This window comes from Humidesulfovibrio sp. (assembly GCF_031082295.1).
Lineage (GTDB): Bacteria > Desulfobacterota > Desulfovibrionia > Desulfovibrionales > Desulfovibrionaceae > Humidesulfovibrio.
The window spans coordinates 229,178-282,507 of record NZ_JAVHLD010000001.1; the positions used below are offsets into that span (position 1 = coordinate 229,178).

Consider the following 53,330-nt stretch of genomic DNA (forward strand, 5'->3'; position numbering starts at 1 on the left):
GTTCTGCGTCACATCACGGCGCAGGTCACCTTCGACCTTGTGGTTGGCCTCGATCTCAACACGAATGAGGTTCACGTCCTCATTGGAGAGATTGTCGGTATTTTTGGTCCAATCGATCCCGACAGTGTCAAGGATCTTAAGCGCCGTCGTATGGCCAATGCCATAGATGTACGTCAGCGCGATGTCCAGCCGCTTGTTTCTGGGCAGATCAACGCCAGCAATGCGAGCCACTCTCGTACCCCTCTCTTAACCCTGACGCTGCTTATGACGGGGATCTTCACAGATAACCCGCAAAACGCCGCGCCGACGGATGATTTTGCACTTGGGACACATCTTCTTTACCGAAGGCCGAACTTTCATGCCCTACTCCACTTTGCTTGGCACCTAAGAACCAGCGCCATTCTTCAGCATTATGCCAGGCCTTGGGCCAAGCGTTTTACACACAAACTTGAGACGGAGGAAAATATATGCCTTATCAAGGAAAGGCAAGCTTTTTCTAACCACTCACAGTCAGAATAATCGGTCCTTCCGTCGTCACCGCCACAGTATGCTCAAAATGAGCTGCCAATTTGCGGTCCTTGGTCACTGCTGTCCAGCGATCCTCAAGAACCTCAACGTCGAAGCTGCCCTCAGTGACCATGGGTTCAATGGCCAAAACCATTCCAGGCTTAAGAGTGACCCCTGAAAGCCCCCTGGGCACGAAATTCGGAATTTCCGGTTTCTCGTGCAGTTTCACTCCAATTCCATGCCCCACAAAACGCCGAACAACACCGAATCCGGCACCCTCAACACAATCCTGAACAGCTGCGCTGATGTTATAGAGGTTGTTGCCGCTCAAGGCTTGGGCAATACCCAACTCAAGAGACTCGCTAGTCACATCCATGAGTCGGCGAGCAACAGGACTGACTTCGCCAACAGCGAATGTGCGTGCGGAGTCTCCATGAAACCCGGCAGCTATTACCCCCATGTCTATGCTCACGATGTCACCTTCCTTCAGGATGTGCTCCCTGGAAGGAAAACCGTGCACAATGACCTCATTCACTGAGCAACAGATCGCGAAGGGAAACCCAAGATACCCTAAAAATGCCGGGCGAACCTTGAATTGATCGCACATCTTGCGGGCAATGTCTTCAAAGAGCATGGTCGGCACGCCTGGTTTAACAGCCTGGCCGATTTCGTCCAAAATCAGGGAGACGATGCGACCGGCCTCACGCATGAGACCGATCTCCTTCTCGTTCTTGAGAAAGATCCCTCTGGCTTTTTTCAAGCCGCTACCTGCCCTTGGCACGGGCCTTGTTGCCCATGAGACCTTCATACTGACGGGATATCAGGTAGGACTCGATCTTCCCCATAAAGTCCATGGCAACGCCAACCACGATAAGCAGGCTGGTACCGCCAAAATAGAAAGGTATGTTGAACTGGCTGATGAGCATCATCGGCAGCACGCAGATGAGAGACATGTAGAGCGCTCCCCACAACGTGATGCGCGCCAGAACACGGTCAATGTATTCACGGGTTTTGGCCCCAGGACGAATTCCCGGTATGAAGCCACCCTGCTTCTGAATATTCTCGCTGATACCCTTGGGGTCAAAGAGAATTGCGGTGTAGAAGTAAGAGAAGAACAGGATAAGCCCGATGAAAGCCACATTGTAGATGACAGACGAGGGGCTCATGTACTGGGATATGTTCTGCAACCACTCGACACTGGAGAAATTCGCCAAGGTCGCAGGGAAGAGCAGGATGCTCGATGCGAAAATGGGAGGAATGACGCCAGCGGTGTTGATACGCAGAGGCAGATGCGTGGTCTGTCCACCGACCATCTTCCGACCGAGCATGCGCTTGGCATAGTGGATGGGGATGCGGCGCTGGCCACGCTCAACAAAGACGATGAAGGCAAGGGTGGCGGCCATGAGCACACCGATGAGCAGCAGGATGATGAGCGAAAGCTCGCCAGCCGTCATCAGGCGCACTGTGTTCATCACAGCCGAGGGAAGCCCGGCCACAATGCCCGCGAAGATGATCATGGAGATGCCGTTGCCGATGCCCTTCTCGGTCATCTGCTCGCCAAGCCACATGAGAAAGACGGTACCGGCTGTAAGGGTGATCATCGTCACCAAGCGGAAGCCCCAGCCAGAGAACAGCACAAGGGACGCGCCAGTCGGGCTGGACATGCTCTCAAGGCCAACGGCGACGCCGAGTCCCTGAACACACGTGATGAGGACCGTCCCATAACGGGTGTACTGGGTGATCTTCTTGCGCCCCTCGGCGCCATCATCCTTGCTCAAACGCTTCAATTCGGGGCTGACCACGGACAGAAGCTGCAGGATGATGGAGGCCGAGATGTAGGGCATGATGCCCAGTGCGAAAATGGACAGTTTCTTCAAGCCGCCGCCGGAGAACATATCGAACAGGCCGAACAGGGTGTTCGAGGCGCTGTTGAAGAATTCCGTCAGCGCGTGGCTGTCCACGCCCGGCACCGGGATGTGAATCCCGAGGCGGTAAACGGCCAGAAGAACGAAGGTCCAGATGAGCTTCTTCTTCAGCTCAGGCAGTCGGGCGAGATTTTCAACACCGGAGAGTGCCACAGATACTATCCTTCCAGAGCTTTGACGGTTCCGCCAGCCTTGGTGATCTTCTCCGCGGCAGCAGCGCTGAAGCGGTGGGCCTCGATGGACACCTTGACGGTGACATCGCCACGGGAAAGGACCTTCAGCGGCATGCCGCCCTTGCACAGGCCACGGGCGTACACGGCTTCCATGGTGATCTCTTCGACACCGGGGAAGGCAGCCAGAAGCTGGTCAAGGTTGATGGCCTCATAAACGACGCGGTGCGGGTTCTTGAAGCCACGCTTGGGCAGACGGCGGGCCAGAGGCATCTGACCGCCTTCGAACCAAGCCGGACGACCACCGCCGGAGCGGGAGTTCTGGCCCTTGTTGCCGCGCCCGGAGGTGCAGCCGGAGCCGGAGCCGGGACCGCGACCAACGCGCTTGCGCTGGGCGTACTCTTCCGGGAAGGGATACAGTTCGTGCAGTCTCATGACTTGGTGACCTCAATCAGGTGATTCACTTTCGCGATCATGCCCGCGACGGCGGGAGCTTCCTCAAAAGACTTTTCCTGCCGGATGCGCTTGAGGCCCAGCGCGTCCAGAGTCTGGCGCTGTTTGGGCGTACAACCGATGCGGCTGCGGACGAGTTTAATCTTGTACACGGTGGACCTCGCTTATCAGACCCGGGAAGGGTCTACTTCCTGGGGGTGGAAACCGTCTTGCCGCGCACGTCGGAAACGCTTTCTGCGCTGCGCAGGGCGGCCAGGCCACACATGGTGGCACGCAAGACGTTGTGCGGATTGCTGGTGCCGATGGCCTTGGTCAGGATGTCGTGGACGCCCACGGCCTCCATGACCGCACGCACCGGGCCGCCGGCAATGATGCCGGTACCACGGCTGGCGGGCTTCAGCATGACGCGACCGGCGCCGAAGCGTCCCAGGACCTCGTAAGGCAGGGTTCCGTCCAGCACGGGAACGGTGATCATGTCCTTGCGGGCGCGATCCGTCGCCTTGCGAATGGCCTCGGGCACTTCGTTGGCCTTGCCCAGGCCGAAGCCGACCTTGCCCTGACCGTCGCCGACGACGACCAGGCAGCTGAAGCTGAACCTGCGGCCGCCCTTGACGACTTTGGCAACGCGGTTGAGATAAACGATCTTCTCGATGAAGCCGGAATCATTCTGTTCCATTTTTAGACCCACCCCTAGAATTTGAGGCCGCCCTCGCGGGCGCCATCGGCAAGGGCCTTGATTCGGCCGTGGTAAAGGTACCCGTTGCGATCAAAGACGCAGGCTTCGATATTCTTGGCCTTGGCCTTCTCCGCTATGTCCTTGCCCACACTGGCGGCGCCCTCGCGGTTGGCCCGGGCGGCACTGCCAGCGCGGGTCATGGTCAGCGTGGAAGAGCTGACAAGGGTGCAGCCGGTCTCGTCGTCCACGAGCTGGGCGTAAATGTGCACGTTGGAGCGGAACACCACAAGCCTGGGCTTGCTCTCGGTTCCGTTCACCTTCTTGCGGATGCGCAGCTTCCTGCGATGCCGCGCTTGTTCTTTGGTCATCTTCATCGCCGCACTCCGCTATTTTTTGGAACCGGACTTGCCGGCCTTACGCCTGATGTGTTCTTCGATGTACTTGATGCCCTTGCCCTTATACGGCTCAGGCGGACGCACACGTCGAATCTGCGCGGCCACTTCACCCAAAAGCTGCTTGTCGATGCCGGTGAGGTGCAACTTGTTGCCCTCAATGGCGGCGTCGATGCCCTGCGGCAGAGGGTACTCCACCGGGTGAGAAAAGCCCACAGTGAGCACAACGCTCTTACCCTGAACAGCGACCTTGTAGCCGACGCCGATAACCTCAAGGGTCTTCTGGAAGCCCTTGGTCACGCCCTCAACGCAGTTGGCGAGAAGGGTGCGGCGCAGACCGTGCTGAGCGCAGGCGACACGGGACTCATCGACCCGGGAGACCAGCATTTCATTTCCTTCCATCACGTAGGTGACGGCAGGATGCACGGGGGTGGACAAGGTACCCTTCGGGCCCTTGATCTGCACGGCGTCAGCGCCGACTTTCACCTCCACCCCGGCAGGGATGGGAACAGGTTTTTTCCCGATACGAGACATGTTTACCTCTTCTACCAGATTTCACAAAGGAGTTCGCCGCCGATCTTATCGGCGGTGGCCTGGTCACCAGCGAGCAGACCGCGAGAAGTGGAGATGATGCAGATACCCAGGCCGTTCTGAACCTTGGGGATATCTTCAACGCCCACGTAAACGCGACGCCCGGGGGTGCTGACCTTCTTGAGCCCGCTGATGGCGGACTTGCCAGACGCGTACTTCAGGGTCAGCTTCAGCTTGCCCTCGGCACTGGCGCACTCGGAAATGTAACCCTCAGCCTTGAGGATCTCGGCGATGGCCGCCTTCATCTTGGACGCGGGCATTTCCACAGTGGAGTGGAAGGCGCCGTGCGCGTTGCGGATGCGGGCGAGCATGTCGGCAATGGGATCAGAAACAGACATAGTCAGATCTCCTTGGACTTACCAGCTGGATTTACGCACGCCGGGGAGTTCGCCGGCCAGGGACTTGTTGCGGAAGCAGATACGGCAGCAGCCGTACTTGCGCAAATAAGCCCTGGAGCGTCCACATATGGGGCAGCGATTGTAAGCCCGGACCTTGAACTTCGGCTTGCGTTGGGCTTTCACCCTGAGACTTGTCCTGGCCAAACCGGTTTCCTCCTATTTTTTGAAAGGCATGCCAAGGAGGTCGAGCAGAAGCTTGCCTTCCTTGTCCGTCTTCGCGGTGGTGGAGATGGTGATATTCATGCCCTTGACCTTTTCCACTTTGTCGATCTCCAACTCAAAGAAGATCGTGTGTTCCTTGATACCCATGGTGAAATTGCCACGGCCATCAAAGCCTCGGTCGGGCACACCGCGGAAGTCGCGGACACGGGGCAGAGCGAAGCTCACCAGCTTGTCGTAGAAGTCCCACATGCGGTCACCGCGAAGGGTCACGCGGCAGCCGACTGGCTGGCCTTCGCGCAGCTTAAAGGCGGCGATTGACTTCTTGGCCTTGGTGACAACGGCCTTCTGACCGGCCAGCTTGGTCAACTCAATGACAGCCTCGTCGATGAGCTTGGCGTTCTGGCTGGCTTCACCCAGACCGATGTTGAGCGAAATCTTGGTGATCTTGGGGATCTCCATTGTGCTCTTGTAGCCGAACTCTTTCTGGAGTTCGCCGGCAATCTTCTCGTTGTAAACTGTTTCAAGGCGTCTCATGGCGCAACCTACTGGATGGTTTCGTTACACTTCTTGCAGAAGCGAACTTTCTTGCCGTCTTCATTCACCCGGTAGCCGACGCGCGTGGCCTTGGTGCAGGCATTGCACACCACGGCGACGTTGGAGACATGCACGGGGGCTTCCTTTTCCACGATGCCGCCGGGCTGGTTGGCGTAGGGGTTAGCCTTGGTGTGGCGGCTAACCTTGTTGGCGCCCTCGACAAGGATGCGGTCCTTCTTGCGAAGGATCTTGAGCACCTTGCCGATCTTTCCCTTGTCTTTGCCGGCAAGGATCATCACCTTGTCGTCTTTACGAATCTTGCAGTTCATGATGCTATCCTTTCGTCCCAATACCGGCAGCCTAGAGGACTTCCGGGGCCAGGGAGACGATCTTCATGAAGTTCTTCAGACGCAGCTCGCGCGCAACGGGTCCGAAAATACGGGTACCCAGCGGCTCGTTTGCATTGTTCAGCAGAACGGCAGAGTTGGTGTCGAACCGAATGAAGGAACCGTCAGGACGGCCAACTTCTTTCTTGGTGCGCACAACAACGGCCTTCATCACAGCGCCCTTCTTCACTTTGGAATGGGGCATGGCTTCCTTGACGGAGACGACGATGATGTCGCCCACCGAGGCGTAACGGCGCTTGGAGCCACCGAGCACCTTGATGCAGCACAACAGCTTGGCGCCGGAGTTATCGGCGACGTCGAGATTGGTTTCGCTCTGGATCATAACTGTACCTACACCGCTTTCTCAACGATTTTGGACAGGTGCCAACGCTTGCGCGCGCTCAAAGGGCGGTGCTCGACGATGGTGACCGTATCCCCAATCCCGCAGTCGTTGTTGGGATCATGGGCCATGAACTTCTTGCGGCGGCGGATGTATTTCTTGAACAGCGGATGCTTGATGAGCGTCGCGACGCTGACCACGATGGTCTTGTCGCCCTTGTCGCTCACCACGACGCCGGTGAGAGTCCGCCTGTTTGATTCGTGAGTCGTCTCGGACATGGCCTATGCTCCCATTGCGCGCTGAGTCTGAATGGTCAGAATGCGCGCGATGACTTTCTTGACAGCGGGGATGCGCTGAGTGTTCTCCAGCTGCGCGGTGGCGTGCTGGAAACGAAGGTTGAAAAGCTCCTTGCGCAGGTCGGCCAGCTTGTTGCTGAGCTCGGCCGCGTCCAGGGCCCGCAGTTCCTTGGCGTCCATTATTCAGCGCCCTCCTTGACCACGATAACAGTCTTGACGGACAGCTTGTGCATGGCGCGGGTCAGAGCGACCTTCGCCACCTCAAGATCAACGCCCTTGACTTCATACAGGATGCGCCCGGCGCGGATGGGAGCAGCCCATCCCTCAGGGGCGCCCTTGCCGGAACCCATGCGGGTTTCAGCGGGCTTCTTGGTGATGGGGTAGTCGGGGAACATGCGGATCCAGACCTTACCGCCGCGCTTGATGTGGCGCATGATGGCGATACGTGCGGCCTCGATCTCCTGGCTCGACAGCTTACCCGGCTCCAGACACTTCAGGGCCACATCGCCGAAAGCGATGGTGCTGCCCTTCACAGCGGGACCCTTGATGCGTCCCTTCTGCTTCTTGCGGTATTTGAGTTTCTTTGGCGAGAGCATGTTACTTTCCTACCTTGTCAAGAATCTCACCCTTGAAGATCCAGACCCGGACGCCGATGATGCCGTACGTGGTCTTGGCGGTCGCGTAACCGTAGTCGATGTCGGCGCGCAGGGTGTGCAGGGGCACGCGGCCGTCACGGTACCACTCGGAGCGGGCGATTTCAGCACCGGCCAGGCGGCCAGCGCAAGCGACCTTGATGCCCTCGGCCCCGAACTTGCGGGACAGGGCGACGGTGCGCTTCATGGCGCGGCGGAAAGCCACGCGGCGCTCCAGCTGGGTGGCGATGCTTTCAGCCACAAGCTGAGCCTCAACCTCGGGACGACGGATTTCGTTCACCTCGATGGTGATGTCCTGTCCGAATTCCTTCTTGAGGTCGTCACGCAGCTTCTCGATCTCCGCGCCCTTGCGACCGATGACGATGCCGGGACGTGCGGTGTGCAGGACAAGGCGAACCTTGCCGCCGGCGCGCTCGATCTCGATTTTGGCGAGACCGGCGTGATACAACTTTTTCTTAACCCACTTACGGAGCTGATCGTCCTGGAGCACGAAGGCCGGATAGTCCTTCTTGCTGAACCAGCGGGAAAGCCAGTTCTTGGTATACCCCAGGCGGAACCCGATCGGATGTACTTTCTGACCCATGGCGCCCCCCTACTTTTCCTTCACGATGACGGTTATGTGGCTGGTGCGCTTCTTGATCCGGTAGGCGCGGCCCATGGCGCGAGGCATGATGCGCTTCTGCGTCGGACCTTCGTTCACCATCACATTCCCCACCACGAGGGCGTCCACGTCGCAGCCGGGCATCTGTCCGGCATTGGCGATGGCCGAGTACAGCACCTTGCTGATCATCTGGGCCGATTTCTTGGGCGTGAACTTCAGGATGTTGAGCGCATCCTCAACCGGCTTGCCCTTGATGTTCTCCGCCACGATTCGCACCTTGCGCGCGGAAATGCGCAGGTACTTGGCGATAGCTTTGGCTTCCATTGCTGCGCTCCCTACTTGCCCTTGGATTTCTTGTCCGCAGCGTGTCCGAAGAAGGTGCGGGTGGGCGAAAATTCACCCAACTTGTGCCCGACCATATTCTCCGTCACGAACACGGGAATGAACTTCCGGCCATTGTGGACCGCAAAGGTGAGTCCAACCATCTCGGGAAGAATGGTGGACCTGCGGGACCAGGTTTTGATGACACGACGGTCCTTGTTTTCGTTGGCGGTATCGGCCTTCTTCTGAAGGTGTCCGTCCACGAAGGGACCTTTCTTGATTGATCTGGCCATGTGCTACTCCTACTTCTGCCCGCGGCGCTTGACGATAAGCTTGGAGGACGACTTCTTCGGCTTGCGGGTCTTGTAACCCTTGCTCGGCATGCCCCAAGGGGAACACGGATGCCTGCCGCCGGAGCTTCTGCCCTCGCCGCCGCCCAGAGGATGGTCGACCGGGTTCATTGCCACGCCGCGTACTTCAGGGCGACGGCCCTTCCAGCGATTGCGGCCGGCCTTGCCCAGGGTGATCTTCTCGTGGTGGATGTTGCCCACCTGGCCGATGGTGGCCATGCAGTGGGAGAGCACCTTGCGCACCTCGCCAGAGGGCAGGCGAAGCAGGGCGTAAGCGCCCTCCTTGGCCACCAGCTGGGCGTAGGCTCCGGCTGCGCGGCAGAACTGGCCGCCACGGCCGGGGTGCAGCTCTATATTATGGATGACAGTACCAACCGGGATCTTGGACAGCACAAGCGCGTTGCCGGGCTTGATGTCAGCGGACTCGCCGGAGAGGATCTGATCGCCAACCTTGAGGCCCAGAGGAGCCAGGATGTAGCGCTTCTCGCCATCGGCGTAGTGCAGAAGGGCGATGCGCGCGCTGCGGTTGGGGTCGTACTCCACGAACGCAACCTTGGCCGGAATCCCGGTCTTGTTGCGACGGAAGTCGATCTCACGGTACAGGCGCTTATGCCCGCCGCCACGGCGACGAGAAGTGATGCGGCCGAAGTGATTGCGACCGGACTTTTTGCACAGACCACTGGTGAGGGACGGTTCCGGAGTGCTCCGGGTGATCTCCTCAAAGGTGGAGATGGTCTGGAACCGGCGTCCAGCCGAAGTGGGTTTTACCTTGCGGACGGACATGTCTAAACTCCCTCGAAGAACTCAATTTTGTCGCCCTTGGCCAGGGTGACGAAGGCCTTCTTGTATCCCGACACCTTGCCAATGGTCCGCCCATGGCGGATGCGGCGGGAGGGACGCCTGCGGACGATGTTCACAGCCTCGACCTTGACGTTGAAGGCGGCCTCAACGGCGCGCTTGACCTCGATCTTGTTGGCGGTATTCGCCACCACGAAAGACACCTGATTCAGGTACTCCTTCGCGAGGTTGGCCTTCTCGGTGATGACCGGGCGGATGATAATTTTAGTGTAGTCCATGCTACTTCAACCTCTCCTGAACGGAAACAGCGGCGCTCTCAAGCATCACCAGCTTCGGGTACAGCAACACATCGTATGCGTTGAGTTTATCAGCCGGGAGCAGCTTGATGCCAGGCAGATTACGCGCCGAAAGAAGGAGGTTATTATCCACTTCCTTAAAAACAATCAAGGCTTTTTCCAATCCGAGGGTCTTGGCGACCTCGGCGAAGCGCTTGGTTTTCACGTCAGGAAGGTCGATCCCCTTCAGCACCAGCAGATTGTCTTCGCTCAAACGCGCGGACAAGGCCATCTTCAGCGCGAGGCGGCGGACCTTGCGGTTCACCTTGAACTCGTAGCTGCGGGGAGAAGGCCCGAAGATGATCGCGCCGCCGCGCCAAATGGGCGAACGGCTGGAACCGGCACGGGCGTGGCCCGTCCCCTTCTGCTTCCAGGGCTTCTTGCCGCCGCCGGAAACGAAGGCGCGGGTCTTGGTGGCGTGAGTGCCGACGCGCTTGGCGGCCAGCTGGGCACGCACCACCAGGTGCATGATCTCGGGGCGGACTTCCACCTCGAAGATCTCCGGGGACAGATCGAGGCTGCCCACTTCCTTTTTGCTCTGGTCGAACACGGTAACAGTTGCCATGATTGTGTCCTTCTACCCGGCCTTGCGGATCATCACCAAGCCGTTTCTGCAGCCGGGCACCTGGCCCTTGACCACGATGATGTTTTCCTCGGGACGGACATCGACGATCTCCACGCTGGACAAAGTCACGCGCTCATCGCCCATGTGACCGGCCATCTTCTTGCCCTTGAACACGCGGGAGGGCTCGGTGTTGGTGCCGATGGAACCGGCGGAGCGGTGAACCTTCTCGGCGCCGTGGGATGCCTTGAGGCCCTTGAAGTTGTAACGCTTCATGACGCCCTGGAAGCCCTTGCCCTTGGAGGTGCCGGTGACCTTCACCTTCTCGCCAGGCTGGAAGATGTCGACAGTGATGTCCTGACCGACCTCATAGCCTTCGACCGCCTCCAAAGGGAACTCCTTCAGGTGGCGGTAGAAGCCCTTGCCGGCCTTGGCCTGATGGCCCTTGGCGGGCTTGGTGAGCTTGCGCTCGGGGATGACGTCGAAGCCGACCTGCAGCGCGTTGTAGCCTTCCTTCTCCGAGGTCTTGACCTGGAGAACCGGGCAGGGTCCGGCGCTGATGACCGTGACGGGCACAACGGTGCCGTCAGGGGCAAAGATGCGGGTCATGCCGAGTTTGCGGCCGAGGAGTCCGAGAGTCTTTGACATATCTCTCCCCTCCCCTACAGCTTGATCTCGACGTCCACGCCAGCGGGCAGCGAAAGCTTGCCCAGGGCGTCGACCGTCTGCTGAGTGGGCTCCAGAATGTCGAGAAGGCGCTTATGGATGCGCATCTCGAACTGCTCGCGGGACTTCTTGTCCACGTGCACGGAGCGGTTCACGGTGGTCTTCAGGATGTTGGTGGGCAGGGGAACAGGCCCGGCGATAGCCGCACCGGTGTTCCGGGCGGTATCAACGATTTCCGTCACAGCCTTGTCAAGGATGCGGTAATCGTAGGCCTTGAGCTTGATCCGAATACGGTCGCTCGTCATCGCAGCCATACACTCTCCTTCGTTTCCGGGGGTTTACACCCCTCGCGGCGGGCTTGCGTTTGCCTGCCGCTCTACGGAAATGCTGGGGTTATCTGGTTATCTCTATACGTTCCGTGGGACACCCCCACGGACATTTTTCAGAGGCGGAACGTTGCCTTACTTGTTTGGCTCTTCTCCTGTCAAGGGAAAAGTGCCGCCGGAACCGCCCGGCGACTATTTCTTCTTCATGATCTCTTCAGCGATGTTCCCGGGAACCTGCTCGTAGTGGTCGAACTGCATGGTGAAGGTGGCGCGGCCCTGGGTGCGAGAACGCAGGTCCGTGGCGTAGCCGAACATGTTCGACAGGGGCACCTGGGCGGTGATGACCTGGGAGGACACACGCGCCTCCAGGCTGCTCACGCGGCCACGGCGGCCGTTCAGGTCACCCATGACATCGCCGAGGTATTCCTCGGGAGTGACCACTTCGACACCCATGATGGGCTCAAGCAGCACGGGACCGGCCTTCTGGGCGGCTTCCTTGACGGCCATGGAGCCCGCCACGTAGAAGGCCTGCTCGCTGGAGTCGACTTCGTGGTAGGAGCCGAAGACCAGCTTGACCTTGATGTCCACGGCGGGGAAGCCGGCCAGGATGCCGTTTTTCAGGGCGTCCTCGATGCCGCGACCGACCGGGGCGATGTATTCCTTGGGGATGATGCCACCCTTGATCTCATCCTCGAAGACATAGCCGCCCGCCGGGTTGGGCTCGATCTCGATGACGACGTGGCCGTACTGGCCGCGGCCACCGGTCTGCTTGGCGTGCTTCATGTCGCACTTGGCAGGCTTGGTGATGGTCTCGCGGTAGGCGACGCGGGGCGCGCCGACGTTGGCGTTGACGTTGAACTCACGCAGCAGGCGGTCGACGATGATCTCCAGGTGCAGCTCGCCCATGCCGGCGATGAGGGTCTGACCGGTTTCCTCGTCACCCTTGACGCGGAACGAGGGGTCTTCCTTGGTCAGCTTGGCGAGGGCGGCGGAGAGCACGTCGCGGTCGGCCTTGGTCTTGGGCTCGATGGCGACCTCGATGACGGGCTCCGGGATATCCAGGGACTCGAGGACCACGGGGGCCTTCAGATCGGCCAGGGTGTCGCCGGTGGAGACGCTCTTGAGGCCGACGGCGGCGACGATGTCGCCAGCCAGGGCTTCCTTGATCTCCTCACGCTTGTTGGCGTGCATCTTGAGCAGACGGCCGATGCGCTCCTTCTTGCCATTGCCCGCGTTGACCACGGTTGCACCGGATTCGATGCGGCCGGAATAGACGCGCAGGAAGGTCAGGTGGCCGACGAAGGGGTCGGTCATGAGCTTGAAGGCCAGGGCCGCCAGCGGCTTGGAATCGTCGCAGGGGCACTCGATCTTTTCTTCCTCGTTGTCGGGGTTGGAGCCGATCATGGCCGGAATGTCGATGGGGGACGGCAGGTAGTCGATGACGGCGTCGAGCAGGGGCTGCACGCCCTTGTTGCGGAAGGCCGTGCCGCAGAGCACCGGGCAGATCTTCATGGCGATGGTCGCCTTGCGGATGCCCAGGATGATTTCGTCTTCGGTGAGCTCCTCGCCAGCGAGGTACTTCTCCATCAAGGCTTCGTCTTCCTCAACGACCGCTTCCAGCATGACCAGGCGCAGTTCGTCGTACTTGGCCTTGAGATCGGCGGGAACCTCGACCACGTCGAAGGCAACGCCCTTGTCTGCGGCGCGGTCGACGTAGACGATGGCGTTGCCGCGCACCAGGTCGACCATGCCCACGTATGAGTCTTCGGATCCGATGGGGATGTGCAGAGGCACGGGCTTGGCGCCCAGGCGATTCTTGATCATGTCCACGCAGCGGAAGTAGTCGGCGCCGACGCGGTCCATCTTGTTGACGAAGGCGATGCGCGGGACGTTGTAACGGTCGGCCTGGCGCCAGACGGTCTCGGACTGGGGCTCGACGCCGGCGACGGCGTCGAAGACGGCCACAGCGCCGTCAAGCACGCGCAGGGAGCGCTCGACTTCCATGGTGAAGTCGACGTGACCGGGAGTGTCGATGATGTTGATGCGGTGCTCACGCCAGAAACAAGTCGTGGCCGCACTGGTGATGGTGATGCCGCGCTCCTGCTCCTGGACCATCCAGTCCATGGTAGCCTGGCCGTCGTGCACTTCGCCAATCTTGTGAGAGACGCCGGTATAATAGAGAATGCGCTCGGTGGTCGTGGTCTTGCCGGCATCAATGTGGGCCATGATGCCGATATTGCGCTGCTTCTCGCTGGGGACAACTTTGGACACTGTTCTAACTCCCCGTGACTACCAGCGGTAGTGAGCGAAGGCCTTGTTCGCCTCGGCCATCTTGTGGGTTTCTTCCTTCTTCTTCACGGCGCCGCCACGATTATTGAAGGCGTCCAGCAATTCGCCGGACAGGCGGTCGACCATGCCCTTCTCGCCGCGGGAGCGGGAGTAGTTGATCAGCCAGCGGATGGCCAGGGCGCTCTGGCGGTCGGGGCGCACTTCCATGGGCACCTGGTAGGTGGCGCCGCCAACGCGGCGGCTCTTGACCTCGAGGTGCGGACGAACGTTGTCCAGAGCCTTTTCAAAGGCGCGGATGGGATCTTCCTTGCTCTTCTCGCCCAGGGATTCGAGGGCTTCGTAGAAGATGCGCTCAGCGGTGCTCTTCTTGCCGTCGTACATCAGGCGATTGATGAACTTGGCGGCCATGCGGCTGCCGTAAACCGGATCAGGCAGAACCTGACGCTTGGTGATGGGTCCTTTGCGGGGCATGGGTACTTCTCCTTCCCGTGCTTTGCGTTACTTCGGACGCTTGGCGCCGTACTTGGAACGGCCCTGGCGACGATCGGAAACACCGGCGGTGTCCAGAGTGCCACGGACGATATGGTAGCGGACACCGGGAAGGTCCTTCACGCGGCCGCCGCGAATGAGCACAACAGAGTGCTCCTGAAGGTTGTGGCCTTCGCCGGGAATGTACGCGGTAACCTCGATGCCGTTGGTCAGCCGCACGCGGGCAACCTTACGGAGCGCGGAGTTCGGCTTCTTGGGCGTGGTGGTGTACACGCGCGTGCACACGCCACGGCGCTGCGGACATTCGAGCAGTGCCGGGGTCTTTTTGCGCTTGCCGATCTTTTTGCGCGACTTGCGGATCAACTGGCTGATAGTAGGCATGAACCCTCCGAAAAAGTGCTTATAAACAATGCAAGAGGACCGCTCTTATTCCCAAAGCGACCTGTTGTCAAGCCCCCTGCCACATCCCCGGTCACGGGGAAACAGGTGGACGCCCTACTCTGGCGCCCACCCTTGGTGTATCGCGCGTCCGGGGACGGACGCATTAAAAAGGCTCAATGAGCAGCGGATCGTCCTCAAGCTCCTCAAGGAACTTGTCAGGACGCTCAGGCTGTTCAGGCACGCTGATCTCGGCGTCGGCGTACTGGCGATAGCCCGTGCCGGCCGGGATCAGACGTCCCACGATGACGTTTTCCTTAAGTCCGCGCAGCGAGTCGGACTTGCCCGACAGCGACGCTTCGGTCAGCACCTTGGTGGTCTCCTGGAAGGAGGCCGCCGAGATGAAGGAGTCCGTGGACAGGGAGGCCTGGGTGATGCCCAGAACAAGCGTCTCGGCGGTAGCCGGGGCGCCGCCCTTGGCGATGACCGCGTTGTTCTCCTCCATGAAGCGGACCTTGTCCACCTGCTCCCCGATGAGGAACGTGGTGTCGCCCGGATCGATGATGCTGACCTTCTTCAGCATCTGGCGCACGATGATCTCGATGTGCTTGTCGTTGATGTTAACGCTCTGCACCCGGTAGACGTTCTGGATCTCTTCCACCAGGTAGCGGGCAAGGTGCTTCTCGCCCTTGATTTTGAGAATGTCATGCAGCTCGGGGTAGCCTTCGGTAAGCAGGTCGCCCGCCTCCACGAAGTCGCCTTCCTGCACGGTGATGTGCTTGCCCTTGGGGATCAGGTATTCCTTGGTCTCGCCGGTTTCCGGCACGACCACGATCTTGCGCTTGCCCTTGCTCTCCGCGCCGAAGGAGCAGATGCCGTCGATTTCGCTGACGACCGCCTGTTCCTTGGGCTTTCTCACTTCGAAGAGCTCGGCGACGCGCGGCAGACCGCCGACGATGTCCTTGGTCTTGCTGGACTCGCGCGGGCGGCGGGCGACGATGTCGCCGGCCTTGATCTCGTCGCCGTCCTTGACCATCAGAATGGCGCCCACGGGCATGGGGAACTCGGCCTTGAGCGCGCTGCCGGGACGCGGCACGGGCACGCCCTTCTCGTCATTGATGGAGATGGACGGGCGGAAGCTCGTGGTACGGTACTCAATGATGGTGTACGTGGCGCGCTGGGTCATGTCGTCCACGCGCTCCTGGTACGTCTTGCCTTCGACAATGTCCTTGAACTGGACGATGCCGTTGACGTCGGCGATGAAGGGCTCGTTGAAGGGGTCCCATTCGGCGATGGCCTGGCCCTTCTTGATCTCCTGGCCTTCCTTCGCCAGCAGGCGGGCGCCGGAGGGCAGCGTGTACTTCTCACGCTCGCGCCCCTGCTCGTCCACCACGCCGACCTGGCAGCTCTTGCCGAGGACCATCACGACGCCCTCGGAGTTGGTGACGTTTCTCATGCGCGAGAACACGACGCGACCGTTGTGCTGGGCGTCGATGCGCGACTGTTCGATTTCACGCGACGCCGTACCGCCGATGTGGAAGGTACGCATGGTGAGCTGGGTGCCGGGCTCGCCGATGGACTGGGCGGCGATGATGCCGACGGTTTCGCCCACGTTGACGATGTGGCCGCGGGCCAGGTCACGTCCGTAGCAGCAGGCGCACACGCCCTGGGGGCTCTTGCACGTCAGGCCGGAACGGATGTGGATGGAGTTGATGCCGGCCTGGTCGATCTTCTCGGCGATGGTCTCGTCGATGAGCGTGTTGGCCTCCACGATGAGCTCGCCGGTGTCTTCGTCGAAGACCGGGAACATGGTGGTGCGTCCGAGCACGCGCTCGGCCAGGCGCTGCTTGATCTCGCCGTCCTTGATGTAGTGCGTGAGCTCCAGGCCGTCCACGGTGCCGCAGTCGATCTCGCACACGGTGACATCCTGGACCACGTCCACCAGGCGGCGGGTGAGGTAACCGGAGTTGGCCGTCTTGAGCGCCGTATCCGCGAGACCCTTACGAGCGCCGTGGGTGGAGATGAAGTACTGGAGAACCGAGAGGCCTTCACGGAAGCTCGCCGTGATGGGCGTCTCGATGATTTCGCCGGAGGGCTTGGCCATCAGGCCGCGCATGCCGGCCAGCTGGCGCATCTGGTCCTGGTTGCCTCGAGCGCCGGAGGTGGCCATCATGTAGATGGGGTTGAAGCTGGCGTTGACCTCGGCGTCGCCGGTGCGCGCGTCGATGACCGTATCCTTCGAGATCTCCTCCATCATCTGCAGGGAGACCTCGTTGGTGGTCTTGGTCCACACGTCAACGACCTTGTTGTACTTTTCCGTGCGGGTGATGATGCCTTCGCGGTACTGGACTTCGATGTCCTCGACTTCCTGCTGGGCGTCGGAGAGCAGCTTGGACTTGCCGTCCGGGATCTTCAGGTCCTTCACGCCGATGGTCACGCCCGCCTTGGTGGCGTAGTCGTAGCCGAGGCTCTTCAGGCGGTCGCACAGGATGACCGTGGCCTTGGTGCCCGCGGTGCGGTAGGCCATGGCCACAAGGCGGCCGATGTTCTTCTTGTTCAGCACCAGGTTGACGTTCTCGAAGCCGAGCTTCTCGGGCAGGAGTTCGCTGGCGATGATGCGGCCACAGGTGGTTTCCACCAGCTCGCCCTTCACGCGGCACTTGATGCGGGCGTGCAGCCCCAGGTGCCCGGCGCTGTGGGCGGCGATGACCTCCCAGGCCTCGGTGAAGACCATGCCCTCGCCCTTCTCAAAGCTGCGGGCGGTGGTCAGGTAGTACAGTCCAAGCACGATGTCCTGGCTGGGGTTGATGACCGGGCTGCCGTTGGCGGGCGAGAGAATGTTGTTGGAGCTCATCATGAGCACGCGGCATTCGATCTGTGCCTCGACGGAGAGGGGCACGTGCACAGCCATCTGGTCGCCGTCAAAGTCCGCGTTGTACGCGGCGCAGACCAGCGGGTGCAGCTGGATGGCCTTGCCTTCGACCAGGAGCGGCTCGAAGGCCTGGATGCCCAGGCGGTGCAGGGTCGGCGCGCGGTTGAGCAGGATCGGGTACTCGCGCACGACATCCTCAAGGATGTCCCACACGACCAGGTCCTCGCGCTCGACCATCTTCTTGGCGCTCTTGATGGTGGTGGCGATCTCGCGCTTCTCAAGCTCGGAGTAGATGAAGGGCTTGAACAGCTCGAGCGCCATCTTCTTGGGCAAGCCGCACTGGTGCAGCTTCAGGTTCGGGCCGACCACGATGACCGAACGGCCGGAGTAGTCGACGCGCTTGCCGAGCAGATTCTGGCGGAAGCGGCCCTGCTTGCCCTTGATCATGTCGGACAGGGACTTCAGCGGGCGGCCGTTGGTGCCGGTGATGGCGCGACCGCGGCGGCCGTTGTCGAACAGGGCGTCGACAGCTTCCTGCAGCATGCGCTTTTCGTTGCGGATGATGATGTCCGGCGCGCCGAGCTCGAGCAGCCGCTTCAGGCGGTTGTTGCGGTTGATGACGCGGCGGTACAGGTCGTTCAGGTCGCTCGTGGCGAAGCGGCCGCCGTCCAGGGGGACGAGGGGGCGCAGCTCGGGCGGAATGACCGGAACCACTTCCATGATCATCCACTCCGGCTTGTTGCCGGACTCGATGAAGGCCTCGACGATCTTGAGGCGCTTGGTGATCTTTTTCTTCTTGGTCTGGGAGCGCGTGGTGGCGCTCTCCTCGCGCAGGGTGGCGCGCAGCTCTTCGAGGTTGATGGCCTCAAGCAGCTTGCGGATGGTCTCCGCGCCCATGCCCACGGTGACGACATCCTCGCCATAGTGGTCGATGACCTGGAGGTACTGGTCTTCGCCCAGCACCTGCAGCTTCTTCAGGCTGGTCTCGCCCGGATCGAGCACGATGTAGGAGTCGAAGTAGAGCACCTTCTCCAGATCGGCCATGGTGATGTCGAGCAGGGTGCCGATCTTGGAGGGCAGGGTCTTCAGGAACCAGATGTGCGCAACGGGCGCCGCCAGTTCGATGTGACCCATGCGCTCGCGGCGGACCTTCGAGGCGATGACCTCGACGCCGCACTTTTCGCAGACGATGCCGCGGTGCTTCATGCGCTTGTACTTGCCGCAATTGCACTCGTAGTCCTTCACGGGACCGAAGATCTTGGCGCAGAAAAGGCCATCGCGCTCCGGCTTGAAGGTGCGGTAGTTGATGGTCTCAGGCTTTTTGACCTCGCCGAAGCTCCATTCACGGATCTTCTCGGGAGAGGCTATAGAGATCTGGATCGCCTTCAGGTTGCGACCGGAGACGCCCAGATTTGTGGCTCCACGCATGGTGAACAGTTCGTCCAAGCTCATGGATTTTCCTCGTAAGTTTGACAGTTCCCTTAGAACCCGCGCATGCGGGTCAACCCACCAACGGTCGGGGTGCGCCCCGTCCTACTGCCTTCTGGCGGGCCTCTTCTTCTCGTCCTGGATCAGGTTCACATCCAGGCCCAGGGACATCAACTCCTTGATAAGCACGTTGAAGGACTCGGGCAGGCCGGCCTCCAGGAAGTTGTCGCCCTTCACTATCTTCTCGTACATCTTCACGCGGCCAGCCACGTCGTCGGACTTGACCGTGAGGAATTCCTGGAGCAGGTACGCCGCGCCGTAAGCCTCGAGCGCCCAGACTTCCATTTCACCCAGACGCTGTCCGCCGAACTGGGCCTTGCCGCCCAACGGCTGCTGGGTGACCAGGGAGTATGGGCCCGTGGAACGGGCGTGGATCTTCTCGTCGACCAGGTGGTGCAGCTTCAGCATGTACATGACGCCCACGGTGACGCGACTGTGGAAGGTCTCGCCGGTGCGGCCGTCGTACAGGGTGATCTTGCCGTCGTCCGGCAGGCCCGCGCGCTCCAGCCAGCCCCAGATCTCTTCCTCGCTCGCGCCGTCGAAGACCGGGGTCTTGGTGATGATGCCGTGGCGCAGGTTCTTGACCGCCGTGGTCAGCTCCTCGTCGCTCAGGCCCTTGATGAGCTCCACGGTCTCCTTGGCGGAGAACACGTCGTTCAGCTCACTGCGCACCTGCTTCATGGCTTCGCCGGACTCGATGAGGGCGTTCATCTGCGCGCCCAGCTCGCGGGCGGCCCACCCCAGGTGGGTCTCCATGATCTGCCCGATGTTCATACGCGAAGGAACGCCCAGCGGGTTCAGCACGATGTCCATGGGGGTGCCGTCTGCGAAGAAGGGCATGTCCTCTTCCGGCAGGATGCAGGAGACGACGCCCTTGTTGCCGTGACGGCCGGCCATTTTGTCGCCCACGGAGAGCTTGCGCTTCACCGCAACGTAGACCTTGCACATCTTGATGACGCCCGGAGGCAGATCGTCGCCCTCGGTGACCTTCTCGCGCTTCACGTCGTAGACGGTCTTGATGAATTTCACCTGGCGCTCGTAGTCGGCCAGGATGTTCTTGATCTGATCGTTGACATCCTTGGAGGAGAACAGCCCGGCCAGCTTCTTGAGCGGCAGGTCGTCCAGTACTTCGCGGGTCAAGGGGCGGTCGCTCTCCACGAGCACCTCGCCCTTCTTCTTGCCCATCAGCGGCTGGGAGATGGTCTTCTTCTCGACCACTTCCCAAACGCGCTCGCGCACGTTGTCGGTCAGCGCGGCGATGTGCTTCATCTCCTTCATGTCGAAGGCGGAAAGCGCCGACTGCTCGATGGACAGGGTGCGATCGTCCTTCTCGCCGCTTCTGCGGTTGAAGACCTTGACGTCGACCACGGTGCCCTCGATTCCAGGCGGAACCTTGAGGCTGGTGTTTTTCACGTCGCGGGCCTTGTCGCCGAAGATGGCCCTCAGGAGCTTCTCTTCAGGGGTCAGCTGGGTCTCGCCCTTGGGGGTGATCTTGCCGACCAGGATGTCATCGGGCACCACGCGGGCGCCCAGGCGGATGATGCCGCAATCGTCGAGGTTGCGCAGCATCTCCTCGCTCACGTTCGGGATGTCGCGGGTGATTTCCTCGGGTCCGAGCTTGGTGTCGCGCGCCACGACTTCGAACTCCTCGATGTGCACGGAGGTGTAGACGTCCTCCTTGACCACGCGCTCGGAGATGAGGATGGAGTCTTCGTAGTTGTAACCGCACCAGGGCATGAAGGCGACCAGCAGGTTCTTGCCCAGGGCAAGCTCGCCGTTCTTGATGCCGGGGCCGTCGGCCATGACCTCGCCCTTCTTGACGCGCTGGCCGACCTTGACGCAGGGGCGCTGGCCGAAGCAGGAGTTCTGGTTGCTCTTGTGCCACTTCTGCAGCTCGTAGTGCATGGCGCCGCCGGTGTTCGGATTAACCGAATCGTCATAGTTGACGATGAGGCGCTCGGCATCGGCGAAGTGGACCACGCCGTCGGCCTTGGCCAGGATGCAGGCGCCGGAATCCTGGGCGACAACGCCCTCCATGCCGGTGCCCACCAGCGGCACTTCGCTCTTCAGCAGCGGCACGGCCTGGCGCTGCATGTTCGAACCCATGAGGGCGCGGTTGGCGTCGTCGTGCTCGAGGAAGGGGATGAGCGCGGCGGAGATGGACACGATCTGGCTGGGCGAGATGTCCATGAGCGTGACGGTCTCGGTGGGCACGATGTTCACGTCGCCCGAGATGCGCGCCTGGACAAGCGGAGCCTGAATGGTGCCGTCCGCATCCAGCTTCAGGCTGGCCTGGGCCACCGACTCGCTGGCCTCGCGGGAGGCGTCCATCCACAGGATCTCCTCGCCGGCGCGGCCATCCTTGACCACGCGGTACGGGGTCTCGATGAAGCCGTAGTCGTTGACGCGGGCGTAGGTGGTCAGGGAGACGATGAGGCCGATGTTCGGTCCTTCCGGCGTCTCGATGGGGCAGATGCGGCCGTAGTGCGAGGTGTGCACGTCGCGCACCTCGAAGCCCGCGCGCTCGCGGGTCAGACCGCCGGGTCCCAGGGCCGAGAGGCGGCGCTTGTGCGTCACTTCGGACAGAGGGTTGGTCTGGTCCATGAACTGCGAGAGCTGGCTGGTTCCGAAGAACTCTTTCAGCACCGCGGCCACGGGCTTGGGATTGATGAGGTCGTGCGGCATGAGCGTGGACACTTCCTGCAGGCTCATGCGCTCCTTGATGGCGCGCTCCATGCGCACCAGACCGATGCGGTACTGGTTTTCCACCAGCTCGCCCACGGGGCGGACGCGGCGGTTGCCCAGATGGTCGATGTCGTCGGCAGGACCGTGGGAGTCCTTCAGCTTCACCAGGATCTTGACCGCCTTGAGGATGTCCTCATTGGTCAGGGTGCGCAGCTCAAGGGGCTCGTTGATGCCCAGACGCGTATTCAGCTTGTAGCGGCCGACAGTGGAGAGGTCGTAGTAGTCCGAGCTGCGGAAGAGGTTCTCGAAGAAGCTCGCGGCGATCTCGGGCGTGGGCGGAGAGCTGGGGCGCAAGCGACGATAGATTTCAATCTGCGCAGAGGCCAGGTCCGTGGTCTTGTCGGCGGCCAGGGTGTCGCGCATGGACGAGGACACGTCCATGCCACGCGTGAACAGCACGCGGATTTCCTTGACGCCAGTGGCGCGGATGGTCTCGATGATGTCGGCGGAAAGCTCGGTGGAGGCCTCGAAGAGAACTTCGCCGGAGTTTGCGTCAACAATGTCCTGGGCGAGGAACTGGCCGAGCAGCGTGTCGGGGGAGACCTCCATGGCCTCCATGCCGTCCTTCATCATGTCGCGCCAGGCCTTCTTGGTCACGGGACGATTCTTCTTCACCGCCACCTTGCCGTCGGACAGGACGATGTCCTCGAAGGCGTCTTCCTTGCGGTACTGGTCCTTGGAGAGCTTGCGCAGCACGCGCTCGCCGTCGAACATGTACTCTTCATGGTCGTAGAAGTAGTCAAGGATGTCGGTCTTGGTCAGACCCATGGCCTTGAACAGGATTGTGGCGGGCATCTTGCGGCGGCGGTCGATGCGCACGTACAGGATGTCCTTGTGGTCGAAGTCGAAGTCCAGCCAGGAGCCGCGCATGGGGATGATGCGCGAGGAGTACAGCACCTTGCGGCTGGAGTGCGTCTTGCCCGAGTCGTGCTCGAAGATGATGCCGGGGGAGCGCTGGAGCTGGTTGACGATGACCCGCTCGGTACCGTTGATGATGAAGGTGCCCTTGTCGGTCATCAAGGGAATGGTACCGAAATAGATGTCCTGTTCCTTGATGTCGCGAATGGTGCGAGCACCGGACTCCTCGTCCACATCGAACACCACCAGGCGAACGATGAGGCGGATGGGAGCCTCAAAGGTCAGGCCTTTGGCAATGCACTCATCCTCGTCGTACTTGGGCTCCTGAATGATGTAGCTGACGTACTCGAGGCTGGCGGTCTTGTTGAAATCTTCGATGGGAAATACGGAGCGGAAGACGGCCTCCAGTCCCAGGTCGGCACGGCTGGCCGGCGGGACGTCGCGCTGCAAAAATTTCAGGTAGGAATCCACCTGGAGTTCAAGCAGGTGCGGGATCGGAAGGGTATTGGCAATCTTTCCGAACAGTTTCGTGAGCTGGGCCATTGTCACCTCATCGAGCGAGACGGTTGGTGTTCACAGAAGACAGCACGCCCCTGTGGCGCTGTTACCATACAGGGGAACTCGTGGCTACTCCCGGTCCAGAAAAGGCGGAAAATTCATCTTCGTCGTTTCAAGTCCCCAGGTGGAATCAGATCTCCGCTAGGGGGGCGGGTGGAAATTCGTTCGCGGCGAGACTGATCTCAAGCCGCCTAAGCCGTGCGCGCCAGGTTCCCGTCGCGCTTGCACCAGTGGCTTCTGCCAGGTGCCGGTTCTTCAAAAAATAGAAAGACGGGACAAAGGACGCACCCCGTCAAGGGTGCGCCCTTCGCCCGGAAACGCTTCAGTTAGAAGCGGTGATCTACTTAACCTCGACGACGGCGCCGGCTTCGGTCAGGTCCTTCTTGGCGGCCTCGGCGTCAGCCTTGGAAACGCCTTCCTTGATGGCCTGGGGAGCGCCGTCAACCTTGTCCTTGGCTTCCTTCAGGCCCAGGCCGGTAAGGGCGCGGACGACCTTGATGACGCCGATCTTGTTGGCGCCGGCATCCTTCAGGATGACGTCGAACTCGGTCTTCTCTTCAGCGGCCTCGGCCGGGGCGCCACCAGCGGGGGCAGCGGCGAAAGCGGCCACGGGAGCGGCGGCGGAAACGCCGAACTTCTCCTCAAGCTCCTTGATGAAGTCGGCCAGTTCGAGAACGGTCATGCTGGAGATGAACTCAACAACCTGCTCTTTGGTAACGGACATGGTATATTCCTCCTGGAAAGTTGCGTTTGCTTTGGTTAACTGGGGTTACTGGGCTTCGGGGGCCGCTCCGCCTTCCTTCTGCTCCTTGATTGCATTCAAGGCGTACAGGAAGTTGCGGAGAATTGCCGCGAACACGCCGACAAAGTTGGTGGGCACCGCATTCATGGTGCCAAGCAACTTGCCCAACAGTTCGGGCTTGCTGGGCAGCGTTGCAAGCTGCTTCACGCCCTCCTCGTCAAGGAACTTTCCCTCAAGGCTGCCGAAACGCATGGAAAGCTTTTTGCTCCCCTTTGCGAAATCGGACAAAGCCTTGGCCAGGGCAACGGGATCATCGTAGCCCAAGGCAACTGCACAGTTTTCCTTAAGACGCTCATTGAGGACAGCGTGGGACGTGTCCGTGAGCGCCAACCGGGCCAGGGTGTTCTTGACGACTTGGTAATCGACTCCGGCTTCGCGGAGCTTGGCGCGGAGAATAGTCATCTCCTCAACGCCCATGCCCTTGAAGTCGGTGACGACAGCGATGTTCGCGCGCGCAGCCTTTTCATGCAGCTGCTCGATGATCTGGGCTTTTCCTTGCCTGTTCATCGTGTCTCGCTCCTCGTCGTTCTTTGGCCCGGAAAGCAAAGTACGTCTCGGCAGGTGATTAAGGGCTGAAGGCCCGCCTGCTTTCTTCGACTCAACTTCCCGTGCTTACATAAAAAACCGGTTGGGCGGCCAATCCGCCCAAACCGGGACTAGACTTCCAGGAACTTGCGCAGGGTCTGGGTGTCGATCTTGACGCCCGGGCCCATGGTGGTGGCCACAGCCATGGCCTTCAAGTACGTGCCCTTGGCCGTGGAAGGCTTCAGGCGGTTCACGGTGTCAAGAAGGGCAGACAGATTCTGCAGGAGCTTCTCGGCGCCGAAGGACTTCTTGCCGATGGGAGCGTGCAGGATGCCCGCCTTGTCGACCTTGAACTCCACGCGGCCAGCCTTCAGCTCGCGGACGGCCTCGCCCACGTTGAAGGTGACGGTGCCGGTCTTGGCGTTGGGCATCAGGCCGCGGGGGCCGAGCATGCGGCCGATCTGGCCGACCTTGGCCATCATGTCAGGGGTGGCGACGGCGTTGTCGAAGTCGAGCCAACCGCCCTTGATCTTTTCCACCAGCTCATCGCCGCCGCACTCGTCGGCTCCGGCCTCTTTGGCCTCGGCTTCCTTGTCCGGCTTGCAGAAGACGATGACGCGAGCGGTCTTGCCCAGGCCGTTCGGCAGGGGACAGGCGCCGCGCACCATCTGGTCGGAGTACTTGGGATCGACGCCGAGGTTGATGGCGACATCAACGGTCTCGTCGAACTTGGCGAAGGAGTTTTCGATGGCGAGCTTGACAGCCTCGTTCACCGCGTAACGCACTGTCGAATCAAAGCCTTCAGCGGCCTTGTCGTAGTTTTTTCCGTGTTTCGGCATGGCTTATCCTCGCTACCCTATGACTTCAAGGCCCATGCTGCGGGCAGTGCCAACGACGCAATTCTTGGCGGCCTCAAGGGACTTGGCCGTAAGATCGGGCGCCTTAAGCTTGGCGATTTCCTCCACCTGAGCCATGGTGACCTTGCCGACTTTGGTCTTGTTGGGCTCGCCGGAGCCCTTCTCGATCTTGGCGGCCTTGAGCAGGAGCACCGGAGCCGGAGGGGTCTTGGTGATGAAGGAGAAGGTGCGGTCCGCATACACGGTGATGATCACCGGAATGATCATGCCCTTCTGGTCCTGCGTCTTGGCGTTGAACGCCTTGCAGAACTCCATGATGTTCACGCCGTGCTGGCCCAGCGCCGGACCCACCGGGGGGGACGGGTTGGCCACGCCGGCAGGAATCTGCAGCTTAACTTTACCAGTGATTTTCTTGGCCATTTTTATATCCTCGCAGGCGATTGCCCGCTGCAGTCGAACAGGGTCCGTCTAGCCCTTCGTCACCTGGACGAAGTCGAGCTCCACCGGGGTCTGACGCCCGAAAATGGAGACGGCCACGCGGAGCTTGCCCTTGTCGTAATTCACATCCTCGACGACACCGTTGAAACCACTGAAGGGGCCGTCGATAACCCGAACCTCGTCGCCTCTTTCGAAGTTGAACTTGGGACGGGGCTGTTCCTGCCTGCTCTCCATCATGGAGAGGATGGTCTGTGCTTCACTGTCGCGCATTGGGGTGGGACGGTTCTTTCCGCCCACAAAGCCCGTGACGCGAGGGATGGACTGGATCAGATGCCAGGAGTCGTCGGTCAGGATCATCTTCACCATGACATAGCCCGGATAAAACTTCCGGGTCGTGGTGCGACGCTCTCCCTTGACCATCTCCACCACTTTCTCAGTGGGAACGACGACCTCAAGAACCTGGCCCTTTTCCTGACCGGTACGCATCATCTCAAGGATGGTCTTCTCCACACGCTGCTCGAATCCCGAGTACGTGTGGACGATGAACCAGCGGGCCGGTTTTTCCCCGCCAACGGCGCTATCTTCAGTCACTTGCGCTCACCTGCCAGGGGGTTAGGACAGCACAGCCTCGATGATCTTGGACAAGCCAAGATCGACGACGCCCAGGAATAGCGACATGACCAAGACAAGGACCATGACCGCCGCACAGGTTGCATATGTCTCCTTGCGGGAAGGCCAGGTGATCTTTTTCAGCTCAACCTGGGATTCCTCGAAGAAGACCTTCAGTTCCTGCGCCTTGGCGGCAACACCCGATTTCTCGGGCAGTTCCGCGCCTTGCTGGCCGCTGGAGCCTTTCGCTGCATGTTTCGACATTGTTCTCCCCATGTTGGGGGTGTGGCAGGCCAGGTAGGATTCGAACCTACAGCGTCCGGTTTTGGAGACCGGTGCTCTAGCCGTTGGAGCTACTGGCCTGCATGTAACTACTTGGTTTCGCGGTGAACCGTATGCTTCCTGTCAAAGGGGCAATACTTCTTCACTTCGAGACGACCCGTAGTGTTCTTCTTATTCTTCTCCGTCGCGTAATTGCGCCGCTTGCACTCGGTGCAAGCAAGCTGGATATTGACGCGCATGGATTACTCCAGAATCTCGGTGACAACACCCGCGCCGACGGTGCGGCCGCCTTCGCGAATGGCGAAGCGCAGTCCCTGCTCCATGGCGATGGGGTGGATCATGTCAACGATGAAGGTTGCATTGTCGCCGGGCATGACCATCTCGACGCCCTCTTCCAGGGTCACGACACCAGTGATGTCGGTGGTGCGGAAGTAGAACTGCGGACGGTAGCCGGAGAAGAACGGCGTGTGACGGCCGCCCTCGTCCTTGGACAGGACGTACACTTCGGCCTTGAACTTGCGGTGCGGCGGGATGCTCTTGGGCTTGGCCAGAACCTGGCCGCGCTCGACATCTTCACGCTTGATGCCGCGCAGGAGCACGCCGACGTTGTCGCCAGCCTGGCCCTGGTCAAGGATCTTGCGGAACATTTCAACACCGGTGCAGGTGCTCTTCACGGTGTCCTTGATGCCGACGATTTCAACTTCGTCACCGACGGTGATGATGCCGCGCTCGACACGACCGGTCACGACGGTGCCGCGGCCAGAGATGGAGAACACGTCTTCGATGGGCATCAGGAAGGGCTTGTCGATGTCGCGGACCGGCTCAGGAATGTAGGTGTCGCAAGCGTTCAGCAGCTCGGCGATGCACTTGCACTCTTCGCTGTTCGGGTCGTCGCTCTCCAGAGCCTTCAGGGCGGAACCCTGAATGATGGGCACGTCGTCGCCGGGGAAGCCGTACTTGGTCAGCAGCTCGCGCATTTCGAGCTCAACCAGCTCGAGCAGCTCGGCGTCGTCGACCATGTCGCACTTGTTCATGAAGACGACCATGTAAGGCACGCCGACCTGACGGGCGAGCAGCAGGTGCTCACGAGTCTGGGGCATGGGGCCGTCGGTGGCGGCCACGACCAGGATCGCGCCGTCCATCTGGGCAGCGCCAGTGATCATGTTCTTGATGTAGTCGGCGTGACCGGGGCAGTCCACGTGAGCGTAGTGACGATTCTTGGTCTCGTACTCAACGTGTGCGGTGGCGATGGTGATGCCGCGCTCTTTCTCTTCCGGCGCCTTGTCGATCTGGTCGAAGGCAACGTAAGAGCCCATGCCCATCATGGACGCCGTCTTGGTGATGGCGGCGGTGAGGGTGGTCTTGCCGTGGTCGATGTGGCCGATGGTGCCGATGTTAACGTGAGGCTTCTTGCGCTCAAATTTGGCCTTACCCATTTTGGAACCCCCTGTGCTTGTATCAGCGGTTGTCCGTGAAAATAAAGATATGGAGCCCATGAACGGAATTGAACCGTTGACCTCTTCCTTACCAAGGAAGTGCTCTACCGACTGAGCTACATGGGCCTAAGATCGCCTTAGGAGGCCCCCGATGGGCCTGGACTTTGGAGCGGGAAACGGGACTCGAACCCGCAACCCTCAGCTTGGAAGGCTGATGCTCTAGCCAATTGAGCTATTCCCGCGCGGTAATTCCGTAGTCCATGCGACAGTGTCAGTCCTGTCTCCTACGACGTTTCTTGCCGCGTATGTGGTGGTGGGGGGAGGATTTGAACCTCCGAAGGCTGACGCCGACAGATTTACAGTCTGTTCCCTTTGGCCACTCGGGAACCCCACCATTCACTTCAACCTGGAGCTGGCGATGGGACTTGAACCCGCAACCTGCTGATTACAAGTCAGCTGCTCTGCCATTGAGCTACGCCAGCGTGTGAACAAGGACGCATACACGCCCCGTCCGTGAATTGCAAGCTTTTTCTCCACCGATGGCGCGCCTTCAGCGCGGTGGACACCAGCAATTCCCTCGTTTCCAAGGCCGCACTGTCTATTTTGAATCCGCCCTGCTTGTCAACTGGTTTTCTGCGGCGCATGCAAAATATCTTTCGTTTCGGCAAAGTTTCACGCTAATATCCCTTTGACGGCTCTCTCTGAAAGACCTATCTCCCGTTTCGCCATGCAAAAACTGCCCTTCGCACCCGATGCCCCGTGGCTGGCCCCCCTGGCCGGTTATTCCGACCTCCCCTTCCGCATGCTCTGCCGAACCTTCGGAGCGGCCTGCGCCGTGACGGAAATGGTCAGCGCCAAGGGGCTGGTCTTCGGCGGACACGGCACCACCAGGCTGCTGACCTCCGACGCTGGCGACACGCCTCTGGTGGTTCAGCTCTTCGGCGCCGAGCCGGACATCTTCGACCGCGCCATGCCGCTCCTGCTGGAGCGCGGGTTCACCCACTTCGACCTCAACTGCGGCTGCTCCGTGCGCAAGGTCAACAAAAGCGGCGCAGGCTCTGCGCTCATGGCCAGACCCGCTGTGCTCGAGGCCATCGTCAAGGTGATGGTGCGCCACGCCGGCCCTGGCCGTGTGGGCGTCAAATTCCGCCTGGGCATCCAGCACGGCGAGGAGAACTACATTGAGCTGGGCCAACGCCTGGCCGGGCATGGCAGTGGCTGGCTGACCCTACACCCGCGCACGGCCAAGCAGCTTTTCGGCGGCTCCGCCGACTGGAGCGCCATCGGCCAGCTGGTGCGCGCCGTGGACATTCCCGTGCTGGCCAGCGGCGACCTGTTCTCGGCCGAGGACGCTGCCCGTTGCCTGGCGGAGACCAATTGCGCCGGGGTCATGTTCGCCCGAGGCGCCCTGGTCGACCCGATGATATTCCAGCGCCTGAAGGACATCCTGGCCGGACGCGAGAGCGCGCCGCGCTCGGCCCAGTCTCTGGCTGCGGCGGCGACCCTGCACATCCAGCTGGCGCGCAACCTGGACGGCACGCCGCGCGCGCTCAGGGCGCTAAGAGCCTTTCTGCCTCGCTACGCCAAAGGCTTTTCCGGCATCCGCGCCTTGCGCCAGGCCTTTCTCCAGTGTTCCACCTGGGAGGAACTGGAGACCACCGCGGGCCGCATCGCCACGCTCTGTGAATCCGGCGAGCCCATGGATCATGCCGATTTCACGGACGGCTGCGGCACAGCGGACGGCAAGGTTACGTAATTCAGCCCGTCCCTTGCTGTTGACTCCTTTATGCCCCTGGTTCATTAGTTAACATGTGCGGGCCTGACGTATCTCAGCCCGTGACACCAGTTGGAGATGCTCAATCATGGAAGTCATCCGCGCCCGCTTGGCGGGCTTCTGCATGGGCGTTGGCCTGGCCCTGAAAAAGCTTGATGATCTGTTGGCTGCGGATTCAAGCCGCACCACGTTCATGCTCGGGCCCATCATCCACAATCCGCAGGTGTTGGAAGACTATGCCCAACGAGGCGTGGCCCTTGCGAAAACCGTCGCGGAGGTGCCTTCGGGCGCCCGCGTTGTCATCCGCGCCCACGGCATCCCCGCTGGCGACGAACGCGAGTTGATCGCACGCGGTGTTGAGGTGGTGGACGCCACCTGCCCCAAGGTCAAGCGCGCCCAGCTCCTCATCGACGAACAGGCCGAGACCGGGCGCAGCCTGCTGCTCTTCGGCGAGACCGACCACCCCGAGGTTCGCGGGCTGCTGAGCTACGCTGGCGAAGAACCCTTCGTTTTCGAGACGCCCGAGGAACTGGCCGCCCATGCGCTTGCCCCGGGCAGGCAGTATTTTCTCGCCGCCCAGACCACCCAGGACCGCAAGGCTTTTGAGCAGATCAAGGCCGACCTCACCGACCGGCTGAAGGATGACCTGGTCGTGCTGAACACCATTTGCGACGCCACGCGCCTGCGCCAGGACGAGGCCATCCGCCTGGCGGGCCAGGCGGACTGCGTGGTCGTGGTCGGCGGAAAGGCCAGCGGCAACACCCGCAGGCTCGCCCAGGTCATCGAGGCCCAGCAGACCCCGACCATTCTTGTAGAGACCGTTGACGACCTCCATGGCATTGACGTAGTAAAATATGGGAAGATGGGCTTAACTGCCGGGGCATCTACGCCGAAAAGGATCATTGACGAGATTGAAGCCCATCTGCGGGCGCTGTAGCCAGCGCCTTCCCGGGCCTCACACCGAACAGCCGGAACACGGAGCCGCCGATGAGCACCAATCTGACCAATATTCTCCTCGAGGCCGGGACCAACGAACTGGAAATCGTGGAGTTCTACCTGGAAGAACCACAGGCCTCCGAAGCGGAAGCCTACAAGGGCTATTACGGCGTCAACGTTGCCAAGGTCCTGGAAATCATCCGAATGCCCAAAATCACGGAGATGCCCCAGGTTTCCCACCCCTCAGTGCTTGGCGCCTTCAACCTGCGCAACCAGATCATCCCCCTGGTGGATTTGGCCCAGTGGCTGAAGAAGGAGCACGGAGACAAGGAACCGCCCAAGGTCATCGTCTGCGAGTTCAACAACGTGACCACCGCGTTCATGGTCTCCGGCGTCACGCGCATCCACCGCATCAGTTGGGAGGAGGTGGAGGCCCCGAACAAGTACATGTCCTCCCTGGCCTCGAACTCCATCACCGGCGTGGTGCGCCTTGAAGGCCGCATCATCTTCATTCTGGATCTGGAGAAGATCGTTGCCGAGCTGAATCCGGAACTTGGCCTGCGCTTCGACGAGAACGTCACCTGGGAGGCCGGCACCCAGTACCGCGCGCTCATCGCCGATGACTCCACCCTCATCCGTGAAATGATCGGCGACCTGCTGCACCGCGCCAACTTCCTGGTCGAGAAGACCACCCACGGCGGAGAGTGCTGGGAACGGCTGATGCACATCAAGAAGATCGCAGAGGAGGAGAACAGGCCCGTCACGGACTACGTGCAGGTGGTCATCTCCGACATCGAAATGCCCGTCATGGACGGCCACAACCTCACGAAGCGCATCAAGGAAGATCCCATGCTCAAGGATCTGCCCGTGATCCTGTTCTCGTCCATCATTTCCGACAAGCTCCGCCACAAGGGCGATGCCGTCGGCGCGGACGACCAGGTCAGCAAGCCGGAGATTACACAGGTGGCCAAGCGGGCCATGGCCCTCATCAAGGAAAGGATCGAAGCCGCGCGCGGCTAGCCTCAGATTGCCCAAGCGCAGATGAAAACCGCCCGGCGCCCTAAGCGGGGAGCCGGGCGGTTTCGCGTTGGTCGGAACCGCTCTCCTCAGCGCCAGCCTATGGCTGCGGGCTTGCGCGGCGGCACCAGGCGGTGGTTGAAGCGTGGGTAGCCCAGCATCAGTCCGCCGAAAACCTTCTGTCCCGGCGGGAGCGCAAGAGCCTCAAGCAGAGGGGGCCAACCTTCCAGGGCGCGTATGAAGATGCCGGCCCAGCAGGTTGCCAGCCCGCGCGACGCAGCCAGAAGCTCCACATGGGTCACGGCTATGGCGGCGTCGGTAGCTCCCCAACGATACTCCTCCGGGGCGCAGCACAGGACCACGTGCGGCGCGCCCCGAAGCACAGGGTCTGCGTCGCCCTCCCAGGGCTTCTCCAACTCGTTAGGATAATATGATCTTATCAACCATTCAAGGGCGAGGGCAGCAAAATTTTTTGTGCTTTCAGCCTCCAGAGTCACAAGCCACCAGAGTTTCTGGCTGTTGTTGGCCGTCGGAGCGTAGCGGACCAGGTCGAAGAGCGACTTGAACACCGTCTTGTCCACAGCGCGTTTCTGGAAGGCGCGCACAGAGCGCCGGGTCTTGATAATGTAGGCCAGGGGGTCGGCTGCCCGATCAAACGTGGATTTGTCCTGGAATTCCTGCCCGGCAAGCAGGTGGTTGGTTAGCGCGCTCTTGGAGCACACGGACACGCACTGGCCGCAACGGATGCAGTGGCTAGCCGCGCCGACGCGCTCCACGGGAAGGCCATCCTGCCCGCGCAGCAAAAGTCCGTGAGGGCAAGAGTCGATGCAAGCCCCTTCGCGGTCGCACAAAGCCAAGTCGATCGTCACCAGCGCCATGGCAGCCTCCTTCATCGCTGCTGCCCTCCCGCCAAGCGGCGAGACGCCCAGTCTTGCCCAGTATATAGATGAATGCGCGCCAGGGGTCAATGGACATCCGGCTTATATGGGGAGAGGCGCGCTGAGCGTCAATTGCCCATGAGCCGCGCGATGAGTCCCGGGAAGATCATGTCGAGCGTCATGAGCAGCGTCAGCCCCATGACGATGACGACGGTGGCCCAGGCTATGGTATTGAAGACCGGGCCGTTGACGAAGTCGCCCATGAGGCGTTTGTCATTGATGAGGATGAGCATGAATATGAGGACAAAAGGCAGCACCGCGCCATTGACCACCTGCGAGAGGAACATGATGGCGATGAGCGGCGCGCCCGGAAGCAGGATGATCCCCGCGGAAATGGCGATGAGCAGGGTGAAGAGCCAGAAGAACTGCGGCGCTTCCCGGAAGTCCTTGTCCACGCCGAGTTCCCAGCCCAGGCCCTCGCAGACATAATAGGCGGTGGAGAGGGGCAGCACGCAGGCCGCGAAGAGCGAGGCGTTGAACAGGCCGATGGCGAAGAGCGTGGTGGCGTGCTGGCCCACAAGCGGTGTCAGGGCCATGGCCGCGTCGGCCGCCGTCTCCACCTTGATCCCGGCCTTGAAGATGGTGTCTGCGCAGGCGACCACAATGAAGAAGGCCACGATGATGGCCATGAAGCAGCCCAGGATAACGTCCAGGCGCGAAAAATTGTAGTCGGCCTTGGTGATGCCCTTCTCCACGATGCTGGCCTGCTGGTAGAATTGCATCCAGGGCGCGATGGTGGTGCCTACCACGCCGATCATCATGGTCACGGCGTCGGGCGTCACCTTGAAGTCCGGAACCACCGAGGCCTTGAGCACCTGCCCCCAGTCCGGGCCGGACATGAAGGCCGCCACGGGGTAGGCGATGAAGACCAGGCAGGCCACCAGGAAAACCTTCTCCACCAGCCGGTAGGAGCCCTTGACGATGAGCAGCCACACCGCCACGGCAGCCAGCGGCACGGACACGTACTTGCTGACGCCGAAAAGCTCCATGCTGGCCGCGATGCCCGCGAACTCGCTCACGGTGTTGCCCAGGTTGGTCAGGAGCAGCGCGATCATGACGTAGAAGGTGATCTTGACGCCGAAGCTCTCGCGGATCAGGTCGGACAGGCCCTTGCCCGTCACCGCGCCCATGCGCGCGCACATCTCCTGAACCACAACCAGGGCGACCGTTGTCGGCAGCATCATCCACAGGAGCTTGAGCCCGAACTGCGCGCCGGCCAGCGAATACGTGGTGATGCCGCCAGCGTCGTTGTCCACGTTGGCGGTGATGATGCCCGGGCCAAGCAACGCCAGGAACATGAACACGTTCCGGCGGTTGATCTTGCGCAAAGGCGCGATGATTTTAGCTGCGGTCACTGTACTCCCCTCACCCCATGGCCCCTAGAACTTGCGCAGGGCCTTGTACTGCTTCCAACGCAGGGCGAAGGGCAGAAAATGTTCAAGAATGTCGTCGGCCGAGACGATGCCCGCCATCTTGCCGTCCTCTTCCAGCACGGGCACGGCGGCCAGCTTGTACTGCACCACCAGTTCGAAGACCTCGTCCAGAGCCGAATCGACATGCACGCTCTTGGGGTTGCGGCTCATGACCTCGGCCACCGGCGTGTCGCCAGGGGTCAGCAGCAGGCGCTTCAGGCTCAATACGCCGTGCAGTTGCTCTGCCTCGTCCAGCACATACACGTAGTAGATGCTGTCGACATCCGCGGCCAGCAGGCGCACCTGGTTCATGGCGTCGTCCACCGTGGCGTCGGGCGCGACGAAAAGGTATTCGTTGTTCATGAGGCCGCCGGCGGAGTCGTCCTCGTGCTCCAGCAGCTCCTGGACCTTCTCCGCGTCCTCGGGGTCCATGTGCGACAGCAGTTCCTGCGCCTTCTCGTCGGAAAATTCGGCCAGCACGTCCGCAGCCTCGTCCGGGGGCATCTCCTCCAGCACGTCTGCGGCCAGCGAACTCTCAAGCTGGCTCAGCACGCGGCTGGAGTCCTCTGGCTCCATCTCGCCCAGGGCCTCGCCAGCCACGTCCATGTCCAGCGAGTTCAGCACCGCCGAAACGTTCTGGTGCGGCAACTGGGAGATGATGTGCGCGAGGTCCGCCGGGTGCAGGTCCGAGAGCTTGTCGCGGGTGACGGTCAGGGTCAGCCTGGAGAGGTTCGCGCCAAGGGGTTGCACGAACAACCAGTCGATCTCCTTCTTGGCCAGGGTCCTGTGCAGCACGCCTCCCATGAAATCCCAGGCCTTGAGGTAGCCCAGGCGGCGCAGCACGCCCCGGAAGCCCACATCCACCGCCGCAAGGCACAAGTCATCCAGCATGGCCTTGAGCTTCAGGTCGTTGACGCGCACCACGCGCGCGCCGTCCACGTCGACGATCTGCTTGTCGAGGATGTCGCGGCGCATGAGCACCTCGTCCTCAAGCTCGGGCACGTCGCCCGCGCCCACCAGCTCGCCCTTGAGCGACACCACGACCGGGTTGAACAGGGCGATGTCGGCCCAGGGCACGCGCCGGATCCGGCCGGCTTTGCGCACCAGCAGGTGCTTCACCAAGGGCAAGGGTTCGCCGGGGCTCATGGCCACGTCCCACAGCCGACCGATCTCGCGGCCGGACTGGCTGATGACCGGACGATCCAGCACCGCGCTCAGGAAAAGATCGCTGTCGAGTTCGCTCATGAGCGCCTCCGCGAGATTTTCGGGTGCGAAAAGAAATGCCGCGCCGCCTGCGCCCCAAAGGGTCTGGCAGCGTGGGTTCCCACAAAGTGTGTGATCCGAGTGAGGGTGCGGAGCATCGGCCACCTCCTGTCAGTGCGTCGCCAGCTTTTCAGCTGCGGCGCGTCAGGGGCGGCCCGGGATGCGCTGGCGCGCTGGGCGGCTTTAGACGCGAGCAGCCGGTGCAGGCAACTCGGATTCGCTTGAGCTTTTAATAAAACTATACAAATTCAAGCGTTTACTGTATGGGTCGTCCATTTTTTCCTCTAAGGCTGTTGAATTGGCCGTCATGGTATTAGACCTTGGCCTTGCAGACTGTCAACCGCGCTTGCGCGATGGCTGTGCCTCCAGGCCCGCTCTCGCATGCCCCTGTGGCCAAGGCGACGCGCAACACCAAAAGCCGGCAGCCCGCTCATGCGCGGCTCCGGCAACGGCCAAGCCGCCGCAGAACTCAAGCCGGGACCAGATCCCGGCAGGCGTTGCGGCGGCGAACTATTTCTTGGTCTCGGTCTGCTGGGTGGCCTGCGCGCCGGGCTCGGCAACGCCGTCCAGGCCCTTGCGCAGCTCGCGGATGCTTTTGCCGATGCTGGCTCCGAGCTGGGGCAGCTTGCTGGGGCCGAAGATAAACAGGGCGATGACCACGATCAGCAACAGGTGCGTGGGCTGTAAAAGCTGTCCGAACATGGCTGTTCCTCCGTGTTCCCGTGGAGTGCGGGCGGCAGTCGCGCCCAGGTCCAGGGGAGGCTTGCGCCGATTCCCGGAGTAGTTCCGGTCGGCGTGTCGGTTCGGTGTTTCGGCTGGGACGGTGTCCAACGGGGCCGATTCTTTCTCTCAAAACGCCGGTCCGCCCTTGGACAGACCCCGCGCTTGGCAGGAACTACAGCGAACCGTCGCCCCCGTCAAGGCGCATCTTGAGATGCTGGTAGGCCTTGGCAGTCGCCACGCGGCCGCGCGGCGTGCGCTTGATGAACCCGCACTGGATCAGGAAGGGCTCGTAGATGTCCTCGATGGTGCGGGCCTCTTCCGAGCAGGCCACGGCGATGGTCTTCACCCCCACCGGCCCGCCGCTGAACTGGTTCACGATGAGCGAGAGGATTTTTCTGTCCATCTGGTCCAGGCCGAAGGGGTCCACGTCCAGGCGGTCCAGGGAGTCCTCGGCGAGCTTTTGGTCCACCACGCCCTGGTTCTGGACCACCGCGTAGTCGCGGATGCGCCGAAGCAGCCGCCCGGCGATGCGCGGGGTCCCGCGCGACCTGCGGCCAATGGCCCAGGCGCCCTCCTCCGTGATGCTGACGCCAAGGATGCCCGCCGCCCGCATGACGATGCGCGCGAGTTCCTCCGGCGCGTAGAATTCCAGGCGGAACACGCAGCCGAAACGGTCGCGCAGGGGCGAGGTCAAAAGCCCCACGCGGGTGGTGGCGCCAACGAGGGTGAACGGCTCCAGGTCGATCTTGACCGTGCGCGCGCCCGGCCCCTGCCCGATGATGAGGTCGATCTTGTAGTCCTCCATGGCGGGATACAAGATCTCCTCCACGGTGGCGGGCATGCGGTGGATCTCGTCGATGAACAGGATGTCGTGGCGGGAAAGGTTGGTCAGGATGGCCGCCAGGTCGCCCACGCGCTCCAGCACCGGGCCGCTGGTGGACACCATGTTGACGCCGAGCTCGCTGGCCATGATCTGCGCGAGCGTCGTCTTGCCCAGGCCGGGGTTGCCGGAGAACAGCGTGTGGTCGAGCGCCTTGCCGCGCTCCCGCGCCGCCTGGATGAAGATGCCCAGGTTGGAGCGCAGGTCGTCCTGGCCGATGAAGTCGTTCAGCCGCTTGGGCCGGATGGAGTCGTCCGGCAGGGAGCAGGGGGTGCTGTCTTCGCTCATGTGCGCGCCGCCGCGATTTTCTTCAGGGCCAGGCGCAGGGCCGTGGAGGCGTCGATGTCCGGCTCGGCGTCAAAGATGTCCTTCATCATGCCGCGCGCCTCGTCCTCGGTGTAGCCCAGAGCCTTCATGCCGGAGATGGCGTCGAAATATTCGCTCTGCGGCGGCTCCGGGGCGGTCCCGGCGGTGAGCGGCCCGGACTTGATGCCCGCCACCTTGTCCTTGAGCTTCCACATGATCTCGCGCGCGGACTTGGGCCCGATGCCCGGCACCGTGGCCAGCATGTCGGCGTCCTCGCGCAGCACCAGCTCGCGCAGGTGGTCAGGGCGGAAATGCGAGAGGATGGCGAGCGCCTTCTTCGGCCCAAGCTTGTCGATGCCGATGAGCAGGCGGAACAGGTCGCGGTCGTCCTTGGCGGTAAAACCGTAAAGGTCCTGGGCGTCCTCGCGCACGATCATGTGCGTGAAGAGCGCGACCTCGCCGCCCTTCTGCGGCAGGCTCACAAGCGCGGTGGTGGGCAGCGCGATCTCGTAGCCCACTCCGCCGGAGGTCAGCACGACGCAGCCCTTTCCGGTCAGATCGAGCAGGCGTCCCTCGATGTAGGCGATCATGCGACCTCCATCCGTTTGCGCATGCGCCCCCGTCAACGGGAGTCGGCGCTGCCTGTCATCCGGCGAAGCCGGCGCTGGTTCAAATGGCAGATGGCCACGGCCAGTGCGTCGCTGGCGTCCAGGGCCCACTCGGGCTTCTTCTGGCCCAGGATCTGGGCCACCATGAAGGCCACCTGTTCCTTCTCGGCCCGGCCCGCGCCCACCAGGGCCTTCTTGACCAGGGTGGGCGGGTAGTCGGCCACGCTTAAGCCAGCCACGGCGCAGGCGGCCATGGCCGCCCCGCGCGCCTGCCCAAGCTTGATGGCCGAGGCGGAATTCTTGGCCACGAAGACGCTCTCGATGGCGGCCTCGCCAGGTCCGTGGGCCTTGATGAGCTCGGCCACCCGGCTGTAGATGACGCCCAGGCGTCCTGCCATGTCGCCCCCGGAAGGGGTGCGGATGGTGCCCACGGCCACGAGCTCGGCCTTGCCCGAGGCCTCGCGCACGACGCCATAGCCCGTCACCTGGCTCCCGGGGTCAAGCCCCAGCACCACGACAGGCCCGGCCACGCGCCCTACCCCAGTTCTTCCATGATTTCGTCGGTGAAGTCGGCGGTGACGTACACGTTGGACACGTCCTCGTTCTCCTCCAGGGCCTCCATGAGATTCATGACCTTGCGCGCCGTGGCGGCGTCCACCGGGGTCAGATTCTTGGGGATCATGGTCAGCTCGGAGCTCTCGGGGATGATCCCGGCGTCCTCGAAGGCCTTCTCGACATTGGAGAAATCCTCGGGCGCGGAACGCACCTCGATGCTGCCCTCTTCGACGACCACGTCGTCGGCGCCGGCTTCCAGCGCCACTTCCATGATCTGGTCCTCGGTGTACTTGGAGCCGTCAAAGGAGAGCACGCCGCGCTTGTCGAACATCCAGGCCACGCTTCCGGGCTCGCCCATGTTGCCGCCGCCCTTGCCGATGATGTGGCGGACGTCGGCGATGGTGCGATTCTTGTTGTCGGTGGCGACCTCAACGAGCATGGCCACGCCGCCCTGGGCGTAGCCTTCGTACATCATTTCAAAGACTTCGCCGCCAGCCAGCTCGCCCGTGCCTTTCTTGATGGCCGTCTCGATCTTGTCGTTGGGCATGTTGCAGGCCTTGGCCTTGGCGATAACCGCGCGCAGGCGGGCGTTCAGGTTGGGATCGCCGCCGCCCTTGGCCGCAAGGATGATGTCCTTGGTGACCTTGGTGAAGACCTTGCCCTTCTTGGCATCGGTTTTTTCCTTGGCGCGACGGATGGTGGCCCATTTACTATGTCCTGACATTCTTCCTCCAAAATATTTCTTGGCCCGGGCGCGTGGCCCGGCGAACAGATGATATTACCCGACCTCGCTGCGAAAGCCAAGTCCCAGAAGGAAGGTCTCCTTGCTCTCCGCCCGCGAGCTCTTGGGCTTGAAGCCGCGCACCTTCTCAAAGTACGGCCTGAGCGACTCCTGGAAGGCCTTGGCGTCCGGCCCCTCGAAGATCTTGGCCACAAAATTCCCGCCGTGCTTCAGCCGCTTCAGGGCCACGTCGCGGGCGCGCTCGCACAGCTCCAGGCTCCGGGCCTGGTCCGTGAACTTGACGCCCGTGGTGCGCGGTGCCATGTCGCTCATGACGAGGTCAAAGGGAAACAGCGGCTCCAAAACCGCCAAGAGTTCCGGAGAATCCTCAAAGGCGTCGTGCACCATGAAGTGCACATTTTCAGGGAATTCCTGCTCGGTGGTCTGGATGTCGAGCGCCAGCACATGGCCCGCAGGCCCGATCTTCTTGGCCGCGAAGAGCGTCCAGGAGCCGGGCGCGGCACCAAGGTCGAGAACCTTCATGCCGGGTTTGAGGAGGTGGAATTTGACGTCCATCTCCTGGAGCTTGTATACGCTGCGAGCGGGGTAGTTCTCCGCCTTGGCGCGCTTGAAATAATGGTCGCGATATTGTTTCATGGGGTCTCTCTCTCGCGAACACCTAGCCCAAACCGTCCCCCTTGCCAAGGAGCCTCATGCCCGCACGCCCCGGATCGCCACTGACGACAAAACCCGCCCGGCCGAGCGTTCTCGACGAACTGGGCCTGCGCAAGTCCCTGCCCGCCGGGCCTGGTGACTTCCGCACGCTTTGCGGGCCGGACCTCAACCACGCGGCTGCGGACACGCTCTTCCTCGGCCTTGGCCCCGAGCCCGAGCGCCTGCCGGAGCTGTTTCCGGGCGTCCGGAGCGCACGCTACATCGAATGCCCGGAACTGGCGGCGCAGCTTGGCCCCGGTTGGCGCACCCGCATTCCCGCATCATTTGGCGAAGCCGATCCCGCGCAGCTCGCCGGACTTGCCAAGAACGGCGCGCGGCTCATTCTCTACGCCCCTGGCCCGCGCCTGTTCCCAAGTTTTTGGGGACCGCTCTTGGCCGGCGTCCAGGTGGGGCTGATCGCCAAGGCCCCTGCGCCGCGCCAGCGCCTGGCCTGGCTGCCCGGCGACGAGGGCGGGCTTTTGCGCATCGAACTGCGCGAGGCGCTTGAGGAACGGGGCTACGCCGTGCGTTTCACCGGCGACGCGGGCGTGGAGGACTTCCGCACCTTGCTGGCCGGGGGCGAATGCCCGGAGCTGATGCTGAGCGTGAATTTCAGCGGGCTGGACCCGCTGGGAGAGGCGTACCATCTGCTCAAGGCCGCAGGCACGCGTGTGGCGGTCTGGTGCGTGGATACCCCCCTGCACCAGTTGAGTGGCCTCAAGTCCCGGTTCTGGCAGGAGCTGCCCTTCTTCGTCACTGACGCCTGGGCCGTGGAGCAATTGCAGAAGCTGGGCGCGGCGCAGGCCCTCCACCTGCCCCTTGCCGCCCGCAAGCGCGATCTGGAAAACGCCCCGCGAGCGCCCTCCCCTGCCTGGGGCGACCTGGCCGGGCGGTTGGTGTTCGTTGGCCGCAGCGCCTTTCCCGGCAAGGACGGCTTTTTCGCGGGCTGCAGCCTGCCAGACGGTCTGTGGGCAGAGGCCCGCGGTCTGCTGGATCAGGGCCTGCCGCCGGGCTTCGACTGGTGGCTGGAACGACTGGGAATCAAGACGCTCTGGCCGGGTGCGGAGGTCCGCCGCGCGGGTTTCTGCGCCGAGGAGACGGGCCGGGCCTGGCGCGCCCTGTGCCTGGGCCGAGCCCAGAAGGACCTGGGGCTGGTGACGGTGTTCGGTGACGAGGGTTGGCGGGAGCTGTTGCCGGAAATCACCGACCAGCGCGGCTTCGTGGACTACTACACGGCCCTGCCGGAGATCGCCGCCAGCGCTGGCGCGAGCCTGAACCTGACCAACCCGCTTTTGCCCTGCGGCCTCACCCAGCGCCATTTCGACGTTTGGGCCTCCGGAGGGCTGCTGCTCTCCGACGCCACGCCGGGCCTCGGCATCTTCCCGGCCGAACTGACGCGCGAGGTCACCTTCCACGCTCCGGACGAGCTTGCCGCGCGCTTCCGAACACTCACCGGGTCCACTGCCCTGGCGACGGACCTGAAAAACGCCTGGCGCGCCGAACTGTTGCGCGCGCACACCTACGGACACAGGGTTGCCGAGGTTCTGGGGAGGCTGGGTCTCTAGGCGCCCGCCGCTCATCTCTCCGGGTGGTCCATCCTGACAGGGGTTGCCAGCCGGTCGAACTCCTCGCCGCCGTCGCTCCCTGGCTTCAGGGCCGCCTCCCTGGGCGTCAGGTTCTCCACGCTCGCCAACTGCACGATCTCCGTGGCCTTGCCGGAGCCGATGCCGGCCTCAGGGCCGCGCGCAGGCCGCACAGCGCCAAGCCAAGCCGTCCGGGATCATTTCTCGAGCAGCGCCTTCACCCCGAAGTCCAGCGCCTGCAAGCGGAAGCCAGGCACCTCGAGGAGCGCCTTCTCGTCCACCTCGAGCAGTGCCAGATAGGCGGCGACATCGCTCGGATGCTGCAGCCCGGCCTTGCGCGTCTCGCGGTAATGGGCGGACAGACGGGCCTCGATGGCGGAGGCCAGGCGGCCCGCCACGCCCTTGAACGCGGCGAGGTTCTCCAACTGGAGCGGCTGTTGCCGGACGGCCTTGCGCTCCCATACGGGGGCAAAGCTGGCGAAGCTTTCCGGCACATCCTTCAACAGCACGGGCGCGACCTTGCGGTCGGCGATGGCCCCCACGGACCAGAGGGAGCGTTGCTGGCCCTTGCGGGCTTTGGCCTTGAGCCTGGCGCCGAGCTTGGCGTCACTGGTGGAGAACGGCGTGAGCATGCGGGCTTCCTTTGTGTTGTCGCCTGAAGATGCGCTCGTGCGAGCAGCTAATCCCTGTCCCATATCCAGATGCGGTTATCCACGGACTTCACACCGTCGATGCCCTTGGCGACCTCGATGATCCTCTGCATCTTGCTGTATTCATCGACAAAACCGCCGAGAATGACAACGCCCTCAAAGGTCTTCACGTCGATACGCGTGTTCTCTAGCGGGTTTTCCCGTATGAGCGCCTGGGTCACTGCGGCTGTTATTTCAAGGTCTCTGCCTGACTGCGCAGCAAAAAGGGAGGCGCAGAACGCCATCAGCATCAGCGCCACCATGAGCAACGCGGTCTTGGCGTGTCTGGCCATAAGCCTCAGGCCGCGTGTACGCCGGGCCTAATGCCCCGAGCGGACGGAAATGCGGTTGTCCACGGACTTCACGCCGGGAATGGCGCTGGCGAGAGCCACCACCTGCGCCATCTGCTCATGTTCCCGGGTGAAGCCGCCGAGAATCACCACGCCGTCAAAAGTCTTGACGTCGATCTGGCTGGTGTTGAACCGGAAATCACCGAGGATGGCCGAATTGATGGCGGCGGTGATGGCCAGTTCGCTGGCCTTGCGCGCTGGGCGAAGACGCGTGAGGACCACGGCCACGACGACCACTGCGAGGAAGAGGAAAAAGCCTGTTTGCGCGTCCATGCCTGCCCGGTTGGCCCTTTCGCTATGCGGCTCGGCGCGAGCCGCCTGCTGGTTTTGCTCGGCCCATCACATCCGCCAAGGGCTGGGCGCTCCAGAGCGTCCACACCCCGAGCGTTCCCTGACGCACCAGGCCAGACCGAGACCGGTGCTAGCCCAGCATGCGCAGCCCGTACTTTTCGAAGAGCAGGCTCTGGAACTCGGCGGTGAGCTTGAAGGCGGAACGCAAACGTTCCCGCTCCATTGCGCCGAGGCTGTCGGGGCGGATGTCGTTGTCCAGCGGCAAGCCCTGGCGCAGGCGCGCGGCCTGGGTGCGCATGCGCAGCGTCTGCAGGAAGTCGTAGGCGTCGCACAGTCCCTCGGCCAGGGGCACGGAGAGCGCCTCGGTGCGGTGCAGCAGGCGCAGACGGGCGCAGGTGCCGGTCTCGGCCAGGCCGTGGTCCAGGGCCAGGGTCTTCACACCCTGGGTGATGGGGAAGACCCCGCCACGCTTGATGTCGAGGCAGCCCCGGCCTTCCTCGTCCTTCTTGACCGAGAACTGGCCGAACAGCCCCAGCGGCGGACTGAAGCGCACGGCCTCGCGCGCCATGTATTTGAGCAGCACCGAACTCTTGCGCAGGCATTTCGTCATGGCCTCGCGCAGGCGCACGGGCAGGCCGCCGTTGCCGGCCCCCGGCACCTGCACGGCGCGCATGTCGCACAACAGCGAGGCCTTCAGGATGCCCTCGGCATCGGGCCTGTCGGCGATGGAGTCGAAGAGGTCGAGCCAGCCGTCAAGGCTTTTGCGCCAGTCCGGGTTGTCCATCATGATGCGGTTCTTGCACGGCGGGAAGCCCACATCCAGAAACATTTGGGTCAAGCGCTCGCCAAGGCGTGCGAAGTAGTCCTCGACCTCCGGCCCGCTGCCCTCGTACGCAAGGGCCAAGTCCTGGTCCGTCGCCAGGAACTGCTCGCGCCGCCCCTGGCTGCCCAGCACCAGCACGGCGTGGGCCGCGGGCGCGGGGCCGAGCTCTGTGAGGACCATCTCCCAAGCCCGGGCCATGATGCGGTCGTGCATCTCGCTGATGAGGCGGCCCACTGCGTCGCTCGCGATGCCCTCGGCAACGCTGCGTCCGGCCATGCGGTGCAGGCGCTGGAAGGTCCGGGTCAGGTGCTCCGGGTTTGTCGCCGCGGCGATTTCCGAGGCCAGAGCCAGCGGGCTCTCCCCGCGCGCGGAAAGCATGTCGCGCTCGCCGAGCACGCCCGCAGGCACGCCGGAAAGGTCGAGCAGCACCAGGCGGCGAATGCCGTGGTGCACCATGCGCGAAAAAGCCTCGATGAGCAGCTCCTCCGGCCCGGCCGTCACGAGGCCGGGGGTCATCACCTCCGTCACGGGGAGGGCTTCGGCGTTCTGCCCGGCGGCCACGACCTTGGCCAGCACGTCGCGCTCGGTCAAGATGCCCAGCACGCTCCCCTCCCCGGTGCGCACCAGGGCCGCGGTGGCCTGGGCATTGGCCATGTCGCGGGCAGCCTGGGCCACGCTCGTGGAAGACTCCACGAACACCGGGACCGGGCAGGCCACATCGCCCACGCGCAAGCGCATGAAGGGGTCCGGGCCGGGCTGGCAGGACTGGCTCTTGGCTCGCTCCGCCGCGTCGGCCAGGCCGACGGCCCGCGAGATGAGCGCGCGCGAAAAGAGCTCGTCGCCCATGAGGCGGCTCAGCGCGTCCAGCGGGATGAGGATGACCTCGGAGGGTTCGGCCGCGCGGACGTCCCAGAGCCCTGTGCCCGCGCCCTGGCCGGAAGGCAGCACCGCCTCGCAGCCCAGCATGTCGCCCGGCAGGAGCGTCAGCGCCAGGCACTGGGCGTACGTGGCCTCAAGCGAGCCGGAGCGCACCACGCAGGCGGCGTCGGGGATGGTCCCGGCGGTCAGGATCTCCTCGCCAGCGGCCAGGTGCCTGGAGGAAAAAGAGTCTCCCTCCGACCCCAGCAGGCGCTGGGGAAGGAGGGAGAACGGAAGTGCAACCTTGAGAAAGGAGACTATTGCTTCATTCATTCCACGCTCACGCCGAGATAGTTGCGGACCTTCTGTTCAGGGTACAACGTTTCGGCGCGTTCGTCACGCTTAATCATGGAGCCGATCCAGCCGGCGATGAAAGCCCCAGTCATGGAGATGAGCGCAGGGTTCTTCAAGGGGAAGATGGCCGTGGGGTTGTGCAGGACGCTCACCCACACGGTGGGGCTGATGACGATGAGCACCACGGCCAGGGTCGTGCCGGTGACGATGGAGAACACCGCGCCCAGCGTGCTGAACTTGCGCCACATGATGGACATCAAAAGGGCCGGGAAGTTGGCGCTGGCGGCGATGGCAAAGGCCAAGCCCACCATGAAGGCCACGTTCTGGCCCTTGAACACCAGGCCGAGCACCACGGCCAGCACGCCGAGGCAGAGGGTGGCGATCTTGGCCACGCGCACCTCTTCCTGCTCATTGGCCTTGCCGCCGCGGAACACGTTCACATAGAGGTCGTGAGACAAGGTGGTGGCGCCGGCGAGGGTGAGCCCGGCCACCACGGCGAGGATGGTGGCGAAGGCCACGGCCGCGATGAAGCCGAGGAACACGGTGCCGCCGGTGACTTCAGCCAGGAGCAGCGCAGCCATGTTGCCGCCCTTGTCCATGTTGGAGATCACGTCCTGCCCCACGAGGACCATGGCGCCGAAGCCGATGATGAAGGTCAGGATGTAGAAGAAGCCGATGAAGCCGGTGGCCACGAACACGGACTTGCGGGCGGCCTTGGCGTCGGGCACGGTGTAGAAGCGCATGAGGATGTGCGGAAGGCCGGCCGTGCCGAACATGAGCGCCAGGCCCAAGGAGATGGCGTCCCAGGGGTTGGACACGAGCCCGCCGGGGGCCAGCACCTTGTCGCCGTACTTGGCCTGGGCCGCGGCGAAGAGCTCCACGGGATTGTAGTTGAACTTGGCCAGCACGAACGCTACGAGCACGGTGGCGCCGGAGAGGAGCAGCACGGCCTTGATGATCTGCACCCAGGTGGTGGCGAGCATGCCGCCGAAGAGCACGTAGCAGATCATGACCGCGCCCACGAACACGATGGCGATTTCATACTTCAGTCCGAACACCATGTGGATGAGCGCACCGGAGCCCACCATCTGCGCGATGAGGTAGAAGCACACCGTCATGAGCGAGCCGACGCTGGCCGCGATGCGGACGGGCTTCTGGCTCAGGCGGTAGGCCACCACGTCGGCGAAGGTGTACTTGCCGAGGTTGCGCAGAGGCTCCGCGATGAGGAACATGATGATGGGCCAGCCCACGAGGAAGCCGATGGAGTAGATCAGCCCGTCGTAGCCCTTGAGGGACACGAGTCCGGCGATGCCGAGGAAGCTCGCGGCGCTCATGTAGTCGCCCGCCAGGGCCAGGCCGTTCTGGAAGCCGGAGATGCCGCCTCCCGCCGCGTAGAAGTCGGCGGTGGTCTTGGACTTCTTGGCCGCGAAATAGGTGATGAACATCGTTCCTGTAATAAAGAGGAAGAAGAACAGGATGGAGGTGATGTTCGGTTGCCCGATCGTCGTGGTGAACTGATCCATGTTTAGTTCCTCCTCAAGCTCTGCCGGATGGCGTTCACGGCGCTGTCGTATTTGTCATTGGCCCAGTACACGTAGATTCCGGTGAGCCCCCAGGCCAGAACGATGACGAAGAGGCCGATGGGGATGCCCACGCTCAGACCGTCCGTGATCAAGCCGCCAAGCGTGCCCTTGTCAAAGGCCAGCACAAGGATGAAGCCGAAATACACTCCAAGCATGATGATGGACAGAACTGCCGAGACGGACCATTGCTTTGCGACCAGCGCCTTGAATTCTGGCGTGTTGATGATGGCTTCCGGGTCTTTGTTCATGAGGCCCCCCTCTGGTTGACGTTGTCTGCGCTTGATGCCTTCGGACCACCCATGGCCACGTGCGCTGTCTTCGAGAAAAGCTGTAAAGCACAAAATCCCGAATACGCCATCGCATTTCGTCGAGCGGTGCAATTCCTGCGGTGAGCACACCCACAGGCCAGATGAACACTCACCTGTGATATTATACCGTTCACCGGCAGCCCGCATCGGCAAGCGGAGCGGAACGGAAGCTGTCAGCAGTCCCGTAATCGCCATCGGCAGGCTTTTTGCTTCAGCATCGGCGATGAAAATTCTGCCGGAGCGCCGATGAACGTGCTTGTGATGAACATGACCCGACTGGGCGATCTGCTCCAGTCACAGCCGACCGTGGCCGGACTCAAGGCCCAGGGCCACCGCGTGGCCTTGGCCTGCCTGGAGAACTTCGCCCCGGCGGCAACGCTCATGCAGGGGGTGGACGCGCTGTTCCCGTTCCCCGGCGCACGCCTGCTGGCCCGGCTGGACCAGGATTGGCGGCTGGCCCTGGCCGCATACCGCGAAGCCACCGACCGCGTCCGCAACGAGTTTGCGCCGGACCTCGTCATCAACCTGACGCCCTCGGAGCCCGCGCGGCTCCTGGCCATGTCCCTCGGCGCGACCGAACTGCGCGGCTTTGCCCTGGACGACCACGGCTTCAACGCCGACACCAGTTCCTGGGCGGCTTTCCTGCAGCTCGCCTCCACGACGCGCGGCGCCAGCCCATTTAATATTGTTGATGTGTTCCGGCGCATCGCCGGGGCTTGCGGTCCCGCGAACCAGAGCCTCGACTTCGGGCTGCGCGGCCCCACAGAGTCGGCGCGCGACGAGGCGCTGAACCTGCTCCGAAAGGAACTTCCCGCCGCTCCGGCCAAAGGCTACGTGGCCCTGCAACTCGGCGCGTCCGAGGAACGCAGGCGCTGGCCCGTTGCTCATTTTGCCCAGGTCGCCCGCGGGCTCTCGCAGGCCGGGCATATCCCGGTGCTGGTGGGCACAGCCGGGGAAAAACCCCTCGGCCAGCGCCTGCGCGACCAGCTTGGTACGTCCGGCGCCTCAGTCCCGGTCATCGACCTCATGGGCGCAACGGATCTGCCCACCCTGGCCGCAGTGCTGTCGGCCTGCCGCCTGCTCGTCACCAACGACACGGGCACCATGCATCTTGCGGCGGGGCTCGGCGTGCCCTGTCTGGCGATTTTCCTGGCCACGGCCCAGCCCTGGGACACCGGCCCGTACCTGCCCGGCTCAGTCTGCCTGGAGCCGGACCTGCCCTGCCACCCCTGCGCCTTCGGTCGGCAATGCCCGCACCAGGACACCGGGACCGAGGCCTGCCGCAAGGCCATCGCCGCACAGACCGTGCTCGGCCTGGCCCTGGAGCAGCTCAGAGACGTGATCACCGCCACGGGCTCCGACGCTCCAGGCGGCGCAAGAATATGGCGCACGGTGGCCGGGGACGACGGGCTCATGGACCTGGCCTCCCTTTCCGGCCATGAACAGGACGACCGCACGCGGCTCATCCGCCTCCAGCGCGAGTTGTATCGTCGATATCTTGACGGAAACTCACTCGAGGGCTCGGCATACCCTGCCGGACTATCGCCCGAGGGAGCCGCCCCCCTGTCGAGCGCCCTTGGCGCGGCCTCGGAATTCCTGTTCCTGCTGGAACGCCAAGGACAGCTCCTTGGGCGTGAGCCGCTCAAGTCCGTCAAGGGAAAGTTCCTGGCCACCTGGCAGCGCGTGCAAAGCGCCCTGGGCGCCGACCAACGACTGACAATGCTTTCCTCTCTTTGGATGTTTGAGAGCGAACGGCCCGGCCTGGACATGCCTGACATCATCTCTCTTATTACGCGATTCCGTGCACTTATAGACGAACTCAAAAAATGCGTCGACGCTGGCACGAACCCTGCATGAAAGGTGCAGACCAGTCAAAAGATCACAACGCTGAACCCAAGGAGGGGCACATGCTGCTCATAGACGGACAGAAAAGCGATATGGATTTCGCAGGATTCACCAACCTGGATCAGGTGTTCATCAAGGTCATGGAAGACGGCCTGCTCAACGACCGTGTCGTTACCGACGTGTTCGTCAATGACGAGCCCTTCTCCGAGATTTACCCGCACCAGGCCGAGGACATCGACATCACCGACCTCAAGAGCGTCGAGATCCGCACCATGCCCGTGGGCGAAGTGGCCGTGGAGATCACCCGCGAGCTCTACAAGGTCGTGACCCTCATGGGCGAAGGCGCCACCCGCGTGGCAGAGCTGTTCCGCCAGGCCGACGACGCCGAGGCGCTGGAAACCTATCAGGACCTGGTGGACGTGACCCGCGACTTCATCGGCATGATCAGCACCCTTCGCGGCGAATTCGCCCTGAAGGACTACCGCGAGTTCATGGAGGCCAGCGACCAGCTCTCCACCCTGTTCGGGGAAATGACCTCGGTCATGGGCAACGAGGACTGGATCCTCCTGGCCGATCTGCTGGAATACGAGTTCCTGCCCGCGGTGAACCGCTGGAAGAAGGTCGTCGCGCAGCTGCGCGAGGACGTCCGGGCATCCGGAAAGGAGTAGCCATGCACGCGGCCCTCATCCTGCTCGACCAGGCCATTGAGATGGGGAACCAGGAGCTGGCCCACCTCGCCGCCGGCGAAGTGGACAAGGCCGAAGAAGTGGCTTTCGGCCGTGACGGGGTCATAACCCAGGCCCTGGCCGAGGACACCCTGGGCGCCCCGGAAGGGGAATGCCTGGACACGCTTGTGGCCAAACTGGAGGAGCTGAAATCCCTCCAGGCCAAGATCATCGACGAGGCCACGCGCCTGCGCAAATCCATGGGACAGGAGATCATGCGCGCCGGCCAGGAGCAGAAGCGGCACCAGGGCTATGGCAGGGCCGTGCGCCCCACCCCTCGCATCCGCAGCTCCTTCATCAGCAGAAGCAGCTAGCTTTCCAGGGAACGGCGGCCCGCCTTGCGGGCCGCCTTCCATTTCGAATACCCGCCCCACTCTCCGCAATACGCGACCCGCCCACCGCGCAGGGCCAGCACACGACCGCCTGCTTCCGACAGAAAGCACCCCGGAAGGTCTGCCTCATGGTGCGTGACCATCACAAGCGGCTGCCCCTGGGCGGCCAACTGGCCGAGCAACTCGCGGGCCGCCGCGCGCGCTCTGGAGTCCAGCCCGGCCATGGGCTCGTCCAGCACCAGCAACACCGGGTTCCCGACCATCGCCCGCGCCAGCAGCACGCGCCTGAACTGCCCGCGCGACAGGCTGCGCACACGCCTGCGGCGCAGCTTGGCGAGCTCGAAATAATCAAGCCATTTCGCCACGTGCTCCCAGCCCGCCGCATCAGGCTCCGCAAATACATCCAGGCTTCCGTCAAGCCCGGTGGCCACCGCCGACTCCACCGGCAAATCGTAGGGGAAGCCGGTCTGAAGCGCCTCGTACACAACGCCGATTCGCCTCCGCACGTCGTCCACGGTCCCGTTGGACATGGGCTCGTCCGGCGCAGCGAAGCCGTACTCCACCATGCCGGGCGCTCCATCCACGGCCGAGGGCCAGACAAGCCCTGCCAGCAGCGACAGCAGCGTGCTCTTCCCCGCGCCGTTTGGCCCCAGCACGGCCCAATGCTCGCCGGGCCGCAGCGTCCAGTTGATGCCGTCGAGGATGCGCCGAGCTTCCATGTCCACGCTGGCGTTGGTGATGCGCACCAGAAATTCCGTTGCGGCGGGGGTGTCCCCGGGCATTGCGACGAACGATTTGAAATGGCTCTCCGGCATCGCCTCGGACACGCAGACCAGTCCGGGCAGAACAACCCCAAGAGCGCCGGAAGCGCGCACATGCCCGTCCTCAAGCGCCAGGGCGTTCGTCAGGCAGGTCGGCAGTTCGTCGAGGCGATGCGTGGCGAAGACCACGGCCAGGAGCGGCCGCGCCATGGCCACGCGGTCGAGCAGGGCCAGAAACTCCCGGCGAGCCTCCACATCCAGCCCTTCCAGGCACTCGTCCAGCAGCAGCACGTCCGGCCGCGAAACCAGTGCGCGCGCCAATAGCAGCCGGCGGCCCTCGCCGGAAGACAGCCGGGCCATGCGCCGACCGGACAGATCGGACAGGCCCAGCGTATCCAGCAGGCCGAGGGCGGCGGAGACCTGTTCCGGCTCCGGCGGCGCATACAAGAGCGGGCCGTCGCCGAAGCCCGAAAGCACCACATCCAGCCCGGTGGCCGCCCAGCCATGAATGGCGAACGCGTCCTGCATGTCTCCGGCGACCATGGCCAGCCGTTGCCGCAGGCCGAGCGGCGTCGGTTGCGGACCGCCCGCCCCCGGCAGATCGTACACGCGCCCGCCGCCCTGGTCAGGCGGCAGCTCGCCGCGCAGCAGCCGCAAAAAGGTCGACTTGCCCGCGCCGTTGGCGCCGAACAAGGCCCAGCGCGCCCCCTGCTCCAAACGAAAATCGATGGGGCCAAGCAACGGTGAGCCGCCACGCGACACGCCCGCAGCCATGAGCGCGACAAGGGGCGCTTTCCGTTCCGCTTTTCTGCGCATGCGTCCTCCGGAACGCATCATGCCCCTGGCCGCGCTCGCACGCAAGTTCTTGCCAGCCTGCCACTGACGAGCTATCAATAGAGCATGCCGACAAGTGCCATCACAATACCCGTGGCCCTGTTGCGCCAGAAGGATTACGACCGCGCGGCCGTCACCTCCGCCGTGGAGCGGCTGATCATGGCCTGCGGGGTCGACTTTGCGCGCGGGGAGCGGGTGCTGGTCAAGCCGAACCTGGTATCCAAGAGCAATGCGGGCCTTTGCTGCACCCACCCGGAAGTGGTGCGGGCGGTGTGCGTCCACCTGCTCGACTGCGGGGCCAAGCCCTTCGTGGCCGACTCCCCGGCCTTCGGCAGCGCCGGGCGCGTGGCCGAAGCCTGCGGCCTTGCCGAAGCCATGCGTAGCCTGGGCCTGCGCGTCGCCACCCTGGACCGCCCCACCCCGCTAAGGCTCAGCGATGGCGGCAGCATCGGGCTGTCGCGCCGGGCCTTGGAGGCCGACCGCATAGTGAGCGTGGCGCGGCTCAAGGCCCACGGCCAGTTCCGCGTCACCGCCAGCACCAAGAACCTTTTCGGCGCGGTTTGCGGCTGCCGCAAGGCCCTGGCCCATGTACGCCTGGGCGATCTTTCGGGGCGCATGGAGCGCCTGATGCTCGACGTGCGCCATGCCCTGCCGCCCGCCATCGGGCTGGTGGACGGCATCGTGGCCATGCACCGTGGCGGACCGGTGCACGGCGAAGCCTTCCAGTTGGGACTGCTTGGCTGCTCGCCGGACACCCTGGCCTTGGACGCCGCGCTCTACAGCCTGCTCGGGCTCGAACCGGCGGATGTGCCCCTTTGGGCGGAATCACTGGCCCAGGGGCTGTCCTCAGCCGCCCCCCAGATCACAAACTTCGTCCTTGAGGAGCCGCAAGCCTTCGACGCCAAGGGTTTCGGGGTTGCCGCTAGCCTCAGCCCCATGCGCTTCGAACCCTTGCGCTTTGTGCGCGGCCGAATGAAAAGCCTGCTGCACCGCCTGGGCTGATCGCCCTCTCCTCTTGCCACGCGCCCTGGCCTTGGCTATCACGACGCGTACGCAATGATCCAAGGAGCGCCCATGTCCGACATTTCCCCCCGCCGCCGCATCACCGTCACCGGCCAGGTGCAGGGCGTGGGCTTCCGTCCCTACATATACAGGCTGGCCCAGGACGTGGGCCTGGCCGGCATGGTGCGCAACGCCCCCGAGGGCGTCATCATCGAAATCCAGGGCAGCCCGCGCCGCCTGGACGAGTTTCTGCGCAGGCTGGAACCGGAGCAGCCGCCACTCTCGCGCATCATGCGCGTGACAACCCAGGAAGTGGCGCCCATGGCCGGTGCCAATACCTTTGAGATCCTGAAAAGCACCGGCGGCACTGGGCATGACGTGCTCATCAGCCCGGACATCAGCACTTGCGCCGACTGCCTGGCTGACCTGACGGACAAGACCAACCGCCGCTTCCTCTACCCGTTCACCAACTGCACCAACTGCGGCCCGCGCTTCACCATCACCCGCTCCATCCCCTATGACCGCCCGAACACGTCCATGGGCTGCTTCCCGCTCTGCCCGGACTGCAAACGCGAGTACGACGACCCCGCCAACCGACGCTTCCACGCCCAGCCCAACGCCTGCCCGGTCTGCGGCCCCAAGGTCTGGCTGTCCGACCGCTCCGGCATGGTGGTGGCACGGCGCGACGAGGCCATGCGCAAGCTCGCGGCCATCCTCATGCAGGGCGGCATTGCGGCGGTGAAGGGCCTGGGCGGCTTCCACCTGGCCTGCGACGCCACCAGCCAGGAGGCCGTGCGCGAGCTCAGGCTGCGCAAGAAACGCCCGCACAAGCCGCTGGCCGTCATGGTTCCGGACCTGGAAACGGCCCGGCAGCTCGCCGAAATCGGCCCTGCGGAGGAAGCCTGGCTCACCGGGCACGTGCGTCCCATCGTGCTCTGCCCCAAGCGGCGCGGCGCCCCTCTGGCCGAGTCAGTGGCCCCGGAAGCCGACCAGGTGGGCATCATGCTTCCGTACACGCCGCTGCACCATGTGCTGTTCCGGCGCTACAGCCGCCTGCTCCAGCAGGAGCGCCAGAAC

64 protein-coding genes and 5 tRNA genes (2 of these 69 running past the window's edge) are annotated in these 53,330 nt (G+C 62.9%); 9 read left to right on the top strand and 60 right to left on the bottom strand.

The genetic code is table 11. The annotated features are described in order from the left end of the window. From rpsM to RDU24_RS01225, 43 genes are all read right to left on the bottom strand, one after another. Positions 1 to 231, bottom strand: partial view of a 30S ribosomal protein S13 gene (rpsM, locus tag RDU24_RS01015; protein ID WP_308733861.1) — the 5' portion only. 147 nt of this gene lie to the left of the window's left edge; 231 of the gene's 378 nt are visible here — the first part of the coding sequence; it begins with the start codon at positions 229 to 231; its stop codon lies beyond the left edge, outside the window. Between the two features lie 15 nt (positions 232 to 246). Next, complete coding sequence (gene rpmJ / locus RDU24_RS01020) at positions 247 to 360, bottom strand: 50S ribosomal protein L36 (RefSeq protein WP_089271614.1); 114 nt, start codon at positions 358 to 360, stop codon at positions 247 to 249. Positions 361 to 496: 136 nt separating this feature from the next. After that, positions 497 to 1,267: a type I methionyl aminopeptidase gene (gene map, locus RDU24_RS01025; protein WP_308733862.1), complete on the bottom strand. Its 771-nt coding sequence runs from the start codon at positions 1,265 to 1,267 to the stop codon at positions 497 to 499. 4 nt (positions 1,268 to 1,271) lie between these two features. After that, positions 1,272 to 2,585: a preprotein translocase subunit SecY gene (gene secY, locus RDU24_RS01030; RefSeq protein ID WP_308733863.1), complete on the bottom strand. Its 1,314-nt coding sequence runs from the start codon at positions 2,583 to 2,585 to the stop codon at positions 1,272 to 1,274. A gap of 5 nt (positions 2,586 to 2,590) precedes the next feature. Continuing rightward, positions 2,591 to 3,037 (bottom strand): 50S ribosomal protein L15, encoded by a 447-nt coding sequence (gene rplO, locus RDU24_RS01035; RefSeq protein ID WP_308733864.1) that lies wholly within the window; start codon positions 3,035 to 3,037, stop codon positions 2,591 to 2,593. Then, positions 3,034 to 3,207, bottom strand: a complete 174-nt coding sequence (gene rpmD, locus RDU24_RS01040) for a 50S ribosomal protein L30 (protein WP_308733865.1) — start codon at positions 3,205 to 3,207, stop codon at positions 3,034 to 3,036. Before rpmD ends, rplO begins: the two co-directional genes overlap by 4 nt. A gap of 32 nt (positions 3,208 to 3,239) precedes the next feature. Next, entirely contained in the window at positions 3,240 to 3,731 is a 492-nt protein-coding gene (gene rpsE, locus RDU24_RS01045) for a 30S ribosomal protein S5 (protein WP_308733866.1), read from the bottom strand. 14 nt (positions 3,732 to 3,745) lie between these two features. After that, a complete protein-coding gene (rplR, locus tag RDU24_RS01050; RefSeq protein ID WP_308733867.1) occupies positions 3,746 to 4,105 on the bottom strand; it encodes a 50S ribosomal protein L18 in 360 nt (119 codons plus the stop codon). Positions 4,106 to 4,117: 12 nt separating this feature from the next. Continuing rightward, the gene (gene rplF, locus RDU24_RS01055; RefSeq protein ID WP_308733868.1) at positions 4,118 to 4,657 is read right to left on the bottom strand and encodes a 50S ribosomal protein L6; all 540 of its coding nucleotides are present in this window, start codon (positions 4,655 to 4,657) and stop codon (positions 4,118 to 4,120) included. Positions 4,658 to 4,668: 11 nt separating this feature from the next. Beyond that, positions 4,669 to 5,052, bottom strand: coding sequence for a 30S ribosomal protein S8 (gene rpsH, locus RDU24_RS01060; protein WP_308733869.1), 384 nt, complete (start codon positions 5,050 to 5,052; stop codon positions 4,669 to 4,671). An 18-nt stretch (positions 5,053 to 5,070) separates the two neighbouring features. Continuing rightward, on the bottom strand, positions 5,071 to 5,256 hold the full coding sequence (locus RDU24_RS01065) for a type Z 30S ribosomal protein S14 (protein ID WP_308733870.1): 186 nt from the start codon (positions 5,254 to 5,256) through the stop codon (positions 5,071 to 5,073). A 12-nt stretch (positions 5,257 to 5,268) separates the two neighbouring features. Next, on the bottom strand, positions 5,269 to 5,808 hold the full coding sequence (gene rplE, locus RDU24_RS01070; RefSeq protein ID WP_308733871.1) for a 50S ribosomal protein L5: 540 nt from the start codon (positions 5,806 to 5,808) through the stop codon (positions 5,269 to 5,271). An 8-nt stretch (positions 5,809 to 5,816) separates the two neighbouring features. Next, a complete protein-coding gene (gene rplX / locus RDU24_RS01075) occupies positions 5,817 to 6,137 on the bottom strand; it encodes a 50S ribosomal protein L24 (RefSeq protein WP_374989734.1) in 321 nt (106 codons plus the stop codon). Between the two features lie 31 nt (positions 6,138 to 6,168). Then, on the bottom strand, positions 6,169 to 6,537 hold the full coding sequence (rplN, locus tag RDU24_RS01080) for a 50S ribosomal protein L14 (RefSeq protein WP_308733872.1): 369 nt from the start codon (positions 6,535 to 6,537) through the stop codon (positions 6,169 to 6,171). 8 nt (positions 6,538 to 6,545) lie between these two features. After that, positions 6,546 to 6,812, bottom strand: coding sequence for a 30S ribosomal protein S17 (rpsQ, locus tag RDU24_RS01085; RefSeq protein WP_308733873.1), 267 nt, complete (start codon positions 6,810 to 6,812; stop codon positions 6,546 to 6,548). 3 nt (positions 6,813 to 6,815) lie between these two features. After that, positions 6,816 to 7,010: a 50S ribosomal protein L29 gene (gene rpmC / locus RDU24_RS01090; RefSeq protein ID WP_308733874.1), complete on the bottom strand. Its 195-nt coding sequence runs from the start codon at positions 7,008 to 7,010 to the stop codon at positions 6,816 to 6,818. Further along, positions 7,010 to 7,426 carry a 50S ribosomal protein L16 gene (gene rplP, locus RDU24_RS01095; RefSeq protein WP_308733875.1) on the bottom strand — a complete coding sequence of 139 codons (417 nt, stop codon included), beginning with the start codon at positions 7,424 to 7,426 and terminating at the stop codon, positions 7,010 to 7,012. Before rplP ends, rpmC begins: the two co-directional genes overlap by 1 nt. 1 nt (position 7,427) lies before the next feature. Then, positions 7,428 to 8,066, bottom strand: a complete 639-nt coding sequence (rpsC, locus tag RDU24_RS01100; RefSeq protein WP_308733876.1) for a 30S ribosomal protein S3 — start codon at positions 8,064 to 8,066, stop codon at positions 7,428 to 7,430. Positions 8,067 to 8,075: 9 nt separating this feature from the next. Next, positions 8,076 to 8,408 carry a 50S ribosomal protein L22 gene (rplV, locus tag RDU24_RS01105; RefSeq protein ID WP_308733877.1) on the bottom strand — a complete coding sequence of 111 codons (333 nt, stop codon included), beginning with the start codon at positions 8,406 to 8,408 and terminating at the stop codon, positions 8,076 to 8,078. Positions 8,409 to 8,419: 11 nt separating this feature from the next. Beyond that, positions 8,420 to 8,698, bottom strand: a complete 279-nt coding sequence (rpsS, locus tag RDU24_RS01110) for a 30S ribosomal protein S19 (RefSeq protein ID WP_308733878.1) — start codon at positions 8,696 to 8,698, stop codon at positions 8,420 to 8,422. A 9-nt stretch (positions 8,699 to 8,707) separates the two neighbouring features. Then, complete coding sequence (gene rplB, locus RDU24_RS01115) at positions 8,708 to 9,538, bottom strand: 50S ribosomal protein L2 (protein WP_308733879.1); 831 nt, start codon at positions 9,536 to 9,538, stop codon at positions 8,708 to 8,710. Between the two features lie 2 nt (positions 9,539 to 9,540). Then, entirely contained in the window at positions 9,541 to 9,831 is a 291-nt protein-coding gene (gene rplW / locus RDU24_RS01120; RefSeq protein WP_308733880.1) for a 50S ribosomal protein L23, read from the bottom strand. A gap of 1 nt (position 9,832) precedes the next feature. Further along, positions 9,833 to 10,453: a 50S ribosomal protein L4 gene (gene rplD / locus RDU24_RS01125; protein WP_308733881.1), complete on the bottom strand. Its 621-nt coding sequence runs from the start codon at positions 10,451 to 10,453 to the stop codon at positions 9,833 to 9,835. Positions 10,454 to 10,465: 12 nt separating this feature from the next. Next, positions 10,466 to 11,098 carry a 50S ribosomal protein L3 gene (gene rplC / locus RDU24_RS01130; protein ID WP_308733882.1) on the bottom strand — a complete coding sequence of 211 codons (633 nt, stop codon included), beginning with the start codon at positions 11,096 to 11,098 and terminating at the stop codon, positions 10,466 to 10,468. A gap of 14 nt (positions 11,099 to 11,112) precedes the next feature. Then, positions 11,113 to 11,430, bottom strand: coding sequence for a 30S ribosomal protein S10 (rpsJ, locus tag RDU24_RS01135; RefSeq protein WP_308733883.1), 318 nt, complete (start codon positions 11,428 to 11,430; stop codon positions 11,113 to 11,115). Between the two features lie 204 nt (positions 11,431 to 11,634). Continuing rightward, positions 11,635 to 13,713: an elongation factor G gene (gene fusA, locus RDU24_RS01140; RefSeq protein WP_308733884.1), complete on the bottom strand. Its 2,079-nt coding sequence runs from the start codon at positions 13,711 to 13,713 to the stop codon at positions 11,635 to 11,637. Positions 13,714 to 13,731: 18 nt separating this feature from the next. After that, a complete protein-coding gene (gene rpsG, locus RDU24_RS01145; protein ID WP_308733885.1) occupies positions 13,732 to 14,202 on the bottom strand; it encodes a 30S ribosomal protein S7 in 471 nt (156 codons plus the stop codon). 27 nt (positions 14,203 to 14,229) lie between these two features. Further along, positions 14,230 to 14,601: a 30S ribosomal protein S12 gene (gene rpsL, locus RDU24_RS01150; protein ID WP_308733886.1), complete on the bottom strand. Its 372-nt coding sequence runs from the start codon at positions 14,599 to 14,601 to the stop codon at positions 14,230 to 14,232. 163 nt (positions 14,602 to 14,764) lie between these two features. Next, a complete protein-coding gene (rpoC, locus tag RDU24_RS01155; protein WP_441319105.1) occupies positions 14,765 to 18,898 on the bottom strand; it encodes a DNA-directed RNA polymerase subunit beta' in 4,134 nt (1,377 codons plus the stop codon). A gap of 105 nt (positions 18,899 to 19,003) precedes the next feature. Further along, entirely contained in the window at positions 19,004 to 23,104 is a 4,101-nt protein-coding gene (gene rpoB, locus RDU24_RS01160; protein ID WP_308733888.1) for a DNA-directed RNA polymerase subunit beta, read from the bottom strand. A gap of 355 nt (positions 23,105 to 23,459) precedes the next feature. Then, complete coding sequence (gene rplL, locus RDU24_RS01165) at positions 23,460 to 23,843, bottom strand: 50S ribosomal protein L7/L12 (protein WP_308733889.1); 384 nt, start codon at positions 23,841 to 23,843, stop codon at positions 23,460 to 23,462. Between the two features lie 45 nt (positions 23,844 to 23,888). Next, positions 23,889 to 24,428, bottom strand: a complete 540-nt coding sequence (rplJ, locus tag RDU24_RS01170; protein WP_308733890.1) for a 50S ribosomal protein L10 — start codon at positions 24,426 to 24,428, stop codon at positions 23,889 to 23,891. Between the two features lie 149 nt (positions 24,429 to 24,577). Further along, entirely contained in the window at positions 24,578 to 25,285 is a 708-nt protein-coding gene (rplA, locus tag RDU24_RS01175) for a 50S ribosomal protein L1 (protein WP_308733891.1), read from the bottom strand. Between the two features lie 12 nt (positions 25,286 to 25,297). Beyond that, complete coding sequence (gene rplK / locus RDU24_RS01180) at positions 25,298 to 25,723, bottom strand: 50S ribosomal protein L11 (RefSeq protein ID WP_308733892.1); 426 nt, start codon at positions 25,721 to 25,723, stop codon at positions 25,298 to 25,300. 48 nt (positions 25,724 to 25,771) lie between these two features. Further along, positions 25,772 to 26,332 (bottom strand): transcription termination/antitermination protein NusG, encoded by a 561-nt coding sequence (nusG, locus tag RDU24_RS01185; protein ID WP_308733893.1) that lies wholly within the window; start codon positions 26,330 to 26,332, stop codon positions 25,772 to 25,774. Positions 26,333 to 26,353: 21 nt separating this feature from the next. Beyond that, positions 26,354 to 26,614, bottom strand: coding sequence for a preprotein translocase subunit SecE (gene secE / locus RDU24_RS01190; protein WP_308733894.1), 261 nt, complete (start codon positions 26,612 to 26,614; stop codon positions 26,354 to 26,356). Positions 26,615 to 26,636: 22 nt separating this feature from the next. Next, positions 26,637 to 26,713: transfer RNA gene (locus tag RDU24_RS01195), tRNA-Trp, on the bottom strand. Between the two features lie 8 nt (positions 26,714 to 26,721). Next, positions 26,722 to 26,871 (bottom strand): 50S ribosomal protein L33, encoded by a 150-nt coding sequence (gene rpmG, locus RDU24_RS01200; RefSeq protein WP_308733895.1) that lies wholly within the window; start codon positions 26,869 to 26,871, stop codon positions 26,722 to 26,724. A gap of 3 nt (positions 26,872 to 26,874) precedes the next feature. Next, the gene (tuf, locus tag RDU24_RS01205) at positions 26,875 to 28,068 is read right to left on the bottom strand and encodes an elongation factor Tu (protein WP_308733896.1); all 1,194 of its coding nucleotides are present in this window, start codon (positions 28,066 to 28,068) and stop codon (positions 26,875 to 26,877) included. A gap of 50 nt (positions 28,069 to 28,118) precedes the next feature. After that, positions 28,119 to 28,194: transfer RNA gene (locus tag RDU24_RS01210), tRNA-Thr, on the bottom strand. 39 nt (positions 28,195 to 28,233) lie between these two features. Beyond that, positions 28,234 to 28,310 (bottom strand) — tRNA-Gly (locus RDU24_RS01215). Positions 28,311 to 28,376: 66 nt separating this feature from the next. Continuing rightward, a tRNA-Tyr gene (locus RDU24_RS01220) sits at positions 28,377 to 28,462 on the bottom strand. Between the two features lie 13 nt (positions 28,463 to 28,475). Then, positions 28,476 to 28,550 (bottom strand) — tRNA-Thr (locus RDU24_RS01225). A 245-nt stretch (positions 28,551 to 28,795) separates the two neighbouring features. Between RDU24_RS01225 and RDU24_RS01230 the strand changes: the two genes are divergently transcribed. The 3 genes from RDU24_RS01230 (at position 28,796) to RDU24_RS01240 (ending at position 31,798) form a co-directional block, all read left to right on the top strand. Beyond that, complete coding sequence (locus RDU24_RS01230; protein WP_308733897.1) at positions 28,796 to 29,824, top strand: tRNA dihydrouridine synthase; 1,029 nt, start codon at positions 28,796 to 28,798, stop codon at positions 29,822 to 29,824. A gap of 106 nt (positions 29,825 to 29,930) precedes the next feature. Continuing rightward, the gene (gene ispH / locus RDU24_RS01235; protein WP_308733898.1) at positions 29,931 to 30,779 is read left to right on the top strand and encodes a 4-hydroxy-3-methylbut-2-enyl diphosphate reductase; all 849 of its coding nucleotides are present in this window, start codon (positions 29,931 to 29,933) and stop codon (positions 30,777 to 30,779) included. 50 nt (positions 30,780 to 30,829) lie between these two features. Then, the gene (locus RDU24_RS01240; protein WP_308733899.1) at positions 30,830 to 31,798 is read left to right on the top strand and encodes a chemotaxis protein; all 969 of its coding nucleotides are present in this window, start codon (positions 30,830 to 30,832) and stop codon (positions 31,796 to 31,798) included. Positions 31,799 to 31,884: 86 nt separating this feature from the next. Here the strand turns inward: RDU24_RS01240 and RDU24_RS01245 are convergent, their stop codons facing one another. From RDU24_RS01245 to RDU24_RS01285, 9 genes are all read right to left on the bottom strand, one after another. After that, on the bottom strand, positions 31,885 to 32,673 hold the full coding sequence (locus tag RDU24_RS01245) for a nitroreductase family protein (protein ID WP_308733900.1): 789 nt from the start codon (positions 32,671 to 32,673) through the stop codon (positions 31,885 to 31,887). Between the two features lie 128 nt (positions 32,674 to 32,801). Beyond that, a complete protein-coding gene (locus RDU24_RS01250; protein ID WP_308733901.1) occupies positions 32,802 to 34,088 on the bottom strand; it encodes an Nramp family divalent metal transporter in 1,287 nt (428 codons plus the stop codon). 24 nt (positions 34,089 to 34,112) lie between these two features. Continuing rightward, complete coding sequence (locus tag RDU24_RS01255) at positions 34,113 to 35,390, bottom strand: magnesium transporter MgtE N-terminal domain-containing protein (protein ID WP_308733902.1); 1,278 nt, start codon at positions 35,388 to 35,390, stop codon at positions 34,113 to 34,115. Positions 35,391 to 35,918: 528 nt separating this feature from the next. Continuing rightward, complete coding sequence (gene tatA, locus RDU24_RS01260) at positions 35,919 to 36,110, bottom strand: twin-arginine translocase TatA/TatE family subunit (protein ID WP_308733903.1); 192 nt, start codon at positions 36,108 to 36,110, stop codon at positions 35,919 to 35,921. Positions 36,111 to 36,303: 193 nt separating this feature from the next. Continuing rightward, positions 36,304 to 37,299 carry a Holliday junction branch migration DNA helicase RuvB gene (gene ruvB / locus RDU24_RS01265; RefSeq protein WP_308733904.1) on the bottom strand — a complete coding sequence of 332 codons (996 nt, stop codon included), beginning with the start codon at positions 37,297 to 37,299 and terminating at the stop codon, positions 36,304 to 36,306. Beyond that, on the bottom strand, positions 37,296 to 37,907 hold the full coding sequence (gene ruvA / locus RDU24_RS01270; protein ID WP_308733905.1) for a Holliday junction branch migration protein RuvA: 612 nt from the start codon (positions 37,905 to 37,907) through the stop codon (positions 37,296 to 37,298). Before ruvA ends, ruvB begins: the two co-directional genes overlap by 4 nt. 32 nt (positions 37,908 to 37,939) lie before the next feature. After that, a complete protein-coding gene (gene ruvC, locus RDU24_RS01275) occupies positions 37,940 to 38,455 on the bottom strand; it encodes a crossover junction endodeoxyribonuclease RuvC (RefSeq protein ID WP_308733906.1) in 516 nt (171 codons plus the stop codon). 5 nt (positions 38,456 to 38,460) lie between these two features. Beyond that, positions 38,461 to 39,204 (bottom strand): YebC/PmpR family DNA-binding transcriptional regulator, encoded by a 744-nt coding sequence (locus RDU24_RS01280; protein ID WP_308733907.1) that lies wholly within the window; start codon positions 39,202 to 39,204, stop codon positions 38,461 to 38,463. Positions 39,205 to 39,258: 54 nt separating this feature from the next. Next, the gene (locus RDU24_RS01285) at positions 39,259 to 39,858 is read right to left on the bottom strand and encodes an RlmE family RNA methyltransferase (RefSeq protein ID WP_308733908.1); all 600 of its coding nucleotides are present in this window, start codon (positions 39,856 to 39,858) and stop codon (positions 39,259 to 39,261) included. A gap of 56 nt (positions 39,859 to 39,914) precedes the next feature. Between RDU24_RS01285 and RDU24_RS01290 the strand changes: the two genes are divergently transcribed. After that, positions 39,915 to 41,480 carry a glycosyltransferase family protein gene (locus RDU24_RS01290; RefSeq protein ID WP_308733909.1) on the top strand — a complete coding sequence of 522 codons (1,566 nt, stop codon included), beginning with the start codon at positions 39,915 to 39,917 and terminating at the stop codon, positions 41,478 to 41,480. An 11-nt stretch (positions 41,481 to 41,491) separates the two neighbouring features. Here the strand turns inward: RDU24_RS01290 and RDU24_RS01295 are convergent, their stop codons facing one another. The 7 genes from RDU24_RS01295 to RDU24_RS01325 all read right to left on the bottom strand — a co-directional run bounded on the left by RDU24_RS01295 (position 41,492) and on the right by RDU24_RS01325 (position 46,694). Beyond that, a complete protein-coding gene (locus tag RDU24_RS01295) occupies positions 41,492 to 41,671 on the bottom strand; it encodes a hypothetical protein (protein ID WP_308733910.1) in 180 nt (59 codons plus the stop codon). A 24-nt stretch (positions 41,672 to 41,695) separates the two neighbouring features. Next, entirely contained in the window at positions 41,696 to 42,130 is a 435-nt protein-coding gene (locus RDU24_RS01300; RefSeq protein ID WP_308733911.1) for a hypothetical protein, read from the bottom strand. Positions 42,131 to 42,177: 47 nt separating this feature from the next. Further along, complete coding sequence (locus tag RDU24_RS01305; protein ID WP_308733912.1) at positions 42,178 to 42,480, bottom strand: BON domain-containing protein; 303 nt, start codon at positions 42,478 to 42,480, stop codon at positions 42,178 to 42,180. 27 nt (positions 42,481 to 42,507) lie between these two features. Then, positions 42,508 to 42,810, bottom strand: a complete 303-nt coding sequence (locus RDU24_RS01310) for a BON domain-containing protein (protein ID WP_308733913.1) — start codon at positions 42,808 to 42,810, stop codon at positions 42,508 to 42,510. Between the two features lie 148 nt (positions 42,811 to 42,958). After that, positions 42,959 to 44,842, bottom strand: a complete 1,884-nt coding sequence (locus RDU24_RS01315) for a putative nucleotidyltransferase substrate binding domain-containing protein (RefSeq protein ID WP_308733914.1) — start codon at positions 44,840 to 44,842, stop codon at positions 42,959 to 42,961. Beyond that, positions 44,839 to 46,386: a sodium:solute symporter family transporter gene (locus RDU24_RS01320; RefSeq protein WP_308733915.1), complete on the bottom strand. Its 1,548-nt coding sequence runs from the start codon at positions 46,384 to 46,386 to the stop codon at positions 44,839 to 44,841. Before RDU24_RS01320 ends, RDU24_RS01315 begins: the two co-directional genes overlap by 4 nt. A 2-nt stretch (positions 46,387 to 46,388) precedes the next feature. Next, complete coding sequence (locus RDU24_RS01325; RefSeq protein WP_308733916.1) at positions 46,389 to 46,694, bottom strand: DUF485 domain-containing protein; 306 nt, start codon at positions 46,692 to 46,694, stop codon at positions 46,389 to 46,391. Positions 46,695 to 47,000: 306 nt separating this feature from the next. Between RDU24_RS01325 and RDU24_RS01330 the strand changes: the two genes are divergently transcribed. Genes RDU24_RS01330 through RDU24_RS01340 form a run of 3 tightly spaced genes read left to right on the top strand, consistent with a single transcriptional unit; the run spans position 47,001 to position 49,638 of the window. Beyond that, entirely contained in the window at positions 47,001 to 48,611 is a 1,611-nt protein-coding gene (locus RDU24_RS01330) for a glycosyltransferase family 9 protein (protein WP_308733917.1), read from the top strand. A gap of 50 nt (positions 48,612 to 48,661) precedes the next feature. After that, positions 48,662 to 49,267, top strand: coding sequence for a hypothetical protein (locus RDU24_RS01335; RefSeq protein WP_308733918.1), 606 nt, complete (start codon positions 48,662 to 48,664; stop codon positions 49,265 to 49,267). 2 nt (positions 49,268 to 49,269) lie between these two features. Then, on the top strand, positions 49,270 to 49,638 hold the full coding sequence (locus RDU24_RS01340; RefSeq protein ID WP_308733919.1) for a hypothetical protein: 369 nt from the start codon (positions 49,270 to 49,272) through the stop codon (positions 49,636 to 49,638). Here the strand turns inward: RDU24_RS01340 and RDU24_RS01345 are convergent. After that, a complete protein-coding gene (locus RDU24_RS01345) occupies positions 49,635 to 51,233 on the bottom strand; it encodes an ABC transporter ATP-binding protein (RefSeq protein ID WP_308733920.1) in 1,599 nt (532 codons plus the stop codon). The genes RDU24_RS01340 and RDU24_RS01345 overlap by 4 nt on opposite strands. A gap of 84 nt (positions 51,234 to 51,317) precedes the next feature. Between RDU24_RS01345 and RDU24_RS01350 the strand changes: the two genes are divergently transcribed. Together RDU24_RS01350 and hypF are read left to right on the top strand one after the other, a co-directional pair. After that, entirely contained in the window at positions 51,318 to 52,253 is a 936-nt protein-coding gene (locus tag RDU24_RS01350) for a DUF362 domain-containing protein (RefSeq protein ID WP_308733921.1), read from the top strand. Between the two features lie 72 nt (positions 52,254 to 52,325). Further along, a protein-coding gene (hypF, locus tag RDU24_RS01355; protein ID WP_308733922.1) for a carbamoyltransferase HypF crosses the window boundary here: on the top strand, positions 52,326 to 53,330 show its 5' portion. 1,428 nt of this gene lie beyond the right edge of the window; only the first 1,005 of its 2,433 coding nucleotides appear in the window; it begins with the start codon at positions 52,326 to 52,328; its stop codon lies off the right edge, out of view.

What these genes read in the sequence shown, in the direction of transcription:
- RDU24_RS01315 (WP_308733914.1), bottom strand. Translation starts at nt 44,842, where the DNA reads ATGAATGAAGCAATAGTCTCCTTTCTCAAGGTTGCACTTCCGTTCTCC.
- rpsS (WP_308733878.1), bottom strand. Translation starts at nt 8,698, where the DNA reads ATGGCCAGATCAATCAAGAAAGGTCCCTTCGTGGACGGACACCTTCAG.
- rpoB (WP_308733888.1), bottom strand. Translation starts at nt 23,104, where the DNA reads ATGGCCCAGCTCACGAAACTGTTCGGAAAGATTGCCAATACCCTTCCG.
- rpsQ (WP_308733873.1), bottom strand. Translation starts at nt 6,812, where the DNA reads ATGTCCGAGACGACTCACGAATCAAACAGGCGGACTCTCACCGGCGTC.
- rpsL (WP_308733886.1), bottom strand. Translation starts at nt 14,601, where the DNA reads ATGCCTACTATCAGCCAGTTGATCCGCAAGTCGCGCAAAAAGATCGGC.
- tuf (WP_308733896.1), bottom strand. Translation starts at nt 28,068, where the DNA reads ATGGGTAAGGCCAAATTTGAGCGCAAGAAGCCTCACGTTAACATCGGC.
- ruvB (WP_308733904.1), bottom strand. Translation starts at nt 37,299, where the DNA reads ATGAGCGAAGACAGCACCCCCTGCTCCCTGCCGGACGACTCCATCCGG.
- rplN (WP_308733872.1), bottom strand. Translation starts at nt 6,537, where the DNA reads ATGATCCAGAGCGAAACCAATCTCGACGTCGCCGATAACTCCGGCGCC.
- rpmJ (WP_089271614.1), bottom strand. Translation starts at nt 360, where the DNA reads ATGAAAGTTCGGCCTTCGGTAAAGAAGATGTGTCCCAAGTGCAAAATC.
- RDU24_RS01305 (WP_308733912.1), bottom strand. Translation starts at nt 42,480, where the DNA reads ATGGCCAGACACGCCAAGACCGCGTTGCTCATGGTGGCGCTGATGCTG.
- rplB (WP_308733879.1), bottom strand. Translation starts at nt 9,538, where the DNA reads ATGTCCGTCCGCAAGGTAAAACCCACTTCGGCTGGACGCCGGTTCCAG.
- rplX (WP_374989734.1), bottom strand. Translation starts at nt 6,137, where the DNA reads ATGAACTGCAAGATTCGTAAAGACGACAAGGTGATGATCCTTGCCGGC.
- rpmG (WP_308733895.1), bottom strand. Translation starts at nt 26,871, where the DNA reads ATGCGCGTCAATATCCAGCTTGCTTGCACCGAGTGCAAGCGGCGCAAT.
- RDU24_RS01320 (WP_308733915.1), bottom strand. Translation starts at nt 46,386, where the DNA reads ATGGATCAGTTCACCACGACGATCGGGCAACCGAACATCACCTCCATC.
- RDU24_RS01280 (WP_308733907.1), bottom strand. Translation starts at nt 39,204, where the DNA reads ATGTCAGGACATAGTAAATGGGCCACCATCCGTCGCGCCAAGGAAAAA.
- rpsC (WP_308733876.1), bottom strand. Translation starts at nt 8,066, where the DNA reads ATGGGTCAGAAAGTACATCCGATCGGGTTCCGCCTGGGGTATACCAAG.
- RDU24_RS01345 (WP_308733920.1), bottom strand. Translation starts at nt 51,233, where the DNA reads ATGCGCAGAAAAGCGGAACGGAAAGCGCCCCTTGTCGCGCTCATGGCT.
- rplP (WP_308733875.1), bottom strand. Translation starts at nt 7,426, where the DNA reads ATGCTCTCGCCAAAGAAACTCAAATACCGCAAGAAGCAGAAGGGACGC.
- rplL (WP_308733889.1), bottom strand. Translation starts at nt 23,843, where the DNA reads ATGTCCGTTACCAAAGAGCAGGTTGTTGAGTTCATCTCCAGCATGACC.
- RDU24_RS01285 (WP_308733908.1), bottom strand. Translation starts at nt 39,858, where the DNA reads ATGAAACAATATCGCGACCATTATTTCAAGCGCGCCAAGGCGGAGAAC.
- rplA (WP_308733891.1), bottom strand. Translation starts at nt 25,285, where the DNA reads ATGCCGAAACACGGAAAAAACTACGACAAGGCCGCTGAAGGCTTTGAT.
- secE (WP_308733894.1), bottom strand. Translation starts at nt 26,614, where the DNA reads ATGTCGAAACATGCAGCGAAAGGCTCCAGCGGCCAGCAAGGCGCGGAA.
- rpsJ (WP_308733883.1), bottom strand. Translation starts at nt 11,430, where the DNA reads ATGGCTGCGATGACGAGCGACCGTATTCGGATCAAGCTCAAGGCCTAC.
- RDU24_RS01255 (WP_308733902.1), bottom strand. Translation starts at nt 35,390, where the DNA reads ATGAGCGAACTCGACAGCGATCTTTTCCTGAGCGCGGTGCTGGATCGT.
- rpsG (WP_308733885.1), bottom strand. Translation starts at nt 14,202, where the DNA reads ATGCCCCGCAAAGGACCCATCACCAAGCGTCAGGTTCTGCCTGATCCG.
- rpoC (WP_441319105.1), bottom strand. Translation starts at nt 18,898, where the DNA reads ATGCGTGGAGCCACAAATCTGGGCGTCTCCGGTCGCAACCTGAAGGCG.
- rplJ (WP_308733890.1), bottom strand. Translation starts at nt 24,428, where the DNA reads ATGAACAGGCAAGGAAAAGCCCAGATCATCGAGCAGCTGCATGAAAAG.
- rpsH (WP_308733869.1), bottom strand. Translation starts at nt 5,052, where the DNA reads ATGTCTGTTTCTGATCCCATTGCCGACATGCTCGCCCGCATCCGCAAC.
- ruvA (WP_308733905.1), bottom strand. Translation starts at nt 37,907, where the DNA reads ATGATCGCCTACATCGAGGGACGCCTGCTCGATCTGACCGGAAAGGGC.
- rplO (WP_308733864.1), bottom strand. Translation starts at nt 3,037, where the DNA reads ATGAGACTGCACGAACTGTATCCCTTCCCGGAAGAGTACGCCCAGCGC.
- tatA (WP_308733903.1), bottom strand. Translation starts at nt 36,110, where the DNA reads ATGTTCGGACAGCTTTTACAGCCCACGCACCTGTTGCTGATCGTGGTC.
- RDU24_RS01290 (WP_308733909.1), top strand. Translation starts at nt 39,915, where the DNA reads ATGCCCGCACGCCCCGGATCGCCACTGACGACAAAACCCGCCCGGCCG.
- rplK (WP_308733892.1), bottom strand. Translation starts at nt 25,723, where the DNA reads ATGGCCAAGAAAATCACTGGTAAAGTTAAGCTGCAGATTCCTGCCGGC.
- RDU24_RS01240 (WP_308733899.1), top strand. Translation starts at nt 30,830, where the DNA reads ATGAGCACCAATCTGACCAATATTCTCCTCGAGGCCGGGACCAACGAA.
- RDU24_RS01325 (WP_308733916.1), bottom strand. Translation starts at nt 46,694, where the DNA reads ATGAACAAAGACCCGGAAGCCATCATCAACACGCCAGAATTCAAGGCG.
- RDU24_RS01245 (WP_308733900.1), bottom strand. Translation starts at nt 32,673, where the DNA reads ATGGCGCTGGTGACGATCGACTTGGCTTTGTGCGACCGCGAAGGGGCT.
- RDU24_RS01340 (WP_308733919.1), top strand. Translation starts at nt 49,270, where the DNA reads ATGCACGCGGCCCTCATCCTGCTCGACCAGGCCATTGAGATGGGGAAC.
- rpsE (WP_308733866.1), bottom strand. Translation starts at nt 3,731, where the DNA reads ATGGAACAGAATGATTCCGGCTTCATCGAGAAGATCGTTTATCTCAAC.
- rplR (WP_308733867.1), bottom strand. Translation starts at nt 4,105, where the DNA reads ATGAAGATGACCAAAGAACAAGCGCGGCATCGCAGGAAGCTGCGCATC.
- RDU24_RS01335 (WP_308733918.1), top strand. Translation starts at nt 48,662, where the DNA reads ATGCTGCTCATAGACGGACAGAAAAGCGATATGGATTTCGCAGGATTC.
- RDU24_RS01330 (WP_308733917.1), top strand. Translation starts at nt 47,001, where the DNA reads ATGAACGTGCTTGTGATGAACATGACCCGACTGGGCGATCTGCTCCAG.
- rplF (WP_308733868.1), bottom strand. Translation starts at nt 4,657, where the DNA reads ATGTCTCGTATCGGGAAAAAACCTGTTCCCATCCCTGCCGGGGTGGAG.
- RDU24_RS01300 (WP_308733911.1), bottom strand. Translation starts at nt 42,130, where the DNA reads ATGCTCACGCCGTTCTCCACCAGTGACGCCAAGCTCGGCGCCAGGCTC.
- rplW (WP_308733880.1), bottom strand. Translation starts at nt 9,831, where the DNA reads ATGGACTACACTAAAATTATCATCCGCCCGGTCATCACCGAGAAGGCC.
- rplE (WP_308733871.1), bottom strand. Translation starts at nt 5,808, where the DNA reads ATGAGACGCCTTGAAACAGTTTACAACGAGAAGATTGCCGGCGAACTC.
- rplD (WP_308733881.1), bottom strand. Translation starts at nt 10,453, where the DNA reads ATGGCAACTGTTACCGTGTTCGACCAGAGCAAAAAGGAAGTGGGCAGC.
- RDU24_RS01310 (WP_308733913.1), bottom strand. Translation starts at nt 42,810, where the DNA reads ATGGACGCGCAAACAGGCTTTTTCCTCTTCCTCGCAGTGGTCGTCGTG.
- rplC (WP_308733882.1), bottom strand. Translation starts at nt 11,098, where the DNA reads ATGTCAAAGACTCTCGGACTCCTCGGCCGCAAACTCGGCATGACCCGC.
- RDU24_RS01350 (WP_308733921.1), top strand. Translation starts at nt 51,318, where the DNA reads ATGCCGACAAGTGCCATCACAATACCCGTGGCCCTGTTGCGCCAGAAG.
- RDU24_RS01230 (WP_308733897.1), top strand. Translation starts at nt 28,796, where the DNA reads ATGCAAAAACTGCCCTTCGCACCCGATGCCCCGTGGCTGGCCCCCCTG.
- rplV (WP_308733877.1), bottom strand. Translation starts at nt 8,408, where the DNA reads ATGGAAGCCAAAGCTATCGCCAAGTACCTGCGCATTTCCGCGCGCAAG.
- ispH (WP_308733898.1), top strand. Translation starts at nt 29,931, where the DNA reads ATGGAAGTCATCCGCGCCCGCTTGGCGGGCTTCTGCATGGGCGTTGGC.
- rpmC (WP_308733874.1), bottom strand. Translation starts at nt 7,010, where the DNA reads ATGGACGCCAAGGAACTGCGGGCCCTGGACGCGGCCGAGCTCAGCAAC.